This window comes from Actinosynnema sp. NPDC091369 (genome assembly GCF_044757065.1).
GTDB lineage: Bacteria > Actinomycetota > Actinomycetes > Mycobacteriales > Pseudonocardiaceae > Actinosynnema.
Genome location: NZ_JBIVUG010000005.1, coordinates 114,164 through 170,564, shown reverse-complemented (window position 1 = coordinate 170,564; position 56,401 = coordinate 114,164). Strand labels below are relative to the sequence as shown.

51 protein-coding genes and 3 pseudogenes (2 of these 54 cut by a window edge) are annotated in these 56,401 nt (G+C 73.9%); 21 read left to right on the top strand and 33 right to left on the bottom strand.

The window, feature by feature from the left end:
* Together ACIQMJ_RS20695 and ACIQMJ_RS20690 are read left to right on the top strand one after the other, a co-directional pair.
* Positions 1-438, top strand: partial view of an ABC transporter ATP-binding protein gene (locus ACIQMJ_RS20695; protein WP_499762619.1) — the 3' portion only. 1,164 nt of this gene lie to the left of the window's left edge; the window shows 438 of its 1,602 coding nt (coding positions 1,165-1,602); the start codon falls outside the window, past its left edge; its stop codon occupies positions 436-438.
* Between the two features lie 154 nt (positions 439-592).
* Positions 593-1,426 (top strand): ECF transporter S component, encoded by an 834-nt coding sequence (locus tag ACIQMJ_RS20690; RefSeq protein WP_499762618.1) that lies wholly within the window; start codon positions 593-595, stop codon positions 1,424-1,426.
* Here ACIQMJ_RS20690 and ACIQMJ_RS20685 read toward each other — a convergent pair.
* The 6 genes from ACIQMJ_RS20685 to ACIQMJ_RS20660 form a co-directional block, all read right to left on the bottom strand.
* Positions 1,371-2,042 (bottom strand): hypothetical protein, encoded by a 672-nt coding sequence (locus ACIQMJ_RS20685; protein ID WP_499762617.1) that lies wholly within the window; start codon positions 2,040-2,042, stop codon positions 1,371-1,373. The two genes, ACIQMJ_RS20690 and ACIQMJ_RS20685, sit on opposite strands and share 56 nt — an antisense overlap.
* 103 nt (positions 2,043-2,145) lie before the next feature.
* The gene (locus tag ACIQMJ_RS20680) at positions 2,146-2,727 is read right to left on the bottom strand and encodes a hypothetical protein (protein WP_499762616.1); all 582 of its coding nucleotides are present in this window, start codon (positions 2,725-2,727) and stop codon (positions 2,146-2,148) included.
* The gene (locus ACIQMJ_RS20675; RefSeq protein WP_499762615.1) at positions 2,724-3,917 is read right to left on the bottom strand and encodes a sugar efflux transporter; all 1,194 of its coding nucleotides are present in this window, start codon (positions 3,915-3,917) and stop codon (positions 2,724-2,726) included. Before ACIQMJ_RS20675 ends, ACIQMJ_RS20680 begins: the two co-directional genes overlap by 4 nt.
* A 72-nt stretch (positions 3,918-3,989) precedes the next feature.
* A complete protein-coding gene (locus ACIQMJ_RS20670; RefSeq protein ID WP_499762614.1) occupies positions 3,990-5,567 on the bottom strand; it encodes a methyltransferase in 1,578 nt (525 codons plus the stop codon).
* 74 nt (positions 5,568-5,641) lie between these two features.
* Positions 5,642-7,018 carry an acyl-CoA reductase gene (locus ACIQMJ_RS20665; RefSeq protein WP_499762613.1) on the bottom strand — a complete coding sequence of 459 codons (1,377 nt, stop codon included), beginning with the start codon at positions 7,016-7,018 and terminating at the stop codon, positions 5,642-5,644.
* Positions 7,015-8,085, bottom strand: a complete 1,071-nt coding sequence (locus tag ACIQMJ_RS20660) for an acyl-CoA reductase (protein WP_499762612.1) — start codon at positions 8,083-8,085, stop codon at positions 7,015-7,017. The genes ACIQMJ_RS20665 and ACIQMJ_RS20660 overlap by 4 nt, the downstream gene beginning before the upstream one ends.
* 375 nt (positions 8,086-8,460) lie before the next feature.
* Between ACIQMJ_RS20660 and ACIQMJ_RS20655 the strand changes: the two genes are divergently transcribed.
* Positions 8,461-9,405 carry an ATP-binding cassette domain-containing protein gene (locus ACIQMJ_RS20655; protein ID WP_499762611.1) on the top strand — a complete coding sequence of 315 codons (945 nt, stop codon included), beginning with the start codon at positions 8,461-8,463 and terminating at the stop codon, positions 9,403-9,405.
* Positions 9,402-10,214: an ABC transporter permease gene (locus ACIQMJ_RS20650; protein ID WP_499762610.1), complete on the top strand. Its 813-nt coding sequence runs from the start codon at positions 9,402-9,404 to the stop codon at positions 10,212-10,214. Before ACIQMJ_RS20655 ends, ACIQMJ_RS20650 begins: the two co-directional genes overlap by 4 nt.
* A gap of 66 nt (positions 10,215-10,280) precedes the next feature.
* Here the strand turns inward: ACIQMJ_RS20650 and ACIQMJ_RS20645 are convergent, their stop codons facing one another.
* The 4 genes from ACIQMJ_RS20645 to ACIQMJ_RS20630 all read right to left on the bottom strand — a co-directional run bounded on the left by ACIQMJ_RS20645 (position 10,281) and on the right by ACIQMJ_RS20630 (position 14,726).
* A complete protein-coding gene (locus ACIQMJ_RS20645; RefSeq protein ID WP_499762609.1) occupies positions 10,281-10,757 on the bottom strand; it encodes an SRPBCC family protein in 477 nt (158 codons plus the stop codon).
* A 7-nt stretch (positions 10,758-10,764) separates the two neighbouring features.
* Positions 10,765-11,121: an ArsR/SmtB family transcription factor gene (locus ACIQMJ_RS20640; RefSeq protein ID WP_499763061.1), complete on the bottom strand. Its 357-nt coding sequence runs from the start codon at positions 11,119-11,121 to the stop codon at positions 10,765-10,767.
* Positions 11,111-11,542 (bottom strand): SRPBCC domain-containing protein, encoded by a 432-nt coding sequence (locus ACIQMJ_RS20635; RefSeq protein WP_499762608.1) that lies wholly within the window; start codon positions 11,540-11,542, stop codon positions 11,111-11,113. The genes ACIQMJ_RS20640 and ACIQMJ_RS20635 overlap by 11 nt, the downstream gene beginning before the upstream one ends.
* A 100-nt stretch (positions 11,543-11,642) precedes the next feature.
* A complete protein-coding gene (locus ACIQMJ_RS20630) occupies positions 11,643-14,726 on the bottom strand; it encodes an ATP-binding protein (protein WP_499762607.1) in 3,084 nt (1,027 codons plus the stop codon).
* A gap of 385 nt (positions 14,727-15,111) precedes the next feature.
* Between ACIQMJ_RS20630 and ACIQMJ_RS20625 the strand changes: the two genes are divergently transcribed.
* Positions 15,112-16,914, top strand: a complete 1,803-nt coding sequence (locus ACIQMJ_RS20625; protein WP_499762606.1) for a Crp/Fnr family transcriptional regulator — start codon at positions 15,112-15,114, stop codon at positions 16,912-16,914.
* 6 nt (positions 16,915-16,920) lie between these two features.
* On the opposite strand, the gene ACIQMJ_RS20620 is transcribed toward ACIQMJ_RS20625, so the two are convergent.
* On the bottom strand, positions 16,921-18,144 hold the full coding sequence (locus ACIQMJ_RS20620) for an FAD-binding protein (RefSeq protein ID WP_499762605.1): 1,224 nt from the start codon (positions 18,142-18,144) through the stop codon (positions 16,921-16,923).
* 100 nt (positions 18,145-18,244) lie between these two features.
* Here ACIQMJ_RS20620 and ACIQMJ_RS20615 point away from each other — a divergent pair, with 100 nt between their 5' ends.
* Positions 18,245-19,843: an outer membrane protein assembly factor BamB family protein gene (locus ACIQMJ_RS20615; protein ID WP_499762604.1), complete on the top strand. Its 1,599-nt coding sequence runs from the start codon at positions 18,245-18,247 to the stop codon at positions 19,841-19,843.
* Here the strand turns inward: ACIQMJ_RS20615 and ACIQMJ_RS20610 are convergent.
* The 9 genes from ACIQMJ_RS20610 to ACIQMJ_RS20570 are packed head-to-tail and all read right to left on the bottom strand — an operon-like array spanning position 19,836 to position 29,964.
* Positions 19,836-20,246, bottom strand: coding sequence for a carboxymuconolactone decarboxylase family protein (locus tag ACIQMJ_RS20610; protein WP_499762603.1), 411 nt, complete (start codon positions 20,244-20,246; stop codon positions 19,836-19,838). The two genes, ACIQMJ_RS20615 and ACIQMJ_RS20610, sit on opposite strands and share 8 nt — an antisense overlap.
* 12 nt (positions 20,247-20,258) lie before the next feature.
* Complete coding sequence (locus tag ACIQMJ_RS20605) at positions 20,259-21,746, bottom strand: class I adenylate-forming enzyme family protein (protein ID WP_499762602.1); 1,488 nt, start codon at positions 21,744-21,746, stop codon at positions 20,259-20,261.
* Positions 21,743-23,140: a CoA transferase gene (locus tag ACIQMJ_RS20600; RefSeq protein ID WP_499762601.1), complete on the bottom strand. Its 1,398-nt coding sequence runs from the start codon at positions 23,138-23,140 to the stop codon at positions 21,743-21,745. The genes ACIQMJ_RS20605 and ACIQMJ_RS20600 overlap by 4 nt, the downstream gene beginning before the upstream one ends.
* A complete protein-coding gene (locus ACIQMJ_RS20595) occupies positions 23,137-23,904 on the bottom strand; it encodes a class I SAM-dependent methyltransferase (protein WP_499762600.1) in 768 nt (255 codons plus the stop codon). The genes ACIQMJ_RS20600 and ACIQMJ_RS20595 overlap by 4 nt, the downstream gene beginning before the upstream one ends.
* Positions 23,901-25,454: a class I adenylate-forming enzyme family protein gene (locus ACIQMJ_RS20590; RefSeq protein WP_499762599.1), complete on the bottom strand. Its 1,554-nt coding sequence runs from the start codon at positions 25,452-25,454 to the stop codon at positions 23,901-23,903. The genes ACIQMJ_RS20595 and ACIQMJ_RS20590 overlap by 4 nt, the downstream gene beginning before the upstream one ends.
* Entirely contained in the window at positions 25,451-26,758 is a 1,308-nt protein-coding gene (locus ACIQMJ_RS20585; RefSeq protein ID WP_499762598.1) for a protoporphyrinogen/coproporphyrinogen oxidase, read from the bottom strand. The genes ACIQMJ_RS20590 and ACIQMJ_RS20585 overlap by 4 nt, the downstream gene beginning before the upstream one ends.
* Complete coding sequence (locus ACIQMJ_RS20580; RefSeq protein ID WP_499762597.1) at positions 26,758-27,681, bottom strand: UbiA family prenyltransferase; 924 nt, start codon at positions 27,679-27,681, stop codon at positions 26,758-26,760. The genes ACIQMJ_RS20585 and ACIQMJ_RS20580 overlap by 1 nt, the downstream gene beginning before the upstream one ends.
* Positions 27,682-27,691: 10 nt before the next feature.
* On the bottom strand, positions 27,692-28,819 hold the full coding sequence (locus ACIQMJ_RS20575; protein ID WP_499762596.1) for a DegT/DnrJ/EryC1/StrS family aminotransferase: 1,128 nt from the start codon (positions 28,817-28,819) through the stop codon (positions 27,692-27,694).
* Positions 28,816-29,964, bottom strand: a complete 1,149-nt coding sequence (locus ACIQMJ_RS20570) for a DegT/DnrJ/EryC1/StrS family aminotransferase (protein WP_499763060.1) — start codon at positions 29,962-29,964, stop codon at positions 28,816-28,818. Before ACIQMJ_RS20570 ends, ACIQMJ_RS20575 begins: the two co-directional genes overlap by 4 nt.
* Before the next feature lie 238 nt (positions 29,965-30,202).
* Here ACIQMJ_RS20570 and ACIQMJ_RS20565 point away from each other — a divergent pair, with 238 nt between their 5' ends.
* The 6 genes and pseudogenes from ACIQMJ_RS20565 (at position 30,203) to ACIQMJ_RS20540 (ending at position 35,812) form a co-directional block, all read left to right on the top strand.
* The gene (locus ACIQMJ_RS20565) at positions 30,203-31,225 is read left to right on the top strand and encodes a Gfo/Idh/MocA family protein (RefSeq protein WP_499762595.1); all 1,023 of its coding nucleotides are present in this window, start codon (positions 30,203-30,205) and stop codon (positions 31,223-31,225) included.
* Positions 31,215-32,039, top strand: a complete 825-nt coding sequence (locus ACIQMJ_RS20560; RefSeq protein WP_499762594.1) for a sugar phosphate isomerase/epimerase family protein — start codon at positions 31,215-31,217, stop codon at positions 32,037-32,039. Before ACIQMJ_RS20565 ends, ACIQMJ_RS20560 begins: the two co-directional genes overlap by 11 nt.
* A complete protein-coding gene (locus ACIQMJ_RS20555; RefSeq protein ID WP_499762593.1) occupies positions 32,036-33,271 on the top strand; it encodes a M20/M25/M40 family metallo-hydrolase in 1,236 nt (411 codons plus the stop codon). Before ACIQMJ_RS20560 ends, ACIQMJ_RS20555 begins: the two co-directional genes overlap by 4 nt.
* On the top strand, positions 33,268-34,320 hold the full coding sequence (locus ACIQMJ_RS20550) for an Ldh family oxidoreductase (protein ID WP_499762592.1): 1,053 nt from the start codon (positions 33,268-33,270) through the stop codon (positions 34,318-34,320). Before ACIQMJ_RS20555 ends, ACIQMJ_RS20550 begins: the two co-directional genes overlap by 4 nt.
* 191 nt (positions 34,321-34,511) lie before the next feature.
* A pseudogene (locus ACIQMJ_RS20545) lies at positions 34,512-35,396 on the top strand (Gfo/Idh/MocA family protein); the annotation flags it as partial.
* A gap of 2 nt (positions 35,397-35,398) precedes the next feature.
* Entirely contained in the window at positions 35,399-35,812 is a 414-nt protein-coding gene (locus ACIQMJ_RS20540) for a DUF6917 domain-containing protein (protein ID WP_499762591.1), read from the top strand.
* A gap of 54 nt (positions 35,813-35,866) precedes the next feature.
* On the opposite strand, the gene ACIQMJ_RS20535 is transcribed toward ACIQMJ_RS20540, so the two are convergent.
* The 8 genes and pseudogenes from ACIQMJ_RS20535 to ACIQMJ_RS20500 all read right to left on the bottom strand — a co-directional run bounded on the left by ACIQMJ_RS20535 (position 35,867) and on the right by ACIQMJ_RS20500 (position 42,058).
* Positions 35,867-36,403: an EF-hand domain-containing protein gene (locus ACIQMJ_RS20535; RefSeq protein ID WP_499762590.1), complete on the bottom strand. Its 537-nt coding sequence runs from the start codon at positions 36,401-36,403 to the stop codon at positions 35,867-35,869.
* A gap of 81 nt (positions 36,404-36,484) precedes the next feature.
* A complete protein-coding gene (locus tag ACIQMJ_RS20530; protein ID WP_499762589.1) occupies positions 36,485-37,732 on the bottom strand; it encodes a nucleotide sugar dehydrogenase in 1,248 nt (415 codons plus the stop codon).
* A gap of 45 nt (positions 37,733-37,777) precedes the next feature.
* Positions 37,778-38,074, bottom strand: a complete 297-nt coding sequence (locus ACIQMJ_RS20525; RefSeq protein ID WP_499762588.1) for a hypothetical protein — start codon at positions 38,072-38,074, stop codon at positions 37,778-37,780.
* 425 nt (positions 38,075-38,499) lie between these two features.
* Positions 38,500-39,372 (bottom strand): LLM class flavin-dependent oxidoreductase, encoded by an 873-nt coding sequence (locus tag ACIQMJ_RS20520; protein WP_499762587.1) that lies wholly within the window; start codon positions 39,370-39,372, stop codon positions 38,500-38,502.
* A gap of 150 nt (positions 39,373-39,522) precedes the next feature.
* Positions 39,523-40,206, bottom strand: a pseudogene (locus ACIQMJ_RS20515) (endonuclease I family protein); the annotation flags it as partial.
* 93 nt (positions 40,207-40,299) lie between these two features.
* Positions 40,300-40,626: pseudogene (locus ACIQMJ_RS20510) on the bottom strand (DUF6359 domain-containing protein); the annotation flags it as partial.
* Between the two features lie 216 nt (positions 40,627-40,842).
* A complete protein-coding gene (locus ACIQMJ_RS20505) occupies positions 40,843-41,301 on the bottom strand; it encodes a hemerythrin domain-containing protein (protein ID WP_499762586.1) in 459 nt (152 codons plus the stop codon).
* Between the two features lie 28 nt (positions 41,302-41,329).
* Positions 41,330-42,058, bottom strand: a complete 729-nt coding sequence (locus ACIQMJ_RS20500; protein WP_499762585.1) for a class I SAM-dependent methyltransferase — start codon at positions 42,056-42,058, stop codon at positions 41,330-41,332.
* A gap of 526 nt (positions 42,059-42,584) precedes the next feature.
* Between ACIQMJ_RS20500 and ACIQMJ_RS20495 the strand changes: the two genes are divergently transcribed.
* The 4 genes from ACIQMJ_RS20495 to ACIQMJ_RS20480 all read left to right on the top strand — a co-directional run bounded on the left by ACIQMJ_RS20495 (position 42,585) and on the right by ACIQMJ_RS20480 (position 47,396).
* Entirely contained in the window at positions 42,585-43,559 is a 975-nt protein-coding gene (locus ACIQMJ_RS20495) for a serine O-acetyltransferase (protein WP_499762584.1), read from the top strand.
* A gap of 65 nt (positions 43,560-43,624) precedes the next feature.
* The gene (locus ACIQMJ_RS20490; RefSeq protein WP_499762583.1) at positions 43,625-45,076 is read left to right on the top strand and encodes an EamA family transporter; all 1,452 of its coding nucleotides are present in this window, start codon (positions 43,625-43,627) and stop codon (positions 45,074-45,076) included.
* 2 nt (positions 45,077-45,078) lie between these two features.
* Positions 45,079-46,050, top strand: a complete 972-nt coding sequence (locus tag ACIQMJ_RS20485; protein WP_499762582.1) for a PLP-dependent cysteine synthase family protein — start codon at positions 45,079-45,081, stop codon at positions 46,048-46,050.
* On the top strand, positions 46,047-47,396 hold the full coding sequence (locus ACIQMJ_RS20480) for an aminotransferase class V-fold PLP-dependent enzyme (protein ID WP_499762581.1): 1,350 nt from the start codon (positions 46,047-46,049) through the stop codon (positions 47,394-47,396). The genes ACIQMJ_RS20485 and ACIQMJ_RS20480 overlap by 4 nt, the downstream gene beginning before the upstream one ends.
* A gap of 6 nt (positions 47,397-47,402) precedes the next feature.
* On the opposite strand, the gene ACIQMJ_RS20475 is transcribed toward ACIQMJ_RS20480, so the two are convergent.
* On the bottom strand, positions 47,403-48,209 hold the full coding sequence (locus ACIQMJ_RS20475) for an alpha/beta hydrolase (RefSeq protein ID WP_499762580.1): 807 nt from the start codon (positions 48,207-48,209) through the stop codon (positions 47,403-47,405).
* Positions 48,210-48,302: 93 nt separating this feature from the next.
* Here ACIQMJ_RS20475 and ACIQMJ_RS20470 point away from each other — a divergent pair, with 93 nt between their 5' ends.
* Together ACIQMJ_RS20470 and ACIQMJ_RS20465 are read left to right on the top strand one after the other, a co-directional pair.
* Positions 48,303-48,950, top strand: coding sequence for a HemK2/MTQ2 family protein methyltransferase (locus tag ACIQMJ_RS20470; RefSeq protein ID WP_499762579.1), 648 nt, complete (start codon positions 48,303-48,305; stop codon positions 48,948-48,950).
* On the top strand, positions 48,934-49,125 hold the full coding sequence (locus ACIQMJ_RS20465) for a CDGSH iron-sulfur domain-containing protein (protein ID WP_499762578.1): 192 nt from the start codon (positions 48,934-48,936) through the stop codon (positions 49,123-49,125). The genes ACIQMJ_RS20470 and ACIQMJ_RS20465 overlap by 17 nt, the downstream gene beginning before the upstream one ends.
* 10 nt (positions 49,126-49,135) lie before the next feature.
* Here ACIQMJ_RS20465 and ACIQMJ_RS20460 read toward each other — a convergent pair whose 3' ends face one another.
* From ACIQMJ_RS20460 to ACIQMJ_RS20450, 3 genes are read right to left on the bottom strand one after another with little or no spacing between them, the layout of a single operon-like run.
* On the bottom strand, positions 49,136-50,134 hold the full coding sequence (locus tag ACIQMJ_RS20460; RefSeq protein WP_499762577.1) for an iron-containing redox enzyme family protein: 999 nt from the start codon (positions 50,132-50,134) through the stop codon (positions 49,136-49,138).
* Complete coding sequence (locus ACIQMJ_RS20455) at positions 50,131-51,201, bottom strand: carboxylate-amine ligase (RefSeq protein ID WP_499762576.1); 1,071 nt, start codon at positions 51,199-51,201, stop codon at positions 50,131-50,133. Before ACIQMJ_RS20455 ends, ACIQMJ_RS20460 begins: the two co-directional genes overlap by 4 nt.
* Positions 51,198-52,706 (bottom strand): FAD-dependent oxidoreductase, encoded by a 1,509-nt coding sequence (locus ACIQMJ_RS20450; protein ID WP_499762575.1) that lies wholly within the window; start codon positions 52,704-52,706, stop codon positions 51,198-51,200. Before ACIQMJ_RS20450 ends, ACIQMJ_RS20455 begins: the two co-directional genes overlap by 4 nt.
* 61 nt (positions 52,707-52,767) lie before the next feature.
* Here ACIQMJ_RS20450 and ACIQMJ_RS20445 point away from each other — a divergent pair, with 61 nt between their 5' ends.
* Positions 52,768-53,208 carry a DUF6098 family protein gene (locus tag ACIQMJ_RS20445; protein WP_499762574.1) on the top strand — a complete coding sequence of 147 codons (441 nt, stop codon included), beginning with the start codon at positions 52,768-52,770 and terminating at the stop codon, positions 53,206-53,208.
* A 16-nt stretch (positions 53,209-53,224) separates the two neighbouring features.
* On the opposite strand, the gene ACIQMJ_RS20440 is transcribed toward ACIQMJ_RS20445, so the two are convergent.
* Entirely contained in the window at positions 53,225-55,231 is a 2,007-nt protein-coding gene (locus tag ACIQMJ_RS20440) for a neutral/alkaline ceramidase (protein ID WP_499762573.1), read from the bottom strand.
* A 95-nt stretch (positions 55,232-55,326) separates the two neighbouring features.
* Here ACIQMJ_RS20440 and ACIQMJ_RS20435 point away from each other — a divergent pair, with 95 nt between their 5' ends.
* Positions 55,327-56,106: a hypothetical protein gene (locus ACIQMJ_RS20435; protein WP_499762572.1), complete on the top strand. Its 780-nt coding sequence runs from the start codon at positions 55,327-55,329 to the stop codon at positions 56,104-56,106.
* Between the two features lie 9 nt (positions 56,107-56,115).
* Positions 56,116-56,401: the 5' portion of a GlxA family transcriptional regulator gene (locus ACIQMJ_RS20430; protein WP_499762571.1), read on the top strand. The gene runs 677 nt beyond the window's last position; only the first 286 of its 963 coding nucleotides appear in the window; it begins with the start codon at positions 56,116-56,118; its stop codon lies off the right edge, out of view.

The following is a 56,401-nucleotide window of genomic DNA, read 5'->3' as shown; positions in this document are numbered from 1 at the left end:
AGGCCCGCGGGGACGTGCCGCGAGTTGCTGGACCGGCTCGCGCCGGGCATCCCGGACGGGCGGCACCCGCGTGACCTGTCGGAGGGGCAGCGGCTCGCCCTCGTGCTGGCGGTGTCGCTCACCCCGTCGCCGCGGGCGGTGCTGCTGGACGAGCCGACGCGCGGGTTGGACTACCCGGCCAAGACGCGGCTGGCGGCGGCGTTGCGGGACCTCGCGAACGACGGGCACGCGGTCGTGCTGGCGACGCACGACGTGGAGTTCGTCGCCGAGTACGCGACGCGCGTCGTGGTGCTGGCGGACGGCGAGGTCGTGGCCGACGGCCCGACCGCCGAGGTGGTCACCGCGTCACCGGTCTTCTCGCCCCAGGTGGCGAAGGTGCTCGCGCCCGAGCCGTGGCTGACGGTGGCGGACGTGACCGCGGCCCTGGCGGCCCGATGAGGCCGCGCTCCTCCGCGACCGCCCGCGCGTGCTTCGCAGGGGTCCCCGCCCAGGGGATCCCTGTTCACGATCATGCCAGGTGGGACCGACAAATCCGCGCCGTCACGGTCGCGCTGTGGACAACCGGAGGCGGCGCGATCCCGGTGGTGGCGGCGTGACCAGGTCGATCCGCGTGAGGCCCCGTGCCACGCTGGCCCTCGCCGTGGCGGCGGCGATCAGCGTGGTGGCCTTCGGCTGGCCGTTGCTGGTGTCCGCGGACGCCGTCATCGCGCAGGGCGCGACCGGGCCGTGGACGTTCGCGCTGGTCCTGCCGCTCGTGCTGGCCGTGGTCCTGGCCGAGCTCAGCGAGGGCGGGCTGGACGCGAAGGCCGTGGCGATGCTGGGCGTGCTCTCGGCCCTGGGTGCGGCGATCCGGCCCCTCGGCGCGGGCACGGCGGGGATCGAGACGGTGTTCTTCCTGCTCGTCCTCGGCGGCCGGGTGTTCGGGCCCGGGTTCGGGTTCGTGCTCGGCAACACGATGTTGTTCGCGTCCGCCCTGCTCAGCGGCGGCGTCGGGCCGTGGTTGCCGTACCAGATGCTCGGCGCGGCCTGGGTGGCGTTGGGCGCGGGGCTGCTGCCGTCCTGGCGGGGCAGGGCGGAGCTCGCCCTGCTCGCCGCGTACAGCGCCGTCGCGTCCCTCGTGTACGGGCTGCTGCTGAACCTGTCGTTCTGGCCGTTCGCGTTGAGCGCGGGCAGCACCTCGCTGTCGTTCCAGCCGGGCGCGCCGATCCTGGACAACCTGGTGCGCGTGGTCGCGTTCAGCCTGGCCACGTCCCTCGGCTGGGACGTCGGCCGCGCCATCACCACCACGATCCTGGTGCTCGCGACCGGCCCGGTGCTGCTGCGGACGTTGCGCCGGGCCGCCCGGCGGGCGTCGTTCGGCGACCCGGTGTTCACCGGGGAAGCTGGGCCGCCACCTCCGCCACCGCGTCCAGCACCTCCGGCGTGACGTACCCGGTGGCCACCTCCGCCTCGGCGACGGCGACCGTGGTCCGGTCCCGGTCCGAGCCGTAGTTCGCGCCGGTGAACGCGACGTCCGGCAGCCCGACCTGCGCCGTGCCCAGCGCCTTCACGTCGCCGGTGCCGGGCGCGTCCACGAGGTCCTGGAACGCCTGGGCCTCGCCGCCCGAGGCGAACCCGACCCAGGCCACCGCGATCACCGCCGAGTTGCCCGCGTCGTCGCCGACGGTGATCAGCGCCCGGTCCATCGACGTGCATTCGTGCCGCCGCAGGAACTCCCGCACACCGCCGAACGCCGCGTCCACGCACTCGGTCCGCTGCTTCCCGGTGTGCTGCAACCCGCGCAACCCCATCCGCCGCCACGCGCCGTCCGCGTCACCCCGACGTGCCAGCTCACCGCCGGCGTCCTTGCGGTCCTCGACGCTCGGCCCCGGACCGCCGCCACCGGCCGAGCCGCCCGCGCTGAGGCCGACCGCTCCCCCGTACCCCACGGCGCTGAGCGCGATCAGCCCCGCGAGCAGCGCCGACCTGCTCCGCCTGCCCCCGCCGGCGACCAACCGCACCCGCACCCGACCGCGATCGTCGGTGTAGAAACCCTTGGGCACCGTGACCTCCTCCCCCCCCTGGAGGAAGGTTTAGCAACGCCGCAGGGGCCCAGACCCGAATTTCGCGGAGATCCGCTCGAAGAGCGCAAACCAGACGGTCGGTTCACTGACCGTGCGTAGCCCGCCACCGGTCGTAGTCCCCGGGTGTCCGAACGCCGTCGTCCAGCACCGACCGGTAGACGTCGAAGCTGCGGTAGTCCGGCCGCGAGTGCTTGATCAGCAGGATCGCCGCCCGCGTCTCCGGCGTGATCCGGGCGGGCAGGGCGCGCACGTGCCCGAGGTCGGGCTGGCGGTCCGGCTCGTCGACGAACCAGATGTCGGCGTTCCACTCGGGCGCCTCGTCGTGCCCCCTTCCCTCGGGCCGGTACTTCAGGCCCAGGTACAGCCCGTCCGGGTACGCGTCCGGCTCGGCGTTCCAGCGGCCCGAGTCCTTGCGGAACTGCACCACGCGCACCCGCTCGGGCCGGGCGAGCCGACCCGCGAGCGCCACCACGGCGTCCACGTCCAGCGCCGGGCACACCACCGTGATGTCGATGTCCGGCACCACCATCAGGCCCAACGCCGAGCTGCCGGTGCGCACCGGCTCGCCCAGCCCGGACAGCGCCGAGTCCAGCCCGAGGTCCGCCACGACGGCGTCCGCGCCCGCCTGCAACTCCGCCTGCCGCCGCAGCAGCTCGTCGATCACGCGTCCAGTATCGCGTCCTTGCGGCGTGCCGCGAACAGCAGCGCCACCCCCAGCGCCGACATCGCCAACCCCATGCCGTACGCGGTCCGGAAGCCGAAGTGCTGCGCGAGGCCGACCAGCGGTCCGGTGAGCATCGCGCTGGTCTTGTAGGTGTTGGTGAACAGCGTGCTCGCGTACCCGGGCCGGTCGGGCGCCAGGTCCTGGAAGTAGGAGATGCCGACGCCCATCACCGCGGAGATGACCACGGCGTGCAGCACCTGCGCCGCCATCACCTGCCAGGTCGCCTGCGTGAACAGCATGACCGTGTAGTAGGCCAGCGCGACCATGCCGCCCGACAGCACGAGGACCCGGTGGTTGACCCGCATCGCCAGCGCGCCGAAGCCCAGCATCAGCGGGATCTCCAGCGCCGCGCACAGCCCGAGGACCAGGCCCGCGTCCCGGGTGGTGCCGCCCAGGCTCTCGGTCACGAACAACGGCATCGCCGTCACGCCGACCGTGGTCGCGCCCTGCAGCAACACGAACGCCAGCGCCGCGAGCACCACCTCCCGCCGCAGCCCCGACTGCCGCGCGACCTCGTGCGTCGGCGGTGCCGACGGTCCCAGCTCGGGCAGCCAGGTCAGCGCCACCAGGACGGCCAGCACGTAGATCGCCGCGCTCACGCCGAACAGCCAGGTGAACCCGCCGCCCCCGATGAGCAGCGCGCCCAGCGGCGGGCCGCCCACCCAGGCGATCGACATCGTCATCCGCAGGCCGCTCATGGCCAGCGGCGCCTTCGACGAGCCGCTGCGCTCCAGCAACTGCCGCGCGTACGCGTACATCTGCGGGATCTGCGAGGACGAGACCGCCCAGAAGGTGACCGCGACCACCAGCAGCAGCCAGTAGTTCCGCAGCGCGGAGAACAGCACCCAGCCCACCGCGCCCGACACCCCGGCCGCGACGAGCAGCGTGCGGCGGATCGCCCGCGCGTCGGACAACCGTCCGACCAGCGTGCTCACCACCATCGACGCCAGGGCGCTGATCAGGAGGAACGCGCCGACGGCGACCGGTCCGGCGTGGACCTCCTTGATGAGGAACAACGACAGGAACGGGCCTGCCAGCGCGTAGCCGACACCGGTGAGCAGGCTCATCGACACCAGCGGGACGAACGAGTGGGACCGGGGCTGGGCGGGCGTTTCGCGCAGGACGGACACGTGAGGAATCCTCGTCGCCCGATCGGGCGACGAGGAAGCCGATTTCCACCATCCGGACCGGTGAGTGCGCGCTCACACGACGGCGCGCGCCACCAGCACCGCCATGTCCAGCGGCAGCTCGCGGATGTCCTGCAACGCGAAACCGTTGACCGCCAGGAGGTCGCGGTGCTCCTCTGTGGTCCGCTCACCGCCCTGGACGGTGTTGACCATCATGTGGACGTTGAACGCCAGCGGCAGCAACGTGCGCGGGTCGTCCTGGATCGGGCGTTCCACCACGGCCAGCGTCGCGCCCTCCGCCATCGCCGCGCGCACGTTGCGCAGGATCGTCGAGCACCGCTCGTCGTCCCAGTCGTGCATGATCCGCGACAGCAGGTAGAGGTCCGCGCCCGCGGGCACCGGGTCGTGGAAGAAGTCACCCGCGACCACCGACGCCCGCGCGCCGTGGCCCGCCAGCACCTCGGCCGCCGCGCCGATCACGTGCGGCCGGTCGAACAGCACGCCGCGCAGGCCCGGTCCGGCGGCCAGCACGAGGTCGAGCAGCCGCCCGTCACCGCCGCCCACGTCGACCACCGTGCCGGTGTCGGGCAGGTCCAGCAGTCCGGGCACCAGTCCGAGGAACGCCGTGCCCGCCGCCATCGCGCCCTCGAACAGCCGCGCGTCGGCCGGGTTCGCGGCGAAGTGCTCGAACGGCTGCGCGCCGTAGACGTGGCTGAACCCGCTCTCCCCGGTGCGCACGGCGTGTTCCAGGCCGCTGAACGACCGGTAGAACAGCCCGCCGTAGATCCGCGCGAGGTCCCGCTGCGACCCGGCCACGTCACCGCGCAGCAGCGTGCCGACCTCGGTCAACGACCACCGCTCGCCGTCGCGGCCCAGCACGCCCAGCCCGGCCAGGTAGGCGAGCACCCGGCGCAGCTTGTCCGCGCGCGAGCCGGTGCGGGCGGCCAGGTCGGCGGTGTCGAGGGGGCCGTCGGCGAGCAGGTCGGCGATCCCCAGCTCGGCCGCCGCCGCCACGGCCCGGGTGCGCCACGCGCCGGTCATCAGGTCGAGCATCGAGCGCCGCGGCTGGTCGGGCCGCCCGACGTGGTGCTCCAGCGCCTCGGCGTGGTGGCCGGGGGCCTGCACCGCGAGCCGGGTCGTGCCGCGGAAGTAGAGGGTGGTGTCCTGCCCGTCGTGGCCGCCGCCGTCCGGGGTGAGACCGGCGTCCCGCAAGGTCGCGCACACCCCGCGCAGCACCACCTCGTCGTCTTCGTCGACGCGGAACGCCACGTGCGACTCGGCCTCCCGCTCGGCTTCGGACATCTCCGCCCGCGGCACGAGCAGCCGCACCTCGCGGGACCCGACCGCGCCGCGCACGACCCGCACGTCGAGCTGCTGCCCGGCGCGCACCACGCGGCCCCGGTGCGGTTCCCGGGCGTCCACGCCCAGCCCGGCCAACGCCCCGACCAGGCCGGACGGCTGCGCCGCCGCCACGAACACCGCGGCGTGCCCGAACTCCAGGTGGCGCACCAGGCAGGCGGGTGGCTCACCGCCCACCACGGCGGCCAGCGCGTCCCCGGTGCCCCGGTCCCGCACGAAGGCCACCGCCTCCGCCAACCGGCGGAGGTCCCTCTCGCCGAGCGCGCCGGGCGCGCCGCTCACCGTCACGGTCATCGCTGATCCTCCCCAGAGGATGGCCGTGCCCCACCCGCGGGCGGGGCACGGCGGACTCGTCACCCCGAGCGGGGCTAAGGTCTGCCGAGCTCCGGGTGGAGCTCGATGTCGCACCAGCGCACCAGGCCGGCGATGCGCGGCTGCCCGTCGTGCCGCCACACCATGGACGCCTTGGTCATCGAGCCGGGCGCGGACACCCGGCTCGCACCCAGCACGGCCAGTTCCCGCGCGGTGCGCCGGAACTGCTCGCCGACCGCGCCGAGGCCGACGTTCTGCAGGTGCTTCGCGAACGGCCGCATCGCGTCCACCGCCGCGTCCACGTCCGACACGGCCACGATCCGGGCGACCCGGTTGCCCGCGCCGCTGAGCGGCATGAGCGCGTCGTCCAGCACGACCGTCCACTCCAGACCGTCGGGCGCCCAGACCTCGCCGGCGTCCGACGTGGCCGCGCGCCACTCGGCCACGAGCCGGCGGTGTTGCAGCACGGTGGCGTCCTGCTCGTCGATCGTCCCGGGCGGGCTGTCCCGGGCCTCGCGCCGCATCGCCTCGGCCAGGTGCTCGGCGATCACGCGGGCGTGCTCCTCCTGCACCAGGTAGACCTGCGGCGACAGGCACGCGTGCTGGTCGAACTCGCTGCAGTCGGCGGCGATCCGCCGGGCCACCTCGGCCGGGCCGTGCAGGGTTGCGTACTCCGCGCTGACAATGCCGAACGACAGCTTGTGCCCGTGCTCCTCGTACAGCTGGTGCGGCCGCACCCTGGCCCGGATCGCCGCGCACGCCTCGTCGCCGCCGTAGGCGATCACGGCGTCGGCCTGGTCCAGCGCGGCCTCCAGCACGTCCTCGTCGTCGCGGTCCCAGTAGGTGGCCACGACGGCGTCGGCCAGCAGCGGCTCGACGTCGTGCAGGGTGCGCAGGAACGCGGCGGTGAAGTGCGGTTCCCTGGCGGGGATCTTGGCGATCACGGACGCCTTCACCAGCAGCGCCCGCACCAGCGACCGGGCGGGCAGGCCCGGGACGTTGCCGGAGAACACCGCCAGCACGGTGCGCGGCCCGACCGCCGTCGTGCCGTCGCGGAACCCGTCGAGCACCTCCGGGTCGCCCAGCTCCCGGGTCAACGCGGCCAGCAGCGACTCGGCGCGCAGGTTGCCCAGCTCGGCGTCCAGCGCGCGGTCGATCGTCTCCTCCGACATGCCGGTGACCAGCGCCGCGTCGCGCACCGCGGCCCGGCGGGCGGTGAAGTCCCGCTTGGCCCACAGGTCCACGACCGCGTCGATCGCCTCCACGATCCGCCGCACCGGCAGCCGGCGCAGCTCCTCGTGCGCGGCGCGCAGGCCGTCGCCGACCGCGGCCCAGTCGGTCGGTCGCACGCCGCGCCACTCGTGCGCGCCGGACGCGAGGGTGAACGGCACGCTGTCGGCCGTCTGCCAGTCGGGCAACCAGGACACCGTCACGCCGCGCCTCCCGTCATCTCGTCCAGGGTCAGCGAGCAGCCGCGGCTGGTGCTGCCCGCGATGCGGCCCGCGATCGCCACGCCCTCCGGCCCGGCGATGCCGACGTCGCCGGTGAGCAGCACGTGCGGCCGGTCCAGCAGGGACAGGTCGGTGATCTCCAGCAGGCCGCGCCCCTCGGTGAGGTGCTCGCGGGTGCGCGGGTCGCGGACCTTCGGCCCTCCTGCCGGGTGGCTGCCCTTGGGACGTTCGCCGAGCGGTCCGACCGGTGTGTCCGAGGCGTCGTAGAGCATGTTGGCCAGCTCGGTCATGCCGAAGATGTTGCCGTGGTGCTCGATGCCGAAGACCCGGCGCACGGCGGCGCGCAGGTCGTCCACGCGCATGATCCGCGAGCGGCCCTTGAACCCGCCGCCGTCGTACATCCGGGAGCCGGGCGGCAGTTCCCAGCTGCGCCCCTGCGCCTCCAGCGCGTCGCAGATGTTGACGAACGCGAAGGTCGCCCCGACCAGCACCACCGGCAACCCCTCGGCCACGGCGGCGTCCAGGCGCCGCCCGAGCAGGTCGAAGTCCACCCCGTCGACCCCGACGACGGCCGTGCTGAGCTCCGGGTCGCCGCACGACTCGGCGACCCGGGCCATGTCGAACGCGATCGCCATGTCCGGCGCGGCCTCCTCCGTCGGCGCGAACGGCAGGACCACCGGCCGCACGCCGTCGTCGGGCCGCAGGTGCCGCTTGGCGTTGGCCTCGATGGACAGGCGCTTCAGCTCCAGGCCGCGCGCGGAGTAGCGGACCGTGCCCCGGACGCTCCCGGTCGTTCCGCTGGTGCGGAACACGCGCACCGGTGGCGCGTCCGGAAACAGGTGCGGACCCCCGTCTTTGTAGGCGGTGTCGGGGATGCCGACGCCGACCCCGACCTGCTTCCAGTAGCGGGCCACGTCCGGCGAGTTCGCCAGGGCGAGCTCGACCAGCTGCTCGTGGAGGTCGAGGGGGTCGCCGACGCCGTCGCAGACGAGCCGTGCCATGTGGTCGAAGAGCCGCGCGACGTGGGGATCGTCGTGGGCAACGGTCATCGAGAAATCCTCCTGGGGTGAAGGTCGAACCCGGAGAGGTCAACAGCGGGCGGACGCGTCGGACAAGGTCCGTCCCCGGAACGGGGCACCGCTGACCGGGGGTTCTCCGAGGGCCCAGGATGACTCAGGGAAGGCTTGCGTAGAACCGAACGTCAGCGTTCCGCTTCGGGAAGCGGAACGCCGAGCGGTCCGGTCGGTGCATGCGGACCGCCCCCGGAACGCCCCGGAACGCGTGCGAACGTCCGTGAACGCCCGGCATGTCATCGGGACGGCTCTTGACACGCTCGTCGACATGCGCGCTGACACGCGTCTGCACGCCCGTTGACATGTCCGTCCCGGACCGTCTGCCCCGTACAGCAGGGGAAGGGGAAAGACATGGAGTACGCCTTCGAGGCGGAAGGGCTCGTCAAGCGGTACGGCAAGACGACCGCGCTGGCCGGCGTCGACCTCGCCGCGCGGCCGGGCACGGTGCTGGGGGTGCTCGGGCCGAACGGCGCGGGCAAGACGACCGCGGTGCGCATCCTGGCCACGCTGCTCCGGCCGGACGCCGGACGGGCCGCCGTCGGCGGGCTCGACGTGGTGTCGGACGCGGCGCGGGTGCGCCGGCTGATCGGGTTGACCGGGCAGTACGCCTCGGTGGACGAGGACCTGACCGGCGTGCAGAACCTCGTGCTCATCGGGCAGCTGCTCAACCTGCGCACCGCGCAGGCCAAGGCGCGGGCCGCGGAGCTGCTGCGCGACTTCGAGCTCACCGACGCCGGCGCGCGGCCCGTCAAGACCTACTCGGGCGGCATGCGCCGTCGGCTCGACCTGGCCGCGAGCCTGGTCGGTCGGCCCGACGTGATCTACCTGGACGAGCCGACCACCGGGCTGGACCCGGCCAAGCGGGACGACATCTGGAACGTGGTGCGCGCGCTCGTGGCCGACGGCGCGACCGTGCTGCTGACCACGCAGTACCTGGAGGAGGCGGACGCGCTGGCCGACGAGATCTCGGTCATCGACCACGGCCGGGTGATCGCGCACGGCACGCCGGCGTCGCTCAAGCGGATCGTCGGCGGGCAGACCGTGCTGGTGCGGCCCGCCGACCCGGCCCGGCTGGCGGAGGCCGCCGCGGTGCTGGCCGAGGTGTCCGGGCACCAGCCGGAGTCGACCGGGCGGGGCGTGGTGACCGTTCCGGTGGACGGCGACGCGGCGTTCACCGAGGTGGTGCGGCGGCTGGACCAGCGGCGGATCGCGGTGACCGAGCTGTCGCTGCGGCTGCCGAGCCTCGACGAGGTGTTCTTCACGTTGACCGGAAAGCACACGGAGGTGGCGGCATGAGCGCGGTGACGGTGTCCCCGGCGGTGGCGGCCCGGGTGACGGCGCAGCGGCCGTTCGCCCTGGCCCGCCACAGCCTCGCGCTGGCGCGGCGCAGCCTGATCAAGACCATGCGCTCGCCGGAGCAGCTGCTGGACGTGACGTTGCAGCCGGTGATCTTCGTGGTGCTGTTCGTGTACCTCCTCGGTGGCGCGGTGTCCGGGTCGACGCACGAGTACCTGCAACTCCTGCTGCCCGCGATCATGGTGCAGACGACCATGTTCGGCGGGATGGCGACCGGGGTGAACCTGAGCACCGACATCGGCAAGGGCGTGTTCGACCGGTTCCGGAGCCTGCCGATCGGCCGGTCCGCGCCGTTGATCGGCTCGGTGCTCGGCGACCTGATCCGGTACGTGGTGGCGGTCGTGTCGCTGCTGCTGTTCGGCACGCTCATGGGGTTCCGGGTGGAGACCGGGGTGCTGCCCGCGCTGGCGGCGTGCCTGCTGGTGATCCTGTTCGCGTTCAGCCTGAGCTGGGCGTTCGTGCTGGTGGGGATGCTGGCGCGGCAGCCGGGCGCGGTGCAGGGCATCGGCTTCCTGGCCCTGTTCCCGCTGACGTTCGGCACGAGCATGATCGCGCCGGCGGAGACGCTGCCGGGGTGGCTGCGGGCGTGGGTCGAGGTGAACCCGGTGACGCACGTGATGGACGCGTCACGCGGCCTGATGGTCGGCGGACCGGTGGCCGGCCCGGTGGCGTGGACGGTGGCGTGGTCGGCGCTGTTCGTGGCTGTGTTCGCGCCACTGGCCGTGCAGGCTTACCGCCGTCGCGCCTGAGCGTTCAACTCGCGTGTTCCGAGCGTAGGACTCACGCGTTCCGAACGTAGGACTCGCGCGTGGGGGTCAGCGGGGGGTGGTTTCGGGGACGCGGGCCTGGCCGTCGCTGTTCGGCAGGCCCGCGCCCGTCGTGATCAGGCTCGGCAGGCTGGTGGTGACGTAGAAGCCCCAGGCGTTGGCGCACACGTCGAAGCACTCGTAGGCGGGCACCAGGCCGTGGTGGGTGAAGCGGACCTCGGTGCCGTCGGCGCGTTCCGCGATGTCGAACGTGACCGTGGTGCCCACCCACTCGGTCTGGTCGGAGGTGAAGTCGAAGTGGTTCTCCAGCACCAGCCACGACACCTTGCGGCCGGGCACGGCCTCGGTCACCCGGATCCGGCAGCGGTGCACGTCGCGGAAGTGGTAGTCGAACTCGGCGCCGGGGTGGTCGGTGGGCCCTTCCACTTCCTCCGACCACCAGCCCCGGACGTCCACGACGGCGTCGAAGACCTCTTCCGGCGACTTGTCCACGGTGAACGCGGTGGTGAATCCCTGATCGGTCATGGTGTCCTCACGTTTCGTCGGTGTCGGCCGCGGTACCGCGGTCCAAGTGGTCTTTCAGGGCGCCGAGGGGGCCGTCCCAGTCGCGGGCGAGCGCGGCCAGGAACCGCTGCGCGACCTGCATCGGCGCGGACCGCAGGCGGTACCGCACCCGGCGCCGCTCCCCCGGTTCCGCCGTCACCAGGCCCACGTCGGCCAGGAGGGCGAGGTGCCTGGCGATCGCCTGCCGGGTGATGGGCAGGCGATCGGCCAGGTCGGTGGCCGTGGCGGGACCCCCGGACGCCAGCGCGGCCAGGATGGCGCGCCGGGTCGGGTCGGCCAGGGCGGTGAAGACCTGTTCGGCGACGGTCTCGGCGTCAGGCGCCACGGACGTGGTCGACCAGCTCACCCAGCTCGCTCGTCCAGCCCTCGCTGTGGGCGTCGTAGGCCCTGCGGTGGTTGTCCTCGGGCAGTTGGGCGAACCCGGTCTCGGCCACGGTCAGCCGGGTGCCCGTGCCGACCGGTTCCAGGGTGAACTCGACGTACGTGCGCCGCGGGTCGTCCTCGGGCATCCCGAACACCGGCCAGGTGAAGCCGAACACCGTCGGCTCCTCCACCCGCTCGACCCGCATCTCGACCGTCGGCCCGTCGTTCCAGCTCATCCGCGCGGTGCCGCCCGGCCGCAGGTCGATCGTGGCCGCGTGGCCGAACCACGCCGCCAGGCCCTCGGCGGTGGTGATCGCCGCCCACACGGCGTCCGGCGGCTGGGAGATCTCCACGACCCGCTCGATCCGATCCGGGAATCCCATGCCGACCTCCATCAAGTAGCAACTGATTGGTTGCTACAGTATGGCAACCAGGAAGTTGCGTCAACCGCGATGGCACGGGTGGGGACCGGCGGTCCTGGGCTCAGGCGCGGACCAGGGCGATCGCGTCGATGCGGTCCAGCGCCACACCCGTGGCATAAGCCAGGTCGTAGGCGGCGTCACCCACGTCGGCGCGCAGGCGGTCGGCGAGGCGGACGACCTCGGGATTGCGGGAGTCCGGCGCACCGCGCAGCCGCTCGCCCGCGCCCAGCGCCTTGGCCGCGTCCGTCGGGTTGCCGAACCGGGCGTGCACGGCCGCGGCAGCGACCGCGACGTGGGCCAGCACCGGCATGTCCTTGGCCGACATGGCGTGCTCGAACGCCGTGCCGATCGCCGCCGCAGCCGCGTCGCGGTCACCGCGCTCCACCGCGAGGTGCGCGTGCGAGGTGAGGATCCGCGCGTGGAACTGGGGCACCACCAACGGCTGGCGTTCGAGCGCCGCGCCCGCCGCCTCGTACTGCCGTTCCGCCTCGGCCAGGTCGCCCTCGTACCGCGCCAGGTCGCCCAGCACGAGCCGGGCGAACGCGACACCGCGCGCCGCCCACGGCCTCGGTGTCGGCTTGGTCAACGCCAGGCAGTCCGCGCGCGCCCGTGCCACGTCGCCCCGCTGCACGCGCGCGGTGGCGAGCAGGATGCGCTCGTGGGCCGCGTCGTCGTCCGGGTCCAGCTCGGCCAGCAGCCCGATCGACTCCTCCAGCGCCGCCATCGCCTGCTCCGGCTCGCCGAACGCCAGGTGCGCCTCGGCGGCGCCGGTCAACGCCTGGGCCAGCGCGAACCGGTCGCCGATCTCGCGCAGCCCGGCGATGGCCGTGGCGATGCCCTCCCGCGCGCCGCGCAGGTCGCCCTCGTTCTCCCGGACCGCGCCGCGCACCATCCACAGCACGGCCCGCGTCCACGGGTCCGGCGTGTCCAGCCGCTCGTCGACCGCCGCCAGCGCCCGCTCGCCGTCGTCGAGGAACAGGCCCAGCATCGGCTCCAGCAGCACGAGCACCGGGTGCTCGCCGGTGGACTCGGCGGCCAGCTCGGTGAGCGTGGCGATGTGGGTGTCCAGGTCCCTGAAGCCGCCCGTGACCGCGTTGTTGACCAGCAGGTACGCCGACGCGACCTGCCTGGCGGTGTCGGGCGGGTGGCCCGGCACGGCCAGCGCGAGGCGCAGCCACGGCACCGACTCGGCGCGGTTGCCGCGCATGGTCCAGAACATGCCCATCGCGGCGGCCAGCCGCACGGCCGTGTCGGCGTCACCGCTGTCGGCGGCGAAGTGCAGCGCGGCGACCAGGTTGTCCCGCTCGGCCTCCAGCCGGGCGATCCAGGTCATCTGCTCCTTGCCGCGCAGGTGCGGTTCGGCGGCCTCGGCCAGGTCGCGGAAGTACGCGGCGTGCTCGGCGCGCGCGGCGGCGACCCGGCCGCCCTCGGCCAGCCGTTCCAGGCAGTACTCGCGGATCGTCTCCAGCATCCGGTACCGGGACCCGGCCACGACCTGCACCAGCGACTTGTCGACCAGGGCGGCGAGCAGGTCGAACGCGCGGTCGCCGGCGAGCCGTTCCGCGGCCTCCAGGTCGAAACCCGCCGGGAACACGGCCAGCCGCTCGGCGAAGTCCCGTTCGGGGGCCGACAGCAGGTCCCAGCTCCACGCCACCACCGCGCGCAGCGTCTGGTGCCGGGGCATGGCGGTGCGGCTGCCGCCGGTGAGCAGGCGGAACCGGTCGTCCAGGCGGGCCGCGAGCTGCTCGACCGACAACGACCGCAGCCGGGCCGCGGCCAGCTCGATGGCCAGCGGCAGGCCGTCCAGCCGGCGGCAGACCTCGGCGACCGCGTCGGCGTTCTCCGGCGTCACGGCGAATCCGGGTCGCACGGCCGCCGCGCGGTCGGCGAGCAGCCGCACGGCCGCGTCACCGTCCAGCGGCGGCACCGTGCTGACCACCTCCCCGTACACGCCGAGCGGTTCGCGGCTGGTGGCCAGCACGCGCGCCCGCGGGCACCGGCCCAGCAGCTCGTCGGCGAACCGGGCGGCCGCGTCCACCAAGTGCTCGCAGTTGTCCAGCACGACCACGGCCTCGCTGCGCGACAGCACGTCCACCAGCCGGGTCATCGGGTCGGCCACCGCCACCGGGCGGTCGACCGAGCGCTGGTCGCGCAGCCCGAGAGCGCCGAGCACGGCGGGCGCGACGTCGTCCGGGTCGGTCACCGACGCCAGTTCGACCAGCCACGCGCCGCCGGGCAGCCGGGCCGCGACCGTGGTGGCCAGCCGGGTCTTGCCCGCGCCGCCCGGTCCGACCAGGGTGACGAGCCGGTGCTCGGCGAGCTGCCCGACGATCCGGTCCACGTCGGCGGACCGGCCGACCAGGCTCGTCAGCGGCGCGCGGAGGTTTCCGGCCCGCGGCAGGTCGCCCAGGCCCGCCGGGTCGGCGCGCAGGATCTCCCGGTGCGTGGCGCGCAGTTCCGGGCCGGGGTCGGCGCCGAGCTCGTCGGCGAACCGGCGGCGGATCTCCTCGTAGCCCGCCAGCGCCTCGGCGGCGCGGCCCGACGCGACGAGGGCGCGCAGCAGCAGCGCCTGGAGCCGTTCACGCAGCGGGTGGCGCGCGGCGAGGTCGGTGAGCTCGGCGACCAGGTGCTCGGCCCGGCCGCACGCGAGGTCGGCCGCGGCGCCGTCCTCCACGACGGCCAGCCGGGTCTCGTCCAGCCCGGCGACGTAGCCGACCGCGAACGGCGCGCCCGCCGCGTCGACCAGCGCCGGGCCGCGCCACAGCGCCAGCGCCTCGGCCGCCGACCGTCGCGCGGCCACCGGGTCGCCGGCGGTCAGCGCGGCCCTGGCCTCGCGGGCGAGCCGGTCGAACCGCAGCGCGTCGACCGCGTCGGCGGGCAGGTCCAGCAGGTAGCCGCCGGGGGCGGAGCGCAGCACGTCGGCGGGCAGGGCGCGCCGCAGCCGGGACACCAGCGACCGGACCGCGGCGACCTCGTCGGCCGGCCGGTCCTCCGGCCAGAGCGCGTCGGCCAGCTCCTCGGTGGTGACGACCCGGCCCGCGGCCACGGCCAGCCGGACCAGCAGCGCGCGCACCCTGGCGCCGCCGACCTCGATCGCCGTGCCGTCCGCCGTGACCTCCAGCGGCCCCAACACCCCCACCAGCATGCGATCACTGTGCCACGGCCGGTGGTGGCGGGAGGCGCGGGCCACCCGCGGTCGCGGCGCCGCGACCGCCGTCCGGGCGGGCCGGAAATCCGAGTGATCCTCCGGAGCCCGCCCGGGGTCTCGCCAAGCACCCGGTCGAAGATGTTCACTACGACAAAGAACTTGCACGGTTTTCCGCAATAGTGCGGATAACGGTCGGACATCCGACCATTCGTACCGTAACAATGTCAGGGATGCGCTAACGAATGCCCGGAGCAACCGATATCGCCGCTATGGACGAGGATTCCACTTCGGTGGCGCGTGGACCCGCGCCCGAACGTCGCAAAGCGGCGTCCGAACGCCGGAGCCGCGCCGTCGCAGACCGAGCAACCACCTGGGGTGCCGGATGAACAGCCGCATGGTCGAACTCGAAGCAGTCCTGGCCCGGTCCGCGCCGGACCGGCAGGCGGCCCGCCGCCTCGCGGTGGACCTGGCGCGCTCGCTGGACGCGCTCAGCGCGCGCCGCGACGTGGACCGCCTGCTGCGCTGCGCCGCCGGGCTGACCCGGATCGGGTCCGCCGACGCCGCCGACGCGCTGCTGATCGCCATGCTGGCGCTGGTGGACCCGACCGGACCCGAGGCGTCACGGGTGCGCGACCAGCAGGCGCTGGCGTCGGTGGCCCGCGGCCGGCGGGAACCGGGCACGACCGCGCCCCGGCAGGTCCGGCGCAGGCCGCCGAGCAGCGCGTTCGGCCGCGGCACGCCGTTGCGCCAGGTGGTCGGCGACTTCCTGGACCCGCTGCCGGTGCCCGACCCGGTCGCCGTCGGCTCGATGGCGGTCGCCGTGGAACCCGCCAAACCGAGCGAAACGGGCGCGCTGGAACTGGCGTTACAGCGCAACGCGGCGGTGCTCGGGTCCAACCACCCGCAGACGTGCGTGCTGCGGTTGAACCTGATGTGCGCGCGGTTCCGGATCGCCCGCGACCACGGTGACGCCGAAGAGGTCGCCGAGTCGCTGACCGACCTGCGCGACGCGACCGACCGCGTGCTCAACGCGCTGGGCACGCACCACCCGAGGGCGTTGGTGGCCGCGGCGAACCTGGCGTCGGCCGAGTTCGAGCTGGCCCGCGTGCGCCGGTCCGCGGAACGGGCCCGGCTCGCGCTGCCGAGCCTGCGCTCGGCGGCCGACCGCACCGCGACCCGGCTGGGCGCGGACCACCCGCACGCGGTGATCGCGACGTCGAACCTGGCCTCGGCCGAGCTGGAGCTGGCCCACCTCGACGGCACGCGGTCCCAGGCGCAGCGGCTGCTGGACGTGGTGCGCGACGCGTCGATGCGGGCGGTGTCGGCGCTGGGCGCGGACCACCCGGCCGTGCGGGCGCTGGACGAGCAGCGGCGCGCGTGCGAGGCGCTGCTGTCCGGTGTCGGGCCGGACCCGTCGTTCGAGCGGGGCTACGCGTCGTTCGCCGACGCGGGCCGGTCGCTGGCCACCGCGAAGCCGGGCGCGCCCGCGGTGCGGCAGAACCCGACGACCGCGGAGTGGCCGCCGGGCACGTTGCTGGCGAGGCTGCGGGAGAGCAGCCGCCAGGAGCTGATGTCGCTGGGCACCACGGTCCGCTACGCCGCCGACCGGGAGATCATCGTCCAGGACGCCACCGACACGCACGTCTTCCTGCTGCTCGAAGGCGTGGTGAAGGTGCTGGTCAACGACGCGAGCGGGGACACCGCGGTGCTCACCGTGCGGGTCGCGGGCGACCTGGTGGGCGAGCTGGCGGCACTGGACCACAAGCCGCGGTCGGCGACCGTGATCACGTGCGGTGACGTGACCGCGAAGCTGATCACGAGCGCCGAGCTGCACGGCTTCCTGCACCGCCGCAACGACGGCTTCGTGGAGCTGATCGGCGTCATCGACGACCAGCTGCGGTGGGCGAACCGGCGGCGGCGCGACTTCCTGTCCCACACCGCCGCCGAGCGGGTCGCCCGGGTGCTGGCCGAGCTGGTCGGCGCGCACGGCAGGCAGGAGGTCGGCGGGTGGGTGCTGGGCATCCCGCTGACCAAGGTCGAGCTGGCCTCGATCGCCGGGATGAAGCCGCGCACCGCCGAGAAGGCGTTCGCCGACCTGCGCAAGGCCGGTGTGGTGGTCAGCCACCTGCGGCGCGACGTGGTCGTGCCCGACCTGGACGGGCTGCGGCGGTTCGCGCGGATGTGAGGCCGGTCAGGCGCTGAACCAGCCGTCGACCAGCGGGTTGCGGAACGTGCGGTCCGGGTCGAGCCGGTCGCGCAGCTCGGCGAACCGCGCCCAGTGCGGGTACCGCTCGCCGGGGTCGGCCAGCTCGAACAGCTTGCCCCAGTGCGGGCGCGGTCGCCACGGGCTCAGCGCCGCCTCGACCTCGCGCAGCACGGCGCGGACCGCCGCCTCGTCCGGCTGCCAGGTGAAGTGGAACGCCGCGCTCGGCCGGTCGTGCACCGGGCTGAGCCACTGCGCGTCGGCCGCGATCGTGCGGACCTCGGAGGTCAGCAGCACCGGGGTGATCTCGGCGGTCAGGTCGTTGAGCGCCCGCAGCGCGTCGGCGGCGTGCTCGCGGGCCACGAAGTACTCGGACTGCAACTCGCGGCCGACGCTGGGGGTGAAGTCGGCGCGGAAGTGCGGCAGCCGCTCGTGCCACGGGCCGGGCACGCCGAGCTGCGTCGTGCAGTGCAGGGCGGGCTGGCCGGGCACCGGGTGGACCGGTTCGGTGGCGGGCGTCGCGCCGGTCCAGGCCAGGTCGTGCCGGGTGTCGGTGGTGCGGTGCTTGGCGAACACGTGCGCCACGCCCTGCCAGGTGGTGAAGGCGCTGACGCTGTAGGCGCTCGCGAACACGGCGTCCACGTGCTCGACCAGGGCGTCGAACGGCATGTCGCGGTAGACGCGCTGCTCGACCTCGAAGGCCGGCACGACGTCCAGCTCCACCGCCACCACGACGCCGAGCGAGCCGAACGCCACCACCGCGCCGTCGAACCCGGCGTCCCCCCTGGTCAGGGTCGTGGTGCTGCCGTCGGCGGCGACCAGGTCGAGCGAGCGGACCAGGCTCGCGAGCGACGGGACGTCGTTGCCCGAGCCGTGGGTGGCGGTGGCGCACGCGCCGATGATCGTGATGTGGGGCAGCGACGGCATGGCGGGCAGCGCGAGGCCGGCGGCGTGCAGCCGCTCGGCCAGCCGCGCCAGCCGCGTCCCGGCGCCCACCTTCACCGTCGCGCCGCGGACCTCGAACACCTCGGGCATGCGGTCGAGGCTGATCAGCGTGCCGTCGGTGTCGGCGATGGTGCTGAACGAGTGCCCCGCGCCGACCACGCGCGCCGACCCGGCGGCGCGGACGACGTCCTGGAGCTCTTCGACGGACGTCGGGTGCGCGGTGTGCGCGGCGGAGAAGGTGAAGGTGCCTGCCCAGTTGGTGCTCACCGGCCCGATTCTGCCCCATCGCCCACCGCCTCCCGGCCACCCGAGGCGGTGGGTGGAACGGATCACCGCCGCGTGCCGTCCCACGCGGGGAGGTGCCGAGATGCTGCGGTACATGACGGTGGCGGGTGCGCTGTGCGCCGCGTGCGCGCCGTTCCTGCCGGGTGGCGTGCCCCGGCCGGACGTCGACGCGTCGGTGATCGGGATCGTGGTCGGTGTCGTGCTCGCGGCGCTGCTCGCGGTCGTCGGCGACCGGGCGGCGCGGGTGCCGGCCGCGGCGGTGGGCGTCGGGTCGGCCGTGGCCGTGTGGTGGCTCCTGGCGTCGGACCTGCTGATCGGCCTGACCGGTGACGACCTGCCGGTGTTGGCGGTCGGTTCGCTCGCGGTGGCGGTGGGTGCGATCGGACTGGTGGGACGGCGTCCACCGGCTGAGCCGGACGACGCCGCGGGACGACGGCCGGACCGGTGGCGGGTGCGGCCGGCCGGCGCCTTGGCGGCCGTGGTGGTGGCGGTGGCGGCGTGGTTCGCGCCGGTGGCGGCGGAGGCGGTGGTCGTCCGGTCCGACCCGCGCGACGCCCGGGACTTCGCGCCGGAGCCCGTGGCGGAGCGGCCGGGTGGTCGGCAGTGGGCGTGGCAGCCGCCGGCCGACGTGGTCGACGTCGCGCCGATCCTGCACGGGGTCGCGGTGGCCACCCGGGACGGGGCCGTGGTCGGCTTGAACGGGACCGACGGGCGGGTCGAGTGGCGGTACGCCCGGCCCGGGGCGCCGGTGGGCGCGGTAGTGGGGTCGGTGGACCGGCGGACCGTGGTGGCGTCCTTCCGGTCCGCGCACGACACGCGGGCCCAGTCGGTGGTGGTGCTCGACGCCGACACCGGGACGCCCCGGTTCGGGATGGTGGTCCGGTCCGTGCTGGTGGAGACCGGGCAGCTGATGCCGGGCGCGCGCACGCTCACCGTGCGCGACGGCGAGGTCGTCACCGGGTACGACGTGATCAGCGGCGAGCCGCGGTGGCGGTGGTCGCCGCCGGACGGCTGCACGTCGTGGTTCGGCCAGGTGGCGTGGGGCCGCACGACCGTCCTGGTGCCCACGGAGTGCGCGGAGACCTTGGGCGTCACGGCGTTGGACGAGGCGACCGGCGAGCCGCGGTGGCGGCACGAGGTCCGGCGCGTCGAGGGGGGCGACGAGCGGCAGGACGTCCGGCTGCGCGGCACGCCGGACGGGTCCACCGTGCTCCTGGAGACCTTCGGCTCGGCGCAGGCGCCGGGGGCGGTGCCGAACGGGTTGCTGGACGCCGACACCGGCCGGGTGCTGTCCCGGCCGGAACGGCCCTGGACCGTGCGCACAGACGTCGGCGCCACGCCGTTGGTCGAGGACAGCGAGGGCGGCCAGGTCAACGGTCTCACCGCGCTGGACCCGGCCACCGGCACGACCACGCCGCTCCCCGTCGGGGACTGCCCGCTGCGCACCGCGGACCTGACGACCGCCACCACCTACGTGCGGGCGTGCGGCGACAACGGCCGTGAGCTGACCGTGGTGACGCACCCGCTGGACGGCTCGCCGCCCACCTCCACCCCGGTCCGCCTGGACGGCTCGGGGGCGCGCGGCCGGCCGGACGTGCTGCTCGTCGCCGCGCCCGGCGCGATCGTGCTCACCCGGACGTCGTTCGGCGGCACCCCCGCCCCGGTGGTCGGCCTCAGGTGAGCCGGGCGCTGATCGCCAGCCGGTTGTAGGCGTTGACCACCGTCGCCACCCACACGACCTGCTGCACCCGCACCTCGCCCACCGCGCGGATCGCCGAGTCGAGCACCGCGTCCGGCACGTGCCCGTCGTGCACCAGCGTGACCGCCTCGGCCAGCGCCAGCACGGCCCGCTCCGACCCGGTGAAGGCGGGGTCGGTGCGCCAGGAGGAGACGTCACGCGTCTCCCCCGCCGCCGCGGCGGCCTCGCCGTGCAGCCGGGTGCAGTAGGTGCAGCCGTTGAGCTGCGAGCACCGCAGCCGCACGAGTTCGACCAGCCCGACCGGCAGGTCCACGTCGTCCACGGCCTTGGCCAACGCCTCCAGCGACGCGAACCCCGGCCCCGCGAACGGATCCAGCCTCAGCACCACCACGACCTCCTACGCGTTCCCGACGGACTGGTCCTCGCGGCCGGCGGCGTGGTGCTCGGCCGCCAGCCTGGTCACCGTGGGCAGGCAGACCTTGCCCGTGCGCCCCAGCGGCAGTTCCGGCAGCACCACCAGGCGCTCCGGCAGCTTGCGGCGGCTCAGGCCGCGCTCCCGCAGGAAGGCGGTGAGCTGGTCCAGCGACGGCGCGCGGTGGCCGGGGCGCACGGCCACGCACGCGCACAGCCGCTCCCCCAGGTCGGGGTCGGGCACGGGCACGCACGCCGCCTCCGCCACCACGGGGTGGCCGTCCAGCGCCCGTTCCACCTCGGCCGGGCTGATGGTGTAGCCGCCCCGGATCACCACGCGCTTGAGCCGCCGCACCACGTGCAGGGTGCCGTCGTCGTCGAAACGGCCCTCGTCGCCGGTGCGCACCCAACCGCCCGGCAGGCGGTGCCGCCGGTCCAGCTCGGGCGCGTCGACGTAGCACAGCGGCGTCATCGGCCCCCGCGCGCAGATCTCCCCGTCCACCACCCGGATGTCGGTGACCGCCGGGTCGGGCCGGCCCACCCCGTGCTCCGGTGTCGCGGTGTGGCAGTTCACGCCGTCCGACGAGCCGTAGATGTTGATCACCGGGCACCGGAACGCCGAGCGCACGGCCGCCAGCGCCCCCGGTGTCAGCACGTCCCCGCTCGACACCACCGCCCGCACCGACGACGTGTCCGCCGTGGACGCCAGAGCCGCCATCCGCCGCAGCATGGTCGGCACGCCGAACACGTGCGTCGGCCGGTGCAACGCCACCGCCCGCAACGCCTCCGCCGCGTCGAACCGGCGCATCAGCACCAGCGTGCCGCCCCACCGGCACAGCGTGATCGCCGCGCCGAACGACCCGAACGCCGACGCCAGGGGCACCAGCACCAGGTCGCGCGGCACCGCCGTGTCGCCGTGCACGGCCCGCACGTAGTTCCCCCGCCCGCCCGCGAACGCGTTGTGCGAGTAGGCGACCAGCTTGGGCGCGGCCTCCGACCCGGACGACACCAGGATCCGCGCGGGCGCCTCGGGGTCGACCGCGATCGGCGTCCACGGCACGTCACGACGGGGGTCGGTCGCCGCGGCCACCGCCTCCGACACGTCCGTGACCACCGTGCTCACCACCGGTGAACCGCCGTCGGGCAGGTGCACCGCGACCCCGCCGACCGCGGCCACGGCCAGTTCCGCCACGACCGCTTCCCGCCCGTTCGGCACGTCGATGCCGATGATGTCGGCGGGGCCGTACCGGCGCAGCGCCCTCGCCTGCCACCTCACCGCCCGGTCCAGCGCGGTGTAGTCCCACGACCCGCCCGCGTCGATCACCGCCGTCCGCGCGGGGTGCGCGGCCACCCGGTCGCGGAACAGCGAGTACAGGTCCCGGTCGGGGCAGTGCCCCGCCGCGACCCAGGACCGGCGCAGCGCGGCGGGCACCAGGTCGCGCACCACCACCCCGGTCGACGACGTCCAGCTCATCCGAACTCCCACACCGGACCCGGCACCACGCACCGGTCGGACACCAGCGCCCGCGCGAACCGCGGGTCGCGCGCCAGCGCCGCCAGGTCGGTGCACACCGGCACGCTCAACGGCGCCGTGCACCGCCGCGTCGCCCGCGCGTTCAGCCGCGCGGCGGCCGACAGCAGCGACGACGCCACCGACTGCCCCGTCCCGGACCTGATCCGCTCGCCGAGGGCGTCCACGACACTGCGGGCGCACACCACCCCGCCGAACACGTCCACGATCGTCATGAGCGACGGCGGCACCCCGGCGTGCGCCTGCACCACGAAGTCCGTGCCCAGCGGCGGTCGCGGGCCCAGGGCGTCGCCCCAGCCGGACGCGTGCGCGTACACGATCCCGGGCCGCACCCGGGCGACGTCGCGGGCCCGCAGCGACCAGGCGGCGGCCTTCCCCGGCCCCCAGTTGTGCAGGAACACGTCCGCGCGCGACGCCAGCTCCAGCAGCTCCCGCCGCCCGGCGACGGTGGTCAGGTCGACGGGCACGACCCGCTTGCCCCGGTTGAGCGCGTGGAACCGGGCCGACACGTCGCCCGCCATCGGCGGCACGCCCCGCAGCGGGTCGCCACCGGGCGGCTCGACCCGCACCACCGTCGCGCCGAGCTGCCACAGCAGGTGGCCGGCCACCGGACCCTGCACCCGGCGGCACGACTCCAGCACCACCAGCCCCGACAGCGGCAGCACGCCGGGGCGCGGCGCGCCGTCCCCGACCGGCCCCGTGCCCACACCCAATGGCCGCACCACGTACGGAGGCACGTCGTCCACCGCGCGGTGCGCCACCCGCACCAGCGTCATCCCGGTCGACGCGGCCACCCGTTCCAGCCGCACGATCGGCAGCCGCGCGGTCAACCCGGTCAGCTCCGGCGGCAGCGGGCACGTCGCGGTGGCGAACCGGTGCTGGAACGGCCGCCACGCCCGCGCCACCGCGCCCCGGTCGGCGTCCAGCGCCGTCCAGAACCGCCGCCACACCTCGGCGTCGAGCGCCTCGACCTCGAACGCCACACCGTCCGCGGACAGGAACGGCGGCCCGCCCACGCCCGTCGGCACCGGGTCCGGCTCGTCCGCGGTGGCCGCCGCGAGGTACTGCGTCACCGCCAGCAACGCCGCCTGCGCCACCGACGTGGCCGCCGACCGCACCGGGGCGCCGCGCAGCCGCGCCACGTCCAGCGCCGACGCGCCGATCGCGTCCAGCTCGGCGGCCACGATCGAGGCGTAGTCCAGCCCCAGCGCGGTCGGCCGCCCGAACCGCCTGCCGTGCACGTGCATGAGCCCGCACGCCGCCTGCACGTCCAGCTCGCCGCCCAGCGGCAGGTCCACCGGTCCCGACCACGGCAGGGCCGTCAACGTCGACGTCATGCCGGCCGCCGCCCGTGCACCGAGTAGACGACCGGCGAGGTCGCCAGGAACCGGCCGTCGGCCAGCAGCTCGCGCACGGCCGCCAGCTGCGCGTCGGTCATGCCCGCCTCCACCAGCTTGTCCCGCAGCATGTGGGTGGTGTGCGCGAGCAGCCGCACGCCCGGCGACCCGGCCCGCCACGGGTGCACCACCACCCGCGGGTCCACGTCGACCAGCCCGGCGTCGACCATCGCGCCCGCCGCCTTGCGGCCCCACGCGCCGTCCACGCCGTACGCGTCGAACACGCTCTCCTTGACCGCCAGGAACGTCTCGTACAGCTCGGCGGCGTCCCGGTCGGGCGCGAGCAGCACCGGGCTGTAGGAGTTGTCGAACTCGTCCACCTGGAGCCAGCCGCCCGGTTTCAGCGCGGCGACGAGCTTGCGCAGCACCGCGTCCCGCTCGGGCAGGTGGCGCAGCACGAGCCGCACGTGGACCAGGTCGAACGCCGCGGCGGGCAACGGGTCGCACACCACGTCGTGCCGCAGCACGGTGAGCCGGGGCGCGGGCGGCAAGTGGTCGGGCTGCACGTCGGTCGCCAGCACGGTCGCGCCGCGCCCGGCCAGCCAGTGCGCCACGCTGCCGCCGCCCGCGCCGACGTCCAGGCACCGCCACCCCGCCCGGACCCCGGTCTGGGCGAGCCGGCCGAAGGTCACCGGGTCGTAGGCGGCGGCCAGGCAGCGGTGCTGCTCGGCGACGTGGGCCTGGTCGAACACGTAGGTGGTCACGTCCACCGCCCGCTGCCGTGCGTCTCGGCGGTGCCGACCAGCCGGGTGAGCAGGTCGAGCCGGCGGACCTTGCCGGTGGCGGTGCGCGGCACGTCCTCCCACGCCAGCACCCGCGGGTCGGCCATCGGCGGCAGGTCGGCCACCGCGCGCCGCCACGCCACCGGGTCCAGCGGGCCGGACGTCACCAGCACCGGGATGGGCGGCCGGCCCGGCGTGCCGAGCACCACGCACTCCACCACCTCGGGCAGCCGGTCCTCGACCAGGTCCTCCACGCGCAGGCAGCTCAGCCCCGGCACGGAGTCCACCTCGCGGTCCAGCAGCCGCACCGCGCCGCCGCGGGTGAGCACGCCGAGGTCGCCGGTGTTCCACCACGGCCCGGTGTTCTTGGCGTGCCACCGGTCCTGCTCGCCGACGTACCCGACGCACCGGGCCGCCGTGCGGGCCAGCACGAGCCCGCTGTGCCCGCGCGGCACGGGTGTGAGGGTGACCGGGTCCACCACGCGCAGCCGGGTCCGGCCGGGCACCGGGCGGCCCAGGTCGCGGGCGTCCGGCGAGCGGTCCAGCGCGCGGCGGGTCAGGAAGCGGAACGTCAGCGGTCCGGTCTCGGTCTGGCCCCAGCCCTGCATCCACAGCGGCCGCCTGCGGCGGGAGGCGTGCAGCATCGCCCGCATCGCCGGCGGGTGCATGGCGTCGTAGGTGCTGACGAACAGCCGCACGTCGTGGAACGGGTTGTCCGGCCGCGCCGCCAGCGGCTGCCACCGCACGTAGGCCGAGGGCAGCGCCTCCACCGCGGTCGGCCGGTGCCGGGCCAGCACGGTCTCGGCCGCGTCCGGGTCGCTGAGCACGACGATCTTGCGCGGCGCGAGGCAGAACACGCTGGCCGTCCAGCAGAACGTGCGGCCGTGCGCGTAGGAGCTCGCGTTGGCCACCACGTCGTCGCGCCGCACGCCGATCACCGGCCAGCGCACCGCCTCGAACCGGGCCAGCCGGTGCACGATCGTGCGGGTGGTGTGCACGACCAGCTTGGGCACGCCGGTCGTGCCCGAGGTGTGGTTGACCACCAGCGGTTCGTCGTCGTGCCTGCGCCGGGGCGCGGGCACGCGCGCGCCGCGCACGTCGTCCAGCGTCAACGCGCCCGGCGCCGGCTCGCCCAGCGACAGCACCCGCCGCGCCAGCCCGGCGGGCGGCACGCGGTCGGTGACCAGCACCGCCGGGTCCAGGCGCTTGAGCAGGATCTCCAGCACGTCGTCGGGCAGGTGCCCGGACAGCAGCGCGGGCACCGCGCCGATCCGCACCGCCGCGCACGCGAGCAGGTCGTAGTCGTAGTGGTTGCGCTTGACCACCGCCACCCGGTCGCCGCGCCGCGCGCCCGCCTCGTGCAGCCACCCGGCGACCTCGCGGACCAGCCCGGCCAGCTGCGGCACGGTGTAGTCGACGCCCGGCCCGTGGCCCGCGGGCAGGATGTCGAACGGCCGGTCCAGGTGCACGGTGGTGTGCGTGCCGCGCGCCGCGATCTCGTCGAACAGCGTGCCCATGTCGTGCGGCCTCATGCGTGTTGCCTCCTGTTGCCGGTGTCGGGGGACACGGCGTGGACCCGTGCGGCGGCTGCGCGGCCCGCGCGCACCGCGGCTTCGCTGTAGGGGCTCAAGGACACCCAGTCGCCCGCGTAGTCGACGACCCCGCCGAGCCGGGACGCGAACTCGCCGCGCAGCGCCAGGGCGCGCGGCGTGGCCTCGGGCAGGCCGTGGCGGAACCGGTGCACGACCGAGCCCGTCGCGGCACGCAGGCCGGGCACGAAGCGCTCGGCCTCGGCGGCGAGCGCGGAGACCACCTCGTCGTCCGGCGCGTCCAGCATCGCGGGCGCGACCAGCGGGTTGGCGATCACGGTGACCAGGCCGCGGCCCTCGGGCGCGCGGTCGGGGTGCTTGAGGTGGTCGAAGAGCACCACCGACACCGACGGGCTCTCCGACCGCGGTACGGCCAGCAGGTACACGTCCGGCTCGGGGCGGTGGTCGAGCATGAAGTGCGCCTTCACCATCGGGGTGAACGCGCAGGCGTCCAGGAACGGCCGCTCGTGCTCCGGCGGGTTGACGTACAGGCCGCGCGCGACCGGCGCGGGCACGGCGAGCACCGCGGTTCGGGCCCGGAACTCCCCGGCCGGACCGGTGATCCGGGCGTACCCCGGCCCGGCCAGCACCTCGCGCACCGGGAACGACGTGGCGACGTCGAGCTCCGCGGCCAGCGCCCGGGCCGGCACGTCCATGCCGCCGGCGTAGGTCCGCCAGGCGGTGGCCGGTCCGATGGCGGCGAGCAGGGCCAGGAACGGCGCGGCGGCGGAGCGCTCGGGCTGCCACCCGAAGAACCCGGACACCACCGGCTGGCACAGGTACTCCAGCACGTCGCGGTGGTAGGGGGCGCAGAACTCGGCGACCGTGGCCCGGCCCGCCCGGGACGCCTCGGGCCGCGCGGTGTCGATCCCGGTCAGGCCGCGGGTGGCGCGCGCGAAGTCCAGCCGGGCCCGCACGGACAGCCCCGCGCCGGTGACCAGGCCCAGGGCGTGCGCCAACCCGCGCCGCACCCGCCCGTCCCGCCACACGCCGAGCTGCCGTCCGATCCTCGGCACGTCGTCGAGGCCCAACCGCCGCAACAACTCCCACGTGTCCGGGTAGCCGCGGGTGGAGATCTGCTCGGCGCCGGTGTCGACCACGAACCCGGACTCGTGGCGGGTCGCCATCCGCCCGCCGACGTGGTCGGCCGCCTCGAACACCCGCACCTCGCGCCCGGCCCGCGCCAGCTCGTGCGCGGTGGCCAGTCCTGCGATCCCCGCGCCGATCACGGCCACGTCGAGGTCCATCACCGCACCACCAGGTTCACCACGACGAGCGTCACGACGGTCACCCGGTGCACGTCGATGCCGATCCGCCGGGCCCGCAGGATGTCGCCCCGGCCGAAGCCGACCCGCAACTGCCTGAGCCGCAGCACGACCGTGGGCAGCAGGGCGAGCGGGAACCACCACGGGCCGCCGACCAGCGGCAGCGCCAGGATCAGCAGGAACTCGCACGCCGACACGGCCCGGACGAACAACCGGTTGCCGCGCGGCGTGGTCAGGGCCGCCACCGTGGGCCGGCCGACCCGCCGGTCCCCCTCGACGTCGTTGGTGTTGGAGTAGACGCCGAACAGCAGCGGCCCCAGGCCGAAGATCAGCGCCTGCACGACCACCACGCCGTCGACCTCGCCGGTGGCCAGGCCGTACGGCGCGAGCACCAGCGCCCAGCCCAGCGCGGCCAGGAAGAACTCCTGGAAGCCGCGGTAGCTCAGCTTCACGCCCCACGAGTACTGCAACGCGAAGAAGTAGGTGACCGCCACCAGCGCCACCGTCCACAGCGGACGGTGCGGCGCGACGGCCAGCGCGCCCAGCCACACCGCCGCGCCGACCGCGGCGGTGACCAGCGCGAACCGCAGCACCTGCGGTTCGGTGAGCGTGCCCGCGACCAGCGGTTTGCGGTTGAGCTTGCGCGCGGGCGCGTCGGGGGCGTAGTTCGCGACGTCGCTGCCGTCGCGGTAGCCGGTGAGGTCGTCCAACGCGACCATCGCGACGATCACGAACACCTCGCCGACCAGGAACACGCCCAGGGTGGCCAGCACGCCGAGGTCCAGCCGCAGCGCGGGCGCGAGCAGCGCCCACACCACGAGGACGCCGAGGTAGTAGTCGACGATGTCGAGCTTGGCCAGCTTCACGTACGCGCCCGTGGATCCGGGCGTGACGACGGTGGTCATCGAGGTCTCCTCAGCCGTGTGCGCCGGAGGTGGCCGCGAACCGGCACACCTCGTCGGCGATGCGTTCCACCTGCGCGTCGGTCAGGTGGGGGTGGATGGGGATGGCCAGTTGGCGGCGCGCGGCCGACGCCGCGGCGGGCCAGTCGCGGTCCCGCTGGGCGTGCTCGGCGAACGCGGGCTGGCGCGGCAGCGGCGCCGGGTAGTAGACGTGCGAGCCGATGCCCCGCTCGGCCAGGTGGTCGCGCAGCGCGTCCCGCCGGTCGGCCAGCAGCGAGTAGACGTAGAAGCAGCGGCCGTCCCGGCCCGGCGGCGGCGCGAGCACGCCCCGGCCGGCCAGGTCGGCGAACCGGGACGTGTAGTACTCGCCGATGCGCGCCCGCCGTTCCAGCCGGTCGGCCAGACCCGCGAAGCGGCGCAGCTGGAAGGCCGCCATCACCTCGTCGAACCGGCTGTTGAACCCGACCCGGTGGTGCACGAACCGGTGCACGCCGTCCTGGCCGTGGTTGCGCAGCATCCGCACCTCGCGGGCCAGCGCCGGGTCGCTGGTGACGACCATGCCGCCCTCGCCGGGCATGCCGAACGTCTTGACCTGCACGAACGAGAACACGCCCGCGTCGCCCCAGGTCCCGGCCGCGCGCCCGGCGAGCACACCGCCCTGCCCGACCGCGGAGTCCTCCAGCAGCCGCACGCCCGCCCCGGTGGCGATCCGCCGCAGCGCGGGCATGTCCGCCATCACCGAGAACACGTGCGCGGGCATGATCACTTTCGTGCGCTCGGTGACCAGCTTGTCGACCTCGGCGGGGTCGACCACCATCGTCCACGGGTCCACGTCGGCGAACACCGGCGTCGCGCCCAGGACCAGCGGCGCGGACGCCAGCGGCGCGCACCCGTAGGCGGGCACGACCACCTCGTCGCCCGGACCCACGCCCATCGCGCTCAGCACCAGCGTCAACGCCCCCGTGCCGCTGCCGCACGCCACCGCGTCCGCGACACCGAGCGCGTCGCGCAGCACCGCCTCGAACTCCGCGGTGCGCGTGCCGAGGATGAACCGCTGGTCCGGCGCGAGGCCGACCTCCTCGACCACCTCCAGCAGCAGGTCGCCGTCGAACAGGTCCGGCGGGAAGAACGGGATGCTCACGCGGGCTCCCCCGAGTAGAACGAGCGGATCTCCGCGCACACCCGGTCCACGTCACCCAGCGCCAGGTCCGGGTACAGCGGCAGCGCTAGGGTGCGCCCGCACGCCGCCTCCGCGTTCGGGAAGTCGCCCCGCCGGTGCCCGAGGTCGGCGAAGCACGGTTGCAGGTGCAGCGGCGAGGGGTAGTAGGTCTCCGTGCCGATGCCGCGCGCGGCCAGGTGCGCGGCCAGCTCGTCACGCCGGTCGACCTCGACCACGTACACGTAGAACACGCCGCGCACGCTCGCCCGGCGCGGCAGCACGGACGGCAGCTTCAGCACGCCCGGCGCGCCGGCCAGGCCCTCGGCGTAGCGGCGGGCCAGCACCGCGCGGCGGCGGATGTCGGCTTCGAGCCGGTCCAGCTTGGCCAGCAGCACGGCGGCCTGGACGTCGTCCATCTTGCTGTTCACGCCGACCGCGCCGGTCCCGGTGGCGATGCCGGGGAAGTTGTCGATCGTGCGGCCGAACCGCCCGTGGTGGCGCAGCGCGCTCACCGCCTCCGCGATCCCGGGATCGTTGGTGATCACCGCGCCCGCGTCGCCGAGCGCGCCGAGGGTCTTGGTCGGGAAGAACGACAGCACTCCCCCGGCGCCGTGCAGGCCCGCGTGCACGCCCTGGTAGCGCATGCCGATCGCCTCGGCGCTGTCCTCGACCACGGTCAGGCCCAGCCGGCGGGCCACCTCGGCCAGCCCGGTCAGGTCGGCGAGGTGGTGGAACAGGTGCACCGGCATGACGAACCGGGTGCGCGGCCCGGCGACGGCGGCCACCGAGGCCGGGTCGAGGCCGTAGCCGTCCGGCTCGACGTCGGCGAACACCGGCCGCCCGCCCGCGAGCACCACCGAGGACGCCGACGCGATGAACGAGAACGCCGGCACGACCACCTCGTCACCGGGGCGCAGGCCGCACGCGCGCAGCAGGAGCACGAGCGCGTCGGTGCCGCTGTTCACCCCGATCACGTGCGCGGCCCCGGTGTACGCGGCCAGCGCGCTTTCCAGTTCGAGCACTTTTCGCCCGTGGGAGTACTTGCCGTTCCGAATGACTTCGACAATGTGCCGTCGCGTTATCGGCCACAATCCGGAAAATGTCGCCGATTGCGTGAAGAATGGCACGGCCAGCGCACTCACCTCCGCGGTCACCGCTTCCGGGGGTGAGCGTATGGCAGGTCACCGGGCCGGCGGCCGACCACCGGGCAGTTCACTCTTCCTGGTCAACTCATCCGCGCGCGGTTGACATGCCTTCCCGAATGGGACACCGTCGGGCTCATCAATTGAGCGCGGACATCGCTCATTCACGATGGCTTCGAGACCGGACGAGACAAGACGGGGCTCACTAGTGCGCACACTCGTCGTGGGACTGGGCCGAGCCGGTGCGGATCTGCACCTGCCGGTACTGGCCAGGGCGCGGACCTCGGTCCGACAGCTGTTCGACGACCGGCCGATCGTGGCGTGCGACCCGAGGCGGCTGCCCGCGGAACGACCCGGACTGGCCATGGTGGGCAGCCTCGCCGAGGCCGCCACGCTGCTCGACCCGAGCGACACGGTCGCGCACGTGTGCACACCGCCGTCCGTGCGCGCCGAGGTGATGGCCGAGCTCGCCGAGCGCGGCTTCCGCAACGTGATCGCGGAGAAGCCGCTGGCCGTCGACACCGACGACCTGGCCCGGGTGATCCGGCTGCGCCGCAAGCACGGCCTGCGGATCGCGGTGGTGGAGCCGTGGCTGACCAGCTCGCTGACCGTGCGGCTGATGGAGCTGGTGCGCGGCGGCACCCTGGGCGAGCCGCGGGCGATCTCGATCGTGCAGAACAAGCCGCGCTTCCGCCGGTCGCTGACCAGGCCGAGCCACCAGACCGCGTTCGACGTGGAGCTGCCGCACGGCGTGGCGCTGGCGCTGCGGCTCGCGGGCAGCGCGCGGGTCACGCACGCGGCGGGCCACGACCTGACCGTGGGCGACGTGGTCGTGCCGCGGATGGGCGGCGCGCGGATAGGGCTGCGGCACAACAGCGGCGTGCGCACCGAGATCAGCTCCGACCTCACGTCGCCGGTGCGGGAGCGCCGGATCACGGTGGAGTTCGAGAAGGGCCGCGCGGTCGGCCACTTCGCGGTGAGCGACGACGACGACCACTCGCAGCTCACCGTCACGGTCAACGGCCGGCGCGAGCACGAGGTGCTGAGGGACGATTCGCTGACCGAGTGGGTGCTGCGCGCCTACCGGCTGTTCCACGCGGCGGGCGACCAGCACGCGCGGGGTTTCGCGTTCGCGACCGACGTGGTGCAGCTGCTGTCGGTGGCCAAGAACATCTGCGCCGAGCCGGTGATACCGGCCGCGCGCGGCGAGGCGTCGCCCGGCCCGGTGGCCGCGCATGTCCGGTAGACAGCAGCCGGTGCTCGCCGGCATCACCGACGAGGCCGCGCCGGACCTGGCGGGCCAGCTGGCGGTGCTGGCCGAACTGGGCTGGTCGCACGTCGAGCTGCGCACGGTGGACGGGCGCGCGGTCGCGGACCTGGACGACGACGAGTTCGCGGTGGTGGCCGAGGAGCTCGCGGCGCGCGGTGTGCGGGCGGTGTGCCTGGCCTCGCGGATCGGCGGGTGGGCGCGGCCGATCAGCACGCCGTTCGAGGACGACCTGGCCGAGCTGGACGTGCTGCTGCGGCGGTGCGCGGCGCTGGGGGCCCGGTTCGTGCGGATCATGTCGTACCCGAACGCGGGCCTGTCCGAGCGGCGGTGGCGCGACCGGGTGATCACGCGGGTGTCGATGCTGGCCGAGCTGGCGGAGGCGGCCGACGTCGTGCTGCTGCACGAGAACTGCTCCGGGTGGGCGGGCACGAGCGCGGAACGCGCGCTGGACCTGCTCGACGCGGTGGACAACCCGGCGTTGAAGCTGCTGTTCGACACCGGCAACGGCGTCGCGCACGGCTACGACGGGTACGCGATGCTGCGCGAGGTGGTCGTGCACGTCGAGCACGTGCACGTCAAGGACGCGACGGGTGACCGGTTCGTGCCGCCCGGAACGGGTGACGCGCGGGTGGCCGACTGCGTGGAGCTGTTGCGCGCCCACGGGTACCGGGGCGCGTGGTCGCTGGAGCCGCACGTCGGCCTGGTCCCCCACCGGTCGGGAGCGCTCGCCCCGGGCGCGGCGGACGCGTTCGTCGCAGCCGGTCGGGCGATGGCCGGGCTCGTGCGGTGATCGGCGAGGACCGCGACCTGCTGCTGGAGCTGCTCGCGCTGCCGACCGCCGGCCCGCTGGAGACGACCGACGAGGTCTTCCTGTGGGACGCGGCGCACGCGTACTCGGCGGCGGCCGAGTCGTTCGGGATGCGGACGGTGCACCTGGGGCCCGCGCGGGAGGTCGACGTGCTGCGGCACGACGTGCCCGCGGTGGTGCGCGAGGCGATCGCCGAGGACCCGGACTTCCTGGCCCGGCAGCCGAACCTGGTGCTGCGGGTCGGCCACGCCGAGCCGGTGGTGATGTTCAACGTGCACCTGGACACGGTCGCGCCGTTCGAGCCGGCCGGGTTCGACGGCATCCGGTTCCACGGCCGGGGCGCGATCGACGCCAAGGGGCCGGCGGTGGCGCTGCTGGCCGGCGTCCGCGCCGCGATGACCGACCCGGCGGTGGGGCGGGACGTGAGCGTGCTGATCCAGGCCGTGTCCGGCGAGGAGGGCGGCGCGATGGGCGTGTTCGGCACCCGTCCGCTGGTCGAGGCCGGGTACCACGGCAGCCTCAACGTGTTCTGCGAGCCGACCGGGCTGCGCTACCTGCCCCGCTCGACGGCCGCGATGACGGCGTGCGTGCAGGTGCGGGGCGAGGACGCGATCGACGACCGACCGCAGGCCGGGCACAACGCGTCGGTGCTGCTGGGGTTCCTGGCCCAGCACCTGGCGGGGGCGTTGGCCGGGCGGGTGCCGGACGGCCAGGTGTGCGTGGCCGGGCTGCACACGGGCCGGCTGCACAACCGCGTGTACGGCAGCGGCGACCTGCTGCTGAACCTGTCCTACGGCAGCACGGCGTCCGCGCGGGCGCTGGCGGTGGCGCTGGACGTGGCGCTGCGCGACGGGCTGGCCGAGTTCACCGCCCGCTTCCGCGACGTGCCGCCGTTCGACCGCACCGCCGCCGACGCCGCCGCGATCACCCGGCTGGTGTGGCGCAAGCGGGGGCTGCCCGCGCTGCCGCCGCAGGACGTGCCGCTGCTGGACGCCGTGGCGCCGCGCTGGCCCGCGCACGAGCCCGCGTTCACCTGTGACGCGATCTGGCTGGCCGACGTGCCGGGCGCGCGCACCGCCGTCCTCGGCCCCGGATCGCTGGAGGCCAACAACGCCCACGCGCGCGGCGAGCACGCCGACGTCGCCGACCTCGACCGGTTCACCGACGTGGTTCGGGACATCGTCGTGCGGTTCGCGCGGAACGGAGGAGCATGACCGTCCTGGTGCCCTACCCGACCCTGCTGGACACCGTCACCGGTGTGTTCCGGGCGCGCGGTGTGCCGCCGGACCGGGCGGAGGTCGCGGCGGAGGCGTTGTGCCACGGCGACCTGACCGGGATGAGCACGCACGGGCTGGTGAACCTGACCCGGCTGTACCTGCCGCTGTTCGACTCGGGGCGCACCGAGGCCGCGGCCGACATGGCGGTGCTCGCCGACCGGGGCGCGTCCGTGCTGGCCGACGCGCGGCGCACCCTCGGGCTCTGGTCCGCGTCGCAGGCGGTGGAGCTGGCCTCGGCGCGGGCGGCGCGGTACGGGGTCGGGGTCGTGGCGCTGCGCGGGGCGACGCACATCGGGTGCGCCGGGTACCACGCGGCCCGTGCGGCGGCGCACGGGATGGTGGGGTTGGTCGCGTCGAACTGCGGCGGGCAGCGCATCGCGCCCGCGCCGGGCGGCCGGGAGCCGTTGCTGGGAACGAACCCGCTGGCGTTGGCCTGCCCGGCGGGCGACCGGCCGCCGTTCGTGCTGGACATGAGCACCACGGTGGTGCCGACGGGCCGGGTGCGGGCGGCGGCGCGGGCCGGTGAGCCGATCCCGCCGGGGTGGTTGGCCGACGAGGACGGGGCGCCGGTGACGGACCCGGCGGCGTTCGACCGGGGTGACGGGCGGCTGCTGTGGCTGGGCGGCACGCCGGAGACGGGCGCGTACAAGGGTTTCGGGCTGGGGCTGCTGGTGGAGGTGCTGGCGGCGTTGGTGCCGGGCGCGGCGACGGGTCCGCTGTCGTCGGTGTCGCGGGACGACGACATCGGGGTGATGGCGCTGGTGTTCGCGCCGTCGGCGCTGCGCTCGGGCTTCGACGGGGACGCGGCGGCCCTGTTCGGCGCGATCACCGGCACGCCACCGCTCGACCCGCGCCGGCCGGTGACCTACCCCGGGTGGCGCGAGGGTGAACTGGCCCGCTGGCGGCGCGTCCACGGCGTTCCGCTGCCGGACGGGCTGTACGAGGAGTTGCGGGAGATCGCGCCGACCCTGCGGGCCGCCGGGTGAGCGGCACCGAGGGACCGGGGGCGGGCACGCCACCACCGGACCGGGCGCAGGGAGACGAGGCGGGATCACAGCAGGACCGGTTCCAGCGGCCCCTGCCGGAGCAGGACCGGTCGGGGCGGGATCGGTCGCAAGGGCACGGACCGGTCGACGCCGGGGCCGCGCCGAGCACGTCCGGCGCGGGCCGGTCGTCGGTGATCCGGCTCGGGGTGGTCGGGTTGGGCGTGATCTCGCGGTTCTACCTGGCGGCGATCGCGTCCTCGCCCCGGTTCGAGCTGGCCGCCGTGTGCGACCTGGACGAACGCGCGGCGGCCGGTCACGGCGTGCCCGCGTTCCGGTCGCACCGGGCGATGCTCGACGCGGGCGGGATCGACGCGGTGGTGGTGACCGCGCCCAACGACGTGCACGCGCGGGTCGCGCTGGACGCCGTCGAGCGCGGCCTGCCGGTGTGCGTGGAGAAGCCGCTGGCCACCACCCTGCGGGACGGGCTGGCGGTGGCCGAGGCGGCGCGGCGGCGGGGCGTGGCGCTCTTCACCGCGTTCCACCGGCGGTACAACGCGAACGTGCTGGCGCTGCGGGACAAGCTGGCGGGTGCCGCGCCCGTCGCGGAGCTGACCGTGCGCTACCTGGAGCGGATCGAGGAGCACGTCGGCGCGGACCGCTGGTACCTCGACCCGGCGCGGTCCGGTGGCGGGTGCGTGGCCGACAACGGGCCGAACGCGCTGGACCTGGTGCGGCTGTTCCTCGGCGAGGTGACGATGGACTCGGCCCGCGTCACCCGGGTGGGCGGCATCGACCGGCAGGCGGTGCTGCACGTGCGCGGTTCCGCGCCGGCGGTGGTGGAGCTGGACTGGTCGCACCCCGGCGAGACCAAGGACGTGACCGCGCGGCTCACCGACGGGACCGTGCTGCGGGCGGACGTGCTGGCGGGCTACGACGAGTTCAAGGGCTCGCTGTGGCACGAGTACGAGGGCGTGCTGCGGGACTTCGCGGCGGCCGTGGCAGCGCGGTCGGCGTGGCGCGACGGCGGGCTGGCCGCGTTGGACCTGGTGGACGAGGTGTACCGACGAGAGGGTGCTTGATGCTGGAGGACGGCGAGAAGCGGGCGGTCGGCAGCCGGGTGGTGAAGGTGCTGGTGCACCGGCGCGACGACCGCGGGATGAGCCTGGAGCCGTTCGCGAGCCGCTGCGTGCGCCGCGGCGAGGTGCACGAGCTGGTGACCACCGACCACGACGACCCGGCGGCCGGGGCGCGGATCGACCGGGTGGCGTTCCTCGGGTTCGTGGAGATCGGCAACGCGGGCGTCATCGACCGGGGCGACGAGGTGTGGTGCGACGGCGAGCTGGTCGGCACCGTGCTCGGGTTCGACGCCTGCCACCACCCCAACCACTACAACATCCTGATCACCACCCCGGTCCCGCGCACCGGCCCGGAACTCGGCCTGCGCCCGGAGGTGGAGGTCGTGTTCAGCCCGGCGGTCGTGCCGGCGTTCTGACCGCAGGACGACGACGCCCCGGGGAACAGTCCCCGGGGCGTCGTCGTCGTCAGGTCAGTGACCGAGCAGCGGCACGTCGAGGGTGCCGAAGTGGTAGGCGCGCACCGCGGCCACCAGCTCGTCGACGGCCAGCGTCCCGCTGCCGTTGGTGTCGATGGTCCGGAACGACTCCACGGCGGACGAGTCGTCCACGCCGATGGCCTTGAGCCACTTGCGGAACTCCGACGGGTTCACCTCGCCGTCCCCGTCGGTGTCGCACAGGCCCACCATGGCGGCGACGGTCGGCCGCACCACGCGGTTGAACCCGGCGTCGCCCTCGGCGAACACCTGCGCCTCGGCCACGTCGAGGAACTGGTCCTCGGTCATCGAGCCGTCCGCGCCGACGCCGGCCTTCTCGGCCAGGAACTCGAACATGGACGTGTAGGCGTCGACCAGCGCACGAGCGCTCGGCGACGACGGGTCCGCGCCGAACGCGTCGATGATGCGGTGCGCCTCGGCGATGTAGTCGGACTTCTCGATGCGGCCGTTGCCGTCGACGTCCCACTTCTCGAAGCGCTTCTTGAGCCGATCGCTCTTGACCGGCGTGGACATGACCATTCGGACACTCCTAAAGGTAGTGAGGTGGTTCCGGCGATACCTTGCGTTGATCGGGGGTCCCCCGCCTCGGGGGTCTCAAAGGCGCATGACCTCCCCTCCCGGCACGCTGCCCGTGACGTCGAGCAGCCGCCGCGCGTTCCTGGCCAGGCGGCCGGGGTCGTACCCGCTGTGCGCGACGAGCAGCACGGTGGCGTCGCTCGCGCGCAGCGCGGAGTCCAGGTCGGTGGCGGGCGGCCCGAGCGCGGGCACGTCGCCGGCCACCGGGTCGTGGTGGGTCACGTGGGCGCCGAGCGCCCTCAGCTCGGCGGCGATCCGGAACGCGGCGGACTCCCGCGTGTCGGGCACGTCGGCCTTGTAGGACACGCCCAGCAGCAGGACGCGGGCGCCGTCCACGGGCACGTCGTCGCGGGTCAGCATGCGCACCGTCCGTTCGACCACGTAGGACGGCATCGCCGAGTCGACCCGCCGGGCCGCTTCCACCACGCCCAGCCGCGCGCCCTCGCGGTGGGCCTTGTCCAGCAGGTAGCGGGGGTCGACGGGGATGCAGTGCCCGCCGACGCCGGGTCCGGGGGTGAACGGCTGGAAGCCGAACGGCTTGGTGGCCGCGCAGTGCAGCACGTCCCACACGTCGATGCCGAGCTGGTCGCAGAACACGGCGATCTCGTTGACCAGCGCGATGTTGACGTACCGGTAGGTGTTCTCCAGCAGCTTGGCCATCTCGGCCTCGCGGGTGCCGCGGGCCACCACGACCTGGTCGACGAACCGGCAGTAGAAGGTGGCGCAGTGCTTGGCGCACAGGGGGGTGTGCCCGCTGACGACCTTCGGGGTGTTGCGGATGCCGAACTTGCGGTTGCCGGGGTCGATGCGCTCCGGCGAGAAGCCCAGCGGGAAGTCTTCGCCGGCCACGAGGCCGTGGCGTTCCAGGATCGGCCGCACCACCTCGTCGGTGGTGCCGGGGAAGCTGGTGGACTCCAGGATCACGAGGGTGCCGGGGCGCAGGTGGTCGGAGACGGTCTCGGCGGCGGCGCGGACCGCGCCCAGGTCGGGTCGCCCGTCAGGCCCCAGACCGGTGGGCACGCAGAGGACGACGGTGTCGGCGCCGGTGATGACCGCCGGGTCCGAGGTGGGGGTGAAACCCCTGGCGCGCATGGCACGCAGCTCGGTGTGCGGCACGTCCAGCACGTGCGAGCGGCCCTCGGTGAGGGTGCGCACCACGACCGGGTCGGTGTCGTACCCGGCCACCGCCATGCCCGCGGCGGTGGCCGCCGCCGCCAGCGGCAGCCCTACGTAGCCGACTCCGACCACGACCAGATCGAAGGACACGTGCGCCCTTTCCACGACGTCGGTTTGGGTTGGCGGCCAAGGCGGTCAGGCTTTGAAGGTCGCGCCGTAGTTCGGCACGTGCGTGCCGTAGCCGGGCCCGACGACGACGAGCGGCGAGAAGCAGGCCGGGTCGCCGTAGATCGTGACGTCGCGGTCGGTCAGGTTGGCCAGCACGTGCGCGCCGACCGGGAGGGTCTTGCAGCCCTTGGGGTCGTCGAAGGTCTCGAGCGGGGTGACCTCGACGGAGAACACGACCACCTGGCCGGTGGCCGCGTGCGCCGCCGGGGTCGTCAGGGCAGCCGCGGCGAGCGCGCTGAGCACCACGCCGATCACGCGTTTCATCGTCGCCTCCTCACTAGGTGTCATCACTGTCCGGAAACTAACAGTCACCGAGAGCAAGAAGCGGTCGTTGAACCGAACACCACTCGGGCAGGTTGCATCACCGGCCGTCGGGTTCATCCGGTCGGTCACCACAGCCGTGGCATGGGTGGGTGTCAGTGATCCGGGTACTGTCCGGATTCACGAGTTCGAGCGAAAGCGCCGGTCAGGCTGTCCGATCAAGACGGGTTTCAGAAGCACGGCGTGACGAAGCCGCAAAAGGACGGTCACTGCCACGCACGCCACCGCACGGTCGAGCGCCGCCCCGGCGCGCCGACATCGGTGAGCGATCCTCAGTGGACGGTCACGGACGGTGATGGTTTGATCCGCATCGCTCCACAATGGACTTACCGGACGCGACCAGGTGGCGGGCCCGTGCGCACGCGGGGTCAGGCCAGGGTGGGCAGCACGTCCGAGGCCACCACGTCCAGGATCGCCTCGTCGCCGGCGAACGGGCCGTCGGGCCTCGGCCACGGGGCGAGCACGTCGGTGAAGCCGAGCTCGTCGGCGCGACCGAGGAAGTCGCGGTAGCACTCGACGCTCGACAGCGAGAACACGGGGGCGGCGTCGGTCTGCAGGAAGCGGCGGACCGCGGCGCGGTCGCGGGACTCGGCGGCCAGCGCGTCGTCGAAGCGGGCGGACAGCTCGGCCAGCGACGTCCACCACGACTCCAGCGAGTCCCGCGCGGTGCCCAGGGTCACCCAGCCCTGACCGTGCCGGGCGGCCAGGGCCATGCCGCGCGGGCCGTTGGCGGCCAGCACGAACGGCGTGCGCGGGCGTTGCACGCAGCCCGGCGCGGTGCGGGCGTCGACGGCCGTGTAGTACTCGCCCGAGTAGTCGACCCGGTCCCGGGTCAGCAGGGCGTCGAGCAGCTCCACGAATTCCTCGTACCGGCGCGCCTGGCTGACGACCCCTCCCCCGCCGAACACCTTCACGTCGTACCCGCCCATGCCGCCCGCGCCGATGCCGACCGTGATCCGGCCGTCGGACACGTCGTCCAGCGCCAGCACGTCCCGCGCGAACGGCAGCGGGTGGCGGAAGTTCGGGGAGGCGACCATGAAGCCGAGCTCGATCCGGGACGTCGCCACCGCCGCGGCGGTCAGCGTGGGCACCGAGCCGTACCAGCGGTGGTCGACCAGCGGACCCCAGCCCAGGTGGTCGAACGTCCACGCGTGCGCGAACCCGTACGCCTCGGCCGCGAGCCACCGCGGCTTCGCCTCGGCCCAGGTGTACTCCGGCAGGATGGTGATCCCGGCCCGCATGGTCCCCCCTGTCCGAACACGACGTGAGTTCATTCGAACAGAGAATGAGTGAGTGGTCAACACCGGATCAGGTGAGCCACGCCCCTGCGGACACGCGAACGCCCGCCCCCGGCCCCCGTGGAGGGGGTCGAGGACAGGCGTCCTCCGTGCTCAGCCCCAGATCGACGCGACCCACTCCGGGTGGTCGATGAACGGGTTGCGGTTGTGCTGGTAGTTGTCGTAGATCACCTGGTTGCGGCGCTTCTCGAACGCGTCCGGCGGGTCCTGGGCGTGCCACTGGAGCAGCACGGACAGCTTGCCGTGGTAGGGCGCGGTGCCGTTGGAGACGCTGTTGTTCATCTCCAGGTTCGGGTAGCCGTCGTTGCCCTCGTACCGCACGGCCATGTAGAAGAGCATCCGCGCGACGTCGCCCTTGACCGCGTTGCGGGGCTCCCACGAGTCGGCGTCGGTGTAGTTGCCCGGCGCTTCGCCGACCGGCGAGCCGCCCGTGTCGAAGTCCTTGTTGCCCCGCGTCGCGTTCACCGACACGTCGGTGGGCCGCAGGTGGTGGATGTCGGTGCCCGGGCCGGTCGCGGTGCCGAAGTCGCCGTGCGACTTGGCCCAGACGTGCTCGCGGTTCCAGTCGTCGGGGTCGCCGCCGTTGCCGGTCTTGCTCTGCGAGCGGCCGGTGTAGAGCAGGATCACGTTGGCGCTGTTGTTCGGGTCCTGGTCGGTGACCTTCAGCGCCTCCCACACCTGGTCGTAGGACAGCTTGGTGTTGGTGCGGATGATCCCGTTGAGCGCGGTCTTCAGCGACGCGCCGGTCTTGCCGAGCGCGTTGCGGTAGTAGGTGTCGTCATAGCCGCCGCCGGGGACCGTGGTGGTGCTGGTGGTCGGCGCGGTGGTGCTGGACGTCGGCGAGGTGCCCGCGTTGGCGAAGGCGGTCGGCGACGTGAGGCCCGGGTGGGAGAAGTACGCGGCGAGCGGGCCGGTGACGTCGATCTGCCTGCCGAGCAGGCCGGGGTTGGTCCGCAGGCCCCACTGGGCCCGGAACGCCGACGTGATCTGCACGTACAGCATCTGGCTCGTGGCGGTCTGACTCGGCGAGTCGGCCAGCGCGAGCGCGTAGTCGGACGGGAAGTTCGACCGCACGACGGTGGTGGTGGCGGTGGGCTGCCCGACGACGTAGCCGCGCACGGTGGCGGACGCGCCGTTCTGCTGCCCGATGGCCTGGGCGACGGTGATCGGCGTGGCGCCGGCGGCGGCGGTGGGCACGAGCAGGGCCGCCGCGACGGCGAGGACGGATACGACGACGGCGAGCGGGTTCAGCAGGGGTCGTGGTCGCACGATGGGGTGTCTCCTCCCTGGTGCGGCGGCGCAGGGTGGCCGCACGCAGGCAGGATCGCACGAAAGATCACTCGTCAGAGTGAATGATCACGGAACATTCGTGGCGGGCCCGGACAGTTCTTCACTTAACACTGAAGCCGGCGCTCACCCGTCGGTGACGGTGGTGGCGCGCGTGATCAGCGCCGCGTCGGCCTCACCGAGGCGTCCGGTCAACGCCGACAGCACGTCGGCGATCTTGCGCTCCTCGTAGGTGAAGTGCGTTTCCATCAACGCGGCAACGCCGTCCACCTCGCGCGCCAGCGCCACCGGGTCGACCTCGGGCGACCCGGTCAGCGCGGCCAGCGCGGTCAGCGCCTCGGAGACGATCCGGTGGTCGCGGCCCAGCTCGTCCAGCACCGGCCGCAGCTCGGGGTGCTCGCGGGACAGCACGGGGAACACGCCGTCGTCCTCGGCGGTGTGGTGGCGCTCCAGCGCGGCGCAGAACGACAGGCAGTGCGACCGCAGGTCGACGACCCGCGCGCCGTCGGCCAGGCCGTCCCTCAGCCGGTCCAGCCGCTCGCGCAGCGCGATGTGCGCCTGCACGAGCTGGTTGCCGAACGCCACCAGGCGCGACGACGGTTCGATGACGTGCTCACCTCCGGCCCCAGACCGCGATCGCGGGCATCGGGATCACCAGCCGGCCCTCCCCGTCGGAGAACCGCGCCGCGGTCTCCCGCACCCGCTGTTCGATCTTCTCACGGTCGGCGTCGCTCTGGCCGTCGAGGAGCGCGCCGGTGCGCACGGTCGCCTGCCGGTAGGCGGGGAACAGCTCGTCCACGCTCTCCAGCCGCCAGTCCAGGGCCAGCACCTCGGCCCCGGTGTCGGAGAACCCCGCGTCGGCCAGCGCCGCGCGGCAGTTGTCCGGCTCGCTGTAGTGGTAGAAGTCGGGTCCCTCGGGCAGCGCGACGGGTTCGCCGAACTCCATGATCGCGTCCGAGAGCAGCGAGAACCCCACCGCCTCGTCGGGCGAGGCCCACACCGTGAAGCCGAACGCGCCGCCGGGCGCCAGGACGCGGAACGCCTCGCGGATCGCGCGCTCCGGGTCGCCCAGGTGCAGCAGGCCGAAGTTCATCACGACCCGGTCGAACGCGCCGTCGGCGAAGGGCAGGTCGAGCGCGTCGCCCTCGCGGAAGTCGACGTCCGGGAACAGCGCGCGCGCTTTCGCGACCATCTGCGCGGAGAAGTCCACGCCGACCGCCACCGCTCCTCTTCGGGAAGCCGCACCGGCGACATATCCCGGCCCGGTGGCGATGTCGAGCAACCGCGTTCCGGGCGGCACGCCGATCGCGTCGAGGAGCCCCGAGCCGGCCGAACCGGTCAACTCGCCCCAGGATCGGTGATATCTGTCGACCACGCGTTGCCAGCGCGACAACTCGAAGGCGTGGAAATCCCGCGCATCCTGCGACAAACCCCCGGACAACGTGCCTCCCCAGTACCCGCATGCCCATTACGGCCACCGGTCGATCGGGTGGCCAAGGATGCGTCGTCGGGATGCTAGCGGATCGCGCAAGTCCTGCCCCCGACCGGCCCAGGGCGCTTGACCTGGCCATATAGAGGGCGCATGCACGTCGTTGGGACATCCGGGTGAAGTATCGGACTGCGACGTGTTTCGGTTTTATTAATCTGCGTTAATCCCGATCTTCGCCACTGGGCCAGTACAGTGAACGTGCCCGATGACGGCGTAACCAAGTGCGACCGATCGGCGCATCAAGCCGTCCGATCGGCCGAGCGAGCCGCAAAAGTGCGGTCGCCGAACTGCGGAAACCGAGGTAATGTCCCCGACCGCGACATCATCTGTTGACTAGGGGGAACCGGTGTCTGTCGTTCGCGAGGAGTCCGCCTGTCCTGTGGACCGGGAACCGGACGCCGCTTACCCGGAAATTGTTCGGGCGGCGGAGAATGTGCTCGCGCCGCACGAGTCCGATTCGGCCGCGCTCGGTCTCGATTCCGGCGCGGTGGTCCGCCGCGCCGCAGACCTCGCGGTGGGCGACCTGCTGGCGCTGGCGCGACGGGACCCGGCGAGCCTGGGGTCGTGGCAGTACGTGCTGGAGGCGTACGCGTGCTTCCAGGCGGTGCTGTCCTACCGCGTCGCGCACGAGGTGCTGACCGCGCCGTGCGGCGACCCGTGGCGGCAGCGCGTGCTGGCCCGCAAGATCTCCGAGGGGGCGAAGGTGCGCACGGGCGTGGAGATCCACCCCGGCGCGACGATCGGGCCCCGGTTCATCATCGACCACGGCATCGGCACGGTGATCGGCGAGGACGCGACGATCGGCGCGGACTGCTACATCCTGCAGGGCGTGGTGCTGGGGGCGCTGGGCATCGCGGACAACGCGGCGGGCAGGCGGCACCCGACGCTCGGCGACCGGGTGCAGGTCGGCGGGTTCGCGCGCGTGCTGGGGCCGATCACCGTCGGCGACGACGTGATGATCGGCAGCCACGCGCTGGTGCGGGCGGACGTGCCGGCCGGCGCGCAGGTGGCGGTGCTGCACCAGTACCAGATGGTCGCCGGGCCGCGGCCGATCACGGTCTACGGCGTGGAAGGGCTGGGCGAGTACCGGTTCCGGTTGCACGGCAACGACCTGGACCGCCCCGGCCTGGAGGTGCAGTTGCTGGGCCCGACGCAGCTTCCGCTGGCCGCGGGCGACTGGTCGGTGCTCCAGAACAACGCGAAGTGCCTCACGTTCCAGATCTCGCCCCGGGCGCGCGGGCTGCGCTCGGTGGCGCACATCCGGGTCCGCCACGGCGGGTCCGAGGTGACCGTCGGCATCCCGCTGGCCCGCAAGTCGCGGGTCGCGTCGCTGCCGCGCACCGCGGCGGGCTGAGCCGCCGCGGGTCCGCCGTCGCCGCACGACCAGCACACCCTCGTCCAGTCTGGAGATCCCGCTCCATGTCCGCTCCTGAGATCGAGGCGTCGCGGCCCGGTGCCGCAGCCTCGACGCCCGGTCGTCCCCGACAGCTGAAGGCGTTGGTCGCGGTGAGCTTCGCCGCGGTCGTGCTGATCTGGGGTTCGACCTGGATCGCGATCAAGCTCGCGATCACCGACATGCCCCCGCTGACCGCGTCCGGTCTGCGGTTCGTCGTCGCCGGTCCGGCGTTCATCGCGGCGTGCCTGGCACTGCGCAAGCCGCTGCGCTACCCGCGCGGCATGGGCTGGTTCTTCGTGTTCATGGTGGGCTGCTACTTCACCGTGCCGTTCTTCCTGTTCAACTACGGCGAGCTGTACGTGTCGTCGGGCCTGGCGTCGATCTGCGTGTCGTCGGTGTCGATCCTGATGATCGTGTTCAGCGTGCCGATCCTGCGCACGCGCATCACCACGACGCAGGCCGCGGCGGTGCTGGTCGCGTTCGCCGCGCTGGGCATGCTGATCGTGCACTCGCAGGGCGTCGCGGTGACGAACGTGATCGGTGTGGCGGCGCTGCTGGGCGCGGCCGTGATCCACGCGCTGGCCTACATCATGATCAAGAAGCACGGCGGGAAGATGCCCGCGCTGACGCTGAACACGCTGCCGATGGCCGTCGGCGGTGTGCTGCTGACGGCCCTGGGCCTGCTGGTGGAGCGGCCCGGCGCGGAGGCGTTCACCGCCCGCAGCATCGGCGCGACGATCTACCTGGGCATCGTGGCGTCCGCGATCGGGTTCGCGGTGTACTTCTGGCTGTTGCAGCGGATGGACACGGTGCTGGTGTCGTTCGCGTTCGTGCTGTTCCCGATCATCGCGCAGTTCCTGGCGGTGATGATCGAGGGTGCGTCGTTCGGCTGGGTGGACCTGCTGCTGACGCTGGTGATCCTGGGCGCGTTCGGCGTGACGCAGTGGAACCAGCGCAAGGTGCTGCCGCCGCCCGTGACGCCGGCGGTCGTGCCCGCGGTCGACGAGGACGGGCGGCCGTCCGAGGCGGCGCTGGCCGAGGTCTACCGGCACGTGCTGGCGCGCTACCCGTCGGAGGCGTGCGGGTTCGTCCGGGCGAGCGGGGTGAAGGACTGCGTCAACGCCATCGAGGACCGGCCCGAGGTCTACGACCGGGAGAGCCGCACCGGGTACGCGTTCGGCGTGGCGGACCTGCGCGAGCTGGAGGACTCGTTCGACGGCGACGACCCGGTCCGCGTGATCTACCACTCGCACCCGGACGCGGGCGCGTACTTCAGCGACGAGGACCACCGCTTCGCCGTCTACGAGGGCACGCCGGTGTACCCGGTGCGCCACCTGGTCGTGGACACCTCGCGGGACGAGGTCCTGGGCTCGCGGCTGTTCGACTTCGACGCGGCCCTGGGCCGCTACACCGCGATCGCGACGTTCGGCGCGCCGCGCGAGAAAACCGTCCCCCCGCACGTCACGCAGGAGTGAGCATGGGCAAGGGCATCGCCGACTCGGTCTTGGACGCGATCGGCGACACGCCGATCGTGCGGCTGTCCCGGCTGGAACCGGACCTGGACCGCGAGCTGCTGGTGAAGCTTGAGCTGCTCAACCCGGGTGGCAGCCACAAGGTGCGCATCGCGTTGAACATGATCCTGGAGGCGGAGAAGGACGGCGAGCTGGTCCGCGGCAGCGGGCAGACGATCATCGAGTCGACCGGCGGCAACACCGGCATCGGGCTGGCGATGGCGGCGGCGATCCTGGGCTACCGGCTGGTGCTGGTGATCCCGGACAACTACAGCCCGGCCAAGCAGCGGCTGCTGCGCAGCTACGGCGCCGAGGTGCGGTTGTCCGACCACACGCTGGGCAACAACTCGCACGCCGACATGGCCTTGGGGCTGCTGTTCGACAACCCGGACTGGGTGATGCTCAACCAGCAGGCCAACCCGGCGAACCCGGCGATCCACGAGCGCACCACGGCGGTGGAGATCATGGACGCGCTGGGGTCGCGGCTGCCGGACGCGCTGGTCGCCGGGGTCGGCACGGGCGGGCACATCACCGGTGTGGGCCGGGTGCTGTCGGAGCACCAGCCGTCGATGCGGGTCGTGGCCGTGCAGCCGGAGGGCTGTTCGTTGCGGGAGAACAGGTTCGTGACGCACCCGATCCAGGGGCTGGCGGTCGGCCTGGTGCCCGCGGTGCTGGACCTGGGCCTGGTGTCGGACGAGGAGCAGGTGTCGTTCGAGGACGCGCGGCAGATGATGCGGCGGGTCATGCGGACCGAGGGGCTGGCGGTCGGGATCTCGTCGGCGGCGAACCTGGTGGCGGCGTGCCGGGTGGCGCGGGCGCTGCCGCCCGGGTCGCGGGTGCTCACGTTCGCCTACGACGGGGTGCACGACTACCTGGACGCGCTGCCGGACGAGGACCTTGCGTTCGTCGAGGGCGCGGCGGCCGGGGACGCGCGGTGACCCTGTTCCTGGACCCGGACCGGACGGTGCGGCCGTTCGCGCGGCACCGGCCGACCGAGGGCGCGCGGTCGGTGCTGCCGGCGGTGCTGGGCGCGGACCTCCAGGTGCCGCTGGGGTCGGGGGCGACGGCGTCGTTCGCGAACTTCGACCACGCGGCCACCGCGCCGTGCATGGTGGCCGTGGCGGAGGCGGCGCAGGCGTTCCTGCCCTGGTACGCCAGCTCGCACGAGGGTTCGGGCACGCTGGCCGGGATCTCCACGTCCCGCTTCGAGGAGGCGCGGCGGGTGGTGCGCGCGTTCGTCGGCTGCCGGGACGACGACTACCTGGTGTTCACGCGCAACACGACCGACGCGGTGAAGCTGCTGGCGATGGCCGTGCCGGAGGGGACGACGGTGGTGGTGTTCGACAGCGAGCACCACGCGCTGCTGCTGCCGTGGCGGGACGTGCGCAGGTTGCCGATCCCGGCGTCGGTGGAGGAGATGCTGGAGTCGCTGGACGAGGAGCTGCGGACGCTCGGCGGTGACGTGCTGGTGGCGGTGAGCGCGGTGCTCAACGTGACCGGCGAGCTGATGCCGCTGGAGGACGTGGTCGCGTTGTGCCGGCGGCACGGCGCGCGGGTCGCGGTGGACGCGGCGCAGCTGGCCGCGCACCAGCCGATCGACATCGCCGCGCTGGACGTGGACTACGTGGCGTTCAGCGGGCACAAGATGTACGCGCCGTTCGGGATCGGGGTGCTGGCGGGGCGGCCGGACTGGCTGGAGGCGGCCCGGCCGCACCTGGCGGGGTGCGGTGCCACGGTGGACGTGGGCGACGGCGCGGTGACGTGGGCGTCGGGCGCGGCGCGGCACGAGGCGGGCGGGGCGAACGTGGTGGGCGCGGTGGCGCTGGCGGCGGCGTGCCAGACGTTGAGCACGGCGTGGAACTCGGTGATGCCGTACGAGTCGGTGCTGCTCAACCGGTTGCGCTCGGGGTTGGCCGAGGTGCCCGAGGTGGTCGAGGTGTCGTTGTTCGGCCCGGCCAGCGAGCGGGTCGCGATGGTGGCGTTCACCGTGGACGGGGTGGACTCGGCGTTGCTGGCGACGGCGTTGTCCGTGGAGTACGGGATCGGCGTGCGGCACGGCGACTTCTGCGCCCGGCCGCTGGCGCGGCACCTGTCCGGTGAGCGGACGGCCGTGCGGGCGAGCCTGGGGTTGGGCATCGGGGTGGACCACGTCGACCGGCTGGTGGACGCGGTGCGCACGATCAGCGAGATCGGGCCGCGGCTGTTCTACGTGGCCGAGGACGGCGCGTGGTGGCCGAGCACGGAGGCCACTGGGTCACGCCTGCACGTGCCACCGGCGCGGTAGGCCGGGTCAGCGCGCCGACGCCGTGGCCTCCAGCGCGACCGGTGCCGGGGTGGGCGCGGACGTGGCGGGCTCCCGGTCCCGCGCCCACTCGGCCAGGCGCGGGGCCAGGAGCCGGTACACCTCGGGGTCCAGGCCCATGCCGGTGTGCGAGCTGCTGACCTCCACGCAGTCGGCGCACGGGTCGGCGCACAGCTGCCAGGGCGCGATGAGGTCGTTGCGGGAGAACACCGCGATGGCGGGCACGGTCAGCGGCGCGGCCATGGCGGTGGAGTTGGTGTCGTAGCAGGCGCCGGCGAAGCAGTCCTCGTTCAGCAGGCCGGGGATGCCGGCGCGGGAGAGCCGGGCCAGCGTCCGCGCGACGCGCACGACGCTCGGGTGCGCTCCCAGCTGGTCGAGCACGGGGCTGGCGAGCATGACCAGGCCGCGCACCAGTTCGGGCCTGCGCACCGACAGCAGCCGGGCCAGGCCGCCGCCGCGGCTCTGCCCGAACAGCACCACCGGGCCGCCGGTGGCCTCGGCGTGCGCCTCGAGCCTGCGTTCCAGCCGGTCGACCAGCTCGGAGGTGCAGCCCACGTTCATCCCGATCCGGGCCCCGGTGGGCACGTAGCCGCGTTTGCGCAGCCAGGTGGCGGTCAGCCGGAGGCTCCAGTCGCCGAAGCCGAAGCCCGGCACGAGCAGGACGCCCAGTCCGCGTCCCTCGTCCGGGTCGGTCGCGCGCCACGCCTGATCGGCGAGCAGGCTCGGGATGCCGAGCGCCATCGCGACCAGGACCTGTTCACGGGCCACCGCACGGGTCGCCTCCACCACGCCCATCCGACCTCCCTGCGTCCGGGCCACGGGGGTTCCCCGGTGGGATGCGGAACAATCCTGTCGTTTGCGGGCCGTGCCGCCGGGAACCACAGTCCTATGTGGTTGTTGAGGCCGCCGGGCGTGTACCGGCCCCAGGAAGACACGTGGCTGATGGCCGAGGCGTTGACGCAGGCCGGGATGCCGCGCGGCGGTCGGGTGCTGGACGTGTGCACCGGCACCGGCGCGCTGGCGATCGCCTCGGCGGTGGCGGGCGCGGGTGAGATCACGGCCGTGGACCTGAGCAGACGGGCGCTGGCGGCGACCTGGGTCAACGCCCGATTGCGCGGTCTGCGCGTGCGGGTGCGGCACGGCGACTTCGGCGACCTGGTCGGTCGGGGCGAGTTCGACGTCGTCACGGCAAACCCGCCGTACGTGCCCAGCGCCGATGTGCCGGACCGGGGCCCGGCGCGGGCATGGGACGCCGGGCTGGACGGGCGCAGCGTGCTGGACCGGCTGTGCGCGGTGCTGCCGTTGTTGTTGGCGGACAGGGGCATGGGCCTGATCGTGCACTCGGCGTTGTCCGATCCGGACGTGACGTTGCGGCAGTTGCGCGGCGGCGGGTTGAAGGCGTCGGTGGTGGCGCGCCGCACGGTGCCGTTCGGGCCGGTGATGCGGGGCCGGGCGGAGTGGTTGGCCCGGCGCGGGTTGATCGAGCACGGGCAGGAGCAGGAGGAACTGGTGGTGATCCGTGCCGACGCGGCGTGACGCCCGGGTGGTGACCGTGGTGCCCGGTGGGCCCGTCCTGGTGGAGGGGCCGGTGGAGGTGCGGCTGGAGGACGGGACGGTGGTGTGCTCGGACCGGTTCGTCGTGGCGGTGTGCGCGTGCCGCCGCAGCAAGCGTTATCCGCTGTGCGACACGAGCCACCGCAAACGACGTTGACCGGTGGGGCCTACAGGGGCAGGCGCAACGCCGTCTGCCCCTTTTCCCACGCGTCGAGCAGGTGGTCGCCGAGGCGTTGTTCGAGCAGTTCGGTGGCCTGGACACCGAACACGACCGACTCGGTCAGCTCGGGTTCGCGGGCCAGCAGGTCGCCGATGACGTCACGGCGCATCACTTGTTCGTGCACGGCGTCGGCTTCGATGTGCTCGGTGAAGAACTCGACGCAGTCGGGGTGGGCGTCGAGGCGTTGCAGCGCCTTGGCCATGCGGGTGGCGCTGGGCGCGGTGGTGATCTCGGCGGCGGCGAAGTGGCCGACCAGCGATCCGCGCAACGACCGGTGCAGGCCGCACAACGACATCAGGTTGACCGTCGCGAGCATCACGGCGGGCGCGTGCTCCAGGTAACCGAGGTAGCGGTGGTCCAGTCCGGCACCGACGAGCAGGTCCGCGAACAGCCGGGAGTGCATGCGGTCGCCGCGGCCGGCGCCGAACTCGTCGAACTCGACGGCCACCAGCGCCGCCTTGGCCGGGCCGCGCAACCGCGGGATGACCCAGGCGTGCGGGTCGGCCTCCTTGAGGTGGTAGATCGAGCGCAGCGCCAGGTACTCGCGCATGTGCCACCACTGGCCCTCGTCCTTGAGGAAGTGGCTCACGCCGACGCCGTCTACCGGTTCGACCAGCAGTTCGTCCAGCACGCCGTCGATGTCGGCGCCGCCGGGCACGTCGGCGCGCAGGGCGTCGAGGAAGACCCGTTCCAGGCGGGCGCGAAACCGCAGCAGCTCGGGGTCCCACTCCCAGTCGTCCGACACGCCCGCGAAGCCCTGGTAGTGCAGCTCGTAGCACACGTGCAGGGCCAGGTGCAGGTCTTCACCGTAGGGGTCGGCCGAGGCGGACGGGGGCAGGCCGATGGCCGGCGGGTCGCCGCGCAGGGCGTCCAGGACGGCGGCGGACAGGGGTCCGCGCGCGGCGGGCAGCACGGCGCGGTCGAGGGCAGGGTCCACTGTGGTCATGCCCGTGGACTACCCGTTCCGGTGCGAGTGCACGCGAGCAGGTCGACGGCGGCCTCGGGTGATCCCGCCCTCAGTTGCCGCTGCGCGCCCGTGCCGTTGTCCAGCACGTCGCGCACGAGGGCGTGGACGAGGTCGCGGTCCTCGCCCAGCGCGTCGTCGACGTGGTCGAGCAGCGCGTGCACCAGGTCGACGGCGGGCACCTGGCGTGCGCTGAGCGGGTCGACGCCGGGGCCGGACAGCCCGTGGCGGGCGGCCGACCACACGGCGGCGGCCAGGACCTGCTCGTCCGGTTCCAGCGCCGGGGCGGACTCCACGGCGGCCACCAGCGCCAGGGTGAGCCCGGCTTGGAGCAGGGCGTGGTCGACGGTGGCGGCGGTGTCGGCGACGCGGACCTCGACGGTCGGGTACCGGGGTGAGGGCCTGGCCAGCCAGAACGTCTGGCTGCCGTCGACCAGGGCGCCGCAGTCGACCAGCCGGGTGACGCGGGCGGCGTGGTCGGCGGCGCTGTGGCAGACCGGGGGCACGCCCGAGCCGGGGAACCGCGCCTGGTCCATCATCCGCCAGCTCGCGTACCCGGTGTCGCGGTCGTGGTCGAACGGGGAGTTGCCGCCCAGCGCGAGCAGGGTCGGCAGCCAGGGCCGCAGGTGGTTGACCACGTGCACGGCGGTCTCGGGGTCGGGCACGCCGACGTGGACGTGGCAGCCGCAGCACTGGTAGGCGTCGACCTGGCCGCGGTAGAGCGACTCGATGCGGTCGAACCGCTCCCCCGCGCTGAGCTCCGGTCGCGGGTCGGCCAGCGGCGGGGTGCCGGAGGCGACCAGCCACAGACCTTCGGCGTGGGCGGCGTCGGCCAGCGCCTGCCGGCCCGCGGTGAGCTGGTCGCGCAGTTCGCGCAGGTCGGCGCACACGCCGGTGGCGAACTCGACCTGGACGCCGCTGAGCTCGCGGTGGACCCGCGCGCCGGGTGGCAGGTCGCGGACGCCGGCCAGCACGTCGGCGGCCCGTGCCACCGGGCGGCGGCTCTCGGGGTCCACGAGGAGGAACTCCTCCTCGACGCCGACCGTCATGAGGGGTCGCGTCGGGGCAGCGGCTTGGTGGCGGGCCCTTCGAGCACGGCGCCGTCGACGTCGAACCGCGAGCCGTGGCAGGGACAGTCCCAGCTGCGTTCGGCGGGGTTGAACCGGACCAGGCAGCCGAGGTGGGTGCAGCGCAGCGACACGCCGTGCACGCCGCCCGCCTCGTCGCGGTACACGCCGGCCTTGCCGGTGCCGTCGCGGACCACGCGGGCCTCGCCGACGGGCACGTCCGCGACGGTGTCGACCTCGGCCGACTTGAGCCGGTCGCCGACCAGGTCCACGGCGACCTTGGCGTTGAGCTTGGCGAGCTTCGGCGTCGCGCCGAGGGTGAGCCGGTGCGGGCTGAACCGCGCCGCGAGGGGGTTGTCGCGGCCCACGATGAGGTCGGTGAGCAGCTCGGCGGCCATGGTGCCGTTGCTCAGGCCCCACTTCATGAAGCCGGTGGCGCCGTAGAGGGTGTTGGAGCCCGGGGTGTAGGGGCCGATCATCGGCAGGTTGTCGTAGGAGGTGGGGTCCTGGGCGGACCAGCGGTGGGTGACCTCGGCGATGTCCCAGTGCTCGGCGGCGAACTTGGTCAGCTCCTCGTAGGGCTCGCCGGGGGACGACCCGGTGGCGTGGCCCTGGCCGCAGACGATGAGCAGGTCGCCGGAGCTCGACAGCGACCAGGAGGGGCTGCCCGTGCTGATGGCCAGGCCGGTGGGCGGTGTGCCGGAGGCGAGGCGGACGGCGACGCAGTAGGACCGCATGGGTTCCAGGCGGGCGAAGTACAGGCCGCGGTCGAGGATCGGGTAGTGGGTGGCGACGACGACGCGTTCGGCGACGACGGTGCCCTGGTCGGTGTGGACGCGGCTGGGGGTGCCGTCCTCGATGCGCAGGACGCGGCCGGCCTCGTAGACGCGGGAGCCGTCGCCGTCGACGGCTTCGGCGAGGCCGCGCACGTACTTGACCGGGTGGATGGCGAGCTGGTCGTCCAGCCGCACGGCGGCGGCGACGGGGAACGGCACGCCCATCAGCTCGCCGCGGTCGCGCGCGACGGGCAGGCCGGCCTTGGCGGCGGCCCGGGCCTCCTGCTCGACGGCGTCGCGGGACTCCTCGTCGAAGGCGAAGGTGTAGGCGGGCATGCGGCGCAGGTCGCAGTCGATGCCCAGTTCGGACACCAGCGAGGCGACGCGCTCGACGGCGGCCATGTTGCCGTCGGCGTAGTCGGCGGCGGCCTCGGCGCCCTGCTTGCGCTCGATGGTCGAGTACACAGTGGACTGCAGTGCGGTGACCTTGGCGGTGTTGTTGCCGCTGACCCCGCTGCCGACGCGGTCGGCCTCCACCAGCACGACGCGCAGGCCGGCGCGCTTGAGCAGCAGCGCGGTGGTGGCGCCGGTGATGCCGCCGCCGACGACCGCCACGTCCACGGCGGTCTCGCCGGTGAGGGTGGGGAACCGGCCGTGCGGGATCGAGTCCGACCACAGGGAGTGGCGGGCGGTCGTGGTCGCTTCGGTCATGCTTTAGCTCATACCCGCGACTTCGGTGTTCGAACCTCCGTCCACGCGGTAACCCCGGCGCATGCGCACCTTCGCCGATCTAGCCGACCTGGTGTCGTTGGTCGAGGACCGAGCGCCCGCGCGCGAGCTGTACGTGCGCTGGTCGCAGGGGCCGGAAGCGGACAGTGACCGGTGCAGCCGGGACGGGTTGAGCGGTGTGCGGCTGCCCGGGCTGTCCGCGAACTCGTTGGCCATCGAGCCGTGGTGGGGCGACCGCCCGCTGCGGCTGTGGGTGGCCCGCCGCCTGCACGACTACCGCCACCTGAAGGAACGCCGGGGGCCGGGGACGCGGCCGTGGATCCTGGAGGGCCGCGAGGTGGGTCGCGGCCCGGACAACGAGCCGTTGATCGAGTGTCACCACCCGATCGGGTGGATCGCGGACGACGTGCTCGCCGAGTGCGAGCGCCTGGTGGACGAGCACGCCGCGACGAGCTGGGGTCCGCTGGACCGGGAGGGCGACTGAGGGCCCGGCCGCGGGCCTAGCCGACGGTGAACGTCCTGGTGACGCCGGTGAACGGGGTGATGGCGCCGGTCCAGCCGCTCTTCCAGTCGCCGTGGTGGACGATGCGGTACTCCCCCGCCGGCGTGTCGGCGGGGATGGTCCAGGTGATCGTGGCGGTGGAGTTGGCCACGCCCTCGCGCTGCCAGCGGTAGCGGGTGGACCAGTCGCCGTCGTCGGCGTGACGGGTCCAGGCGCCGTCGACGAGGCGTTGGACCTCCAGGAAGGTGCCGTTGCGGCGCAGGTTGTTCTTGGGGTGGCCGGTGACGAACGCGGCGGTGGCGGTCTGGCCGCGCGCGTAGCCGGCGGCGGGTTGGGTGAGGACCTGGCCGAAGGTGTGCCAGGGCGCCTTGTCGTCGAGCACGACCCCGGTCTGGAGGTTGATGTCGGTGAACGGCGGCTTGGTGGGCGTCGCGCCGGGCGCGAGGGGCGTGCCGGCGCGCAGGGACGCGGCGAGCTTGCCGAACTCCTGCTGGTAGGCGGGCAGGGTGTTGCGGCCGAACAGCGTGGAGCCGCCCTCGTACTGCTGGAGGTCGTACTCCTCGGGGGTGGTGATGTACTGGCTGTAGTCGTTGGCGTAGCCCTGCACCAGGACGTTCTCCAGGGGCACGCCGGCCTCGGCGGCGACGGCGCGGCGGATGCGCAGCCCGGCCACGATGGTGACCTCACCGGGCACGGCGACCAGGTGCAGGGGTCCGATCCGGACGATCTGCAGCGGCAGGACGTTCGGCGTGGCCTGCACGAGCCCGGTGGGCACGAGGGACGCCTTGGGGTACTGGCAGTCGCGCAGCCACTGCGGCACCTCGACGTCCAGCGGCTCGAACAGGGCTTTGAGCGGGCTGGTCATGCCCTCGCTGAAGCCGGGGATCGCCGGTCCGTCCTCGACGCTGCCGGCCATGGTGGACGCGCCGACCACGCCGGGGCAGGTGGTGCCGGGTCGTCCGTCGGTGGTGTGGCGGCCGTCGACGGTGACGGCGGACATGTCCACGAACCGCATCCGGTGGTCCACCGGGCCGGTGACGGGGGTCTGCGGGCCGGCGAACACCTGCTGGGCCTTGCGGTTCTGCCGCTCGCCGATGATCCGGGTGTTCTCGACCTCGTCCTCGGTGGGGCCGGAGCCGGGGCGCAGGTTGAGGTTGGGCGACATGTCGCCCGCGTTGGTGTTGGGGAACGCGGCGACGAAACCGGGCCGGTCCTCCAGGTAGCGCACGCCGCGGTCGTCGTGCTCCCACTGGTAGGAGGCGTAGCCCTTGTTGTCGGGGCTGATGAGGGTGTTCTTGTTGGTCATGGACGTGTTGTGGGTGGCGAACCAGCTGATCGCGCCGACGTCGGTCCCGTTCTGCCGGAACTTCAGCACGGTCATGGCGGGGTCGATGCCGAGCGGGAAGTGGCCCTTGTCGGGGTTGCGCTCGAAGGCGGTGCGGGAGCGGTTGACGCTGGCGTCGGTCAGCTCGCCGCGGCCCAGGGACAGCTCGCCGGGCTTGAGGTCCTCGTGGGCGCGCACGACCGACTCGGTGATGCCGTCGGTGATCGCGGCCAGGGTCTGGGGCTGCATGCCGAGGATCGAGAGGTTGTAGGCGAGGTTGTGGGAGTAGCCGCCGGGGCCCGCGTGGGTGTGGGTGGCCGACAGCAGCACGTTCTCGCGGGTGTAGAGCGAGCCGTAGCGGGCCTGGAGCTTGGCCAGCACGCCTTCCTGCACGGCCCGGAAGATCATGGCGAGGTCGGCGTTGACGTAGGCGACGCGCTTGCCGGTGGCCTGGTCGACCACGACGTAGGCGCGGGAGCGCTGGCGCTGGTGGATGCCGGTGGTCTTCTGGTCGAACGCCGAGTAGCCCATCATCCCGTTCTCGGCGGCGGGCCCGGTGACGTCGGAGATGCCGCGCCCGACCAGGTAGGGCTGCGGTGCGGCGTCCGCCGCCGGCAGCCCGACCACGACCAGGGCGGCGACCAGCGCCGTCGCCGTCAACGACCGTCGTGAGACTCGCATCCGCACTCCCCGACATACGCGAAAGCTCTTCACCTTTACTCGACGGTAGGTGATCGGGGCCACTCCGGCAAGCCTCGCGTGGCACAGTCGTGACCGTGCGCGAGGAGGACGTGCCGGTCTGGCTGCCGGGGTGGTGCGCGGACCACGTGGGCGGCGAGCCGGTCGCGGTGCTGTTCGTGGCGAGGTCGATGTCGGCGGTGTTCGGGCTGCGGTTGGCCGACGGGCGCGACGTGGTGGTGAAGGCGCGGAAGGACCGCGGGCGGGCGGCGTCGTGCGTGGCGGTGCGGTCCGCGGAGGTGTTCGCCCGGCTGATGGCGGAGCTGGCGGACGTGGCGGTGCCGCCGCCGGTGCCGAGCCCGCGCTGGGCGCGGCGGGACCACGGGGACCGGCGGCTGTGGCCGGCGATCGGGTTGCTGGACGGGCGGGACCAGTCGGTCGTGCCCGCGCACGTCGTGCGCACGGCGCGGCGGGCCCGCGCGCGGCTGCCGGCGGCGGACCTGCCGCGCGTGCTGGGTCATGCGGACTTCGAGGCGCAGAACCTGCGGTGGCGGGCCGGCCGGGTGTGGGTGGTGCACGACTGGGACAGCCTGGCGTGGCAGCCGGAGGCGGCGCTGGTGGGCGCGGCGTGCGGGACGTTCGCCAACTCCCCGCCGCCGTCGCTGGTCCCGGTGGAGAGCTCCGCCGCGTTCCTGGGGGCCTACCAGGTGCTGCGGGGGCGTCGGTTCACGGCGGAGGAGCTGGAGGTGGCGTGGGCGGCGAGCCTGTGGCCGGCGGCGCACAACGCGCGGTGGGAGGCGCTGCACGGTGACGCGCCGGTGTGCGGCGAGGTCGTGCGGGCGCAGGCGGCCGAACGGCTGCGCCGGGCGAACGCCTAGCGTGGTCGCATGCACACGGTGGCCGTCCTCGCCTTCGACCGGGTCGTGCCGTTCGACCTGTCCACGCCGATCGAGGTGTTCACCCGCACCCGGCTGCCCGACGGGTCGCCCGCCTACCGGGTGCTGGTGTGCGCGGCCACGCCGACGGTGGACGCGGGCGCGTTCGCGCTGCGGGCGCCGTGGGGCCTGGACGCGCTGGTGGAGGCGGACACCGTGATCGTGCCGGGCTGCGCGGACGCCTCGGCGCCGGTCGCGGAGGAGGTGCTGGGCGCGCTGCGGCTGGCCGCCGCGCGCG

Coding starts and splice junctions, on each gene's coding strand:
- ACIQMJ_RS20670 (WP_499762614.1), bottom strand. CDS start 5,567: ATGACCGTGACGGTGAGCGGCGCGCCCGGCGCGCTCGGCGAGAGGGAC.
- ACIQMJ_RS20660 (WP_499762612.1), bottom strand. CDS start 8,085: ATGACCGTTGCCCACGACGATCCCCACGTCGCGCGGCTCTTCGACCAC.
- ACIQMJ_RS20655 (WP_499762611.1), top strand. CDS start 8,461: ATGGAGTACGCCTTCGAGGCGGAAGGGCTCGTCAAGCGGTACGGCAAG.
- ACIQMJ_RS20650 (WP_499762610.1), top strand. CDS start 9,402: ATGAGCGCGGTGACGGTGTCCCCGGCGGTGGCGGCCCGGGTGACGGCG.
- ACIQMJ_RS20645 (WP_499762609.1), bottom strand. CDS start 10,757: ATGACCGATCAGGGATTCACCACCGCGTTCACCGTGGACAAGTCGCCG.
- ACIQMJ_RS20635 (WP_499762608.1), bottom strand. CDS start 11,542: ATGGGATTCCCGGATCGGATCGAGCGGGTCGTGGAGATCTCCCAGCCG.
- ACIQMJ_RS20630 (WP_499762607.1), bottom strand. CDS start 14,726: ATGCTGGTGGGGGTGTTGGGGCCGCTGGAGGTCACGGCGGACGGCACG.
- ACIQMJ_RS20625 (WP_499762606.1), top strand. CDS start 15,112: ATGAACAGCCGCATGGTCGAACTCGAAGCAGTCCTGGCCCGGTCCGCG.
- ACIQMJ_RS20615 (WP_499762604.1), top strand. CDS start 18,245: ATGCTGCGGTACATGACGGTGGCGGGTGCGCTGTGCGCCGCGTGCGCG.
- ACIQMJ_RS20605 (WP_499762602.1), bottom strand. CDS start 21,746: ATGAGCTGGACGTCGTCGACCGGGGTGGTGGTGCGCGACCTGGTGCCC.
- ACIQMJ_RS20600 (WP_499762601.1), bottom strand. CDS start 23,140: ATGACGTCGACGTTGACGGCCCTGCCGTGGTCGGGACCGGTGGACCTG.
- ACIQMJ_RS20590 (WP_499762599.1), bottom strand. CDS start 25,454: ATGAGGCCGCACGACATGGGCACGCTGTTCGACGAGATCGCGGCGCGC.
- ACIQMJ_RS20585 (WP_499762598.1), bottom strand. CDS start 26,758: ATGGACCTCGACGTGGCCGTGATCGGCGCGGGGATCGCAGGACTGGCC.
- ACIQMJ_RS20580 (WP_499762597.1), bottom strand. CDS start 27,681: ATGACCACCGTCGTCACGCCCGGATCCACGGGCGCGTACGTGAAGCTG.
- ACIQMJ_RS20560 (WP_499762594.1), top strand. CDS start 31,215: ATGTCCGGTAGACAGCAGCCGGTGCTCGCCGGCATCACCGACGAGGCC.
- ACIQMJ_RS20550 (WP_499762592.1), top strand. CDS start 33,268: ATGACCGTCCTGGTGCCCTACCCGACCCTGCTGGACACCGTCACCGGT.
- ACIQMJ_RS20540 (WP_499762591.1), top strand. CDS start 35,399: ATGCTGGAGGACGGCGAGAAGCGGGCGGTCGGCAGCCGGGTGGTGAAG.
- ACIQMJ_RS20535 (WP_499762590.1), bottom strand. CDS start 36,403: ATGTCCACGCCGGTCAAGAGCGATCGGCTCAAGAAGCGCTTCGAGAAG.
- ACIQMJ_RS20525 (WP_499762588.1), bottom strand. CDS start 38,074: ATGAAACGCGTGATCGGCGTGGTGCTCAGCGCGCTCGCCGCGGCTGCC.
- ACIQMJ_RS20520 (WP_499762587.1), bottom strand. CDS start 39,372: ATGCGGGCCGGGATCACCATCCTGCCGGAGTACACCTGGGCCGAGGCG.
- ACIQMJ_RS20490 (WP_499762583.1), top strand. CDS start 43,625: ATGTCCGCTCCTGAGATCGAGGCGTCGCGGCCCGGTGCCGCAGCCTCG.
- ACIQMJ_RS20485 (WP_499762582.1), top strand. CDS start 45,079: ATGGGCAAGGGCATCGCCGACTCGGTCTTGGACGCGATCGGCGACACG.
- ACIQMJ_RS20475 (WP_499762580.1), bottom strand. CDS start 48,209: ATGGGCGTGGTGGAGGCGACCCGTGCGGTGGCCCGTGAACAGGTCCTG.
- ACIQMJ_RS20470 (WP_499762579.1), top strand. CDS start 48,303: ATGTGGTTGTTGAGGCCGCCGGGCGTGTACCGGCCCCAGGAAGACACG.
- ACIQMJ_RS20460 (WP_499762577.1), bottom strand. CDS start 50,134: ATGACCACAGTGGACCCTGCCCTCGACCGCGCCGTGCTGCCCGCCGCG.
- ACIQMJ_RS20455 (WP_499762576.1), bottom strand. CDS start 51,201: ATGACGGTCGGCGTCGAGGAGGAGTTCCTCCTCGTGGACCCCGAGAGC.
- ACIQMJ_RS20450 (WP_499762575.1), bottom strand. CDS start 52,706: ATGACCGAAGCGACCACGACCGCCCGCCACTCCCTGTGGTCGGACTCG.
- ACIQMJ_RS20445 (WP_499762574.1), top strand. CDS start 52,768: ATGCGCACCTTCGCCGATCTAGCCGACCTGGTGTCGTTGGTCGAGGAC.
- ACIQMJ_RS20440 (WP_499762573.1), bottom strand. CDS start 55,231: ATGCGAGTCTCACGACGGTCGTTGACGGCGACGGCGCTGGTCGCCGCC.